The sequence below is a fragment of the Amycolatopsis sp. NPDC048633 genome (assembly GCF_040650695.1).
Taxonomy (GTDB): Bacteria; Actinomycetota; Actinomycetes; order Mycobacteriales; family Pseudonocardiaceae; genus Amycolatopsis.
The window spans coordinates 1-53,837 of record NZ_JBEZHS010000027.1 but is presented as its reverse complement, the minus strand read 5'-3'; the positions used below and the strand labels follow the sequence as shown (position 1 = coordinate 53,837).

59 protein-coding genes and 1 pseudogene (1 of these 60 running past the window's edge) are annotated in these 53,837 nt (G+C 71.7%); 27 read left to right on the top strand and 33 right to left on the bottom strand.

Features of this window, described 5'->3' with window-relative positions:
* Positions 1-70 carry the 3' end of an alpha-(1->3)-arabinofuranosyltransferase gene (locus AB0C38_RS35385; RefSeq protein WP_360681930.1) on the top strand. 3,938 nt of this gene lie to the left of the window's left edge, so only the last 70 of its 4,008 coding nucleotides appear in the window; its start codon lies off the left edge, out of view; its stop codon occupies positions 68-70.
* A 102-nt stretch (positions 71-172) separates the two neighbouring features.
* Here AB0C38_RS35385 and AB0C38_RS35380 read toward each other — a convergent pair whose 3' ends face one another.
* A complete protein-coding gene (locus tag AB0C38_RS35380) occupies positions 173-1,384 on the bottom strand; it encodes an oligosaccharide flippase family protein (RefSeq protein WP_360681928.1) in 1,212 nt (403 codons plus the stop codon).
* Positions 1,385-1,454: 70 nt separating this feature from the next.
* On the opposite strand from AB0C38_RS35380, the gene AB0C38_RS35375 reads away from it, so the two are divergent.
* Genes AB0C38_RS35375 through AB0C38_RS35365 form a run of 3 tightly spaced genes read left to right on the top strand, consistent with a single transcriptional unit; the run spans position 1,455 to position 4,383 of the window.
* Positions 1,455-3,137: a hypothetical protein gene (locus tag AB0C38_RS35375; protein WP_360681926.1), complete on the top strand. Its 1,683-nt coding sequence runs from the start codon at positions 1,455-1,457 to the stop codon at positions 3,135-3,137.
* A 3-nt stretch (positions 3,138-3,140) separates the two neighbouring features.
* Entirely contained in the window at positions 3,141-3,323 is a 183-nt protein-coding gene (locus tag AB0C38_RS35370) for a hypothetical protein (protein WP_360681924.1), read from the top strand.
* Between the two features lie 4 nt (positions 3,324-3,327).
* Entirely contained in the window at positions 3,328-4,383 is a 1,056-nt protein-coding gene (locus AB0C38_RS35365) for a hypothetical protein (protein ID WP_360681922.1), read from the top strand.
* 44 nt (positions 4,384-4,427) lie between these two features.
* Here AB0C38_RS35365 and AB0C38_RS35360 read toward each other — a convergent pair whose 3' ends face one another.
* The gene (locus tag AB0C38_RS35360) at positions 4,428-5,582 is read right to left on the bottom strand and encodes a glycosyltransferase family 4 protein (RefSeq protein ID WP_360681920.1); all 1,155 of its coding nucleotides are present in this window, start codon (positions 5,580-5,582) and stop codon (positions 4,428-4,430) included.
* 136 nt (positions 5,583-5,718) lie between these two features.
* On the opposite strand from AB0C38_RS35360, the gene AB0C38_RS35355 reads away from it, so the two are divergent.
* The gene (locus tag AB0C38_RS35355) at positions 5,719-6,414 is read left to right on the top strand and encodes a class I SAM-dependent methyltransferase (protein ID WP_360681919.1); all 696 of its coding nucleotides are present in this window, start codon (positions 5,719-5,721) and stop codon (positions 6,412-6,414) included.
* A gap of 1 nt (position 6,415) precedes the next feature.
* On the opposite strand, the gene AB0C38_RS35350 is transcribed toward AB0C38_RS35355, so the two are convergent.
* The gene (locus AB0C38_RS35350; RefSeq protein ID WP_360681917.1) at positions 6,416-7,483 is read right to left on the bottom strand and encodes a DUF3068 domain-containing protein; all 1,068 of its coding nucleotides are present in this window, start codon (positions 7,481-7,483) and stop codon (positions 6,416-6,418) included.
* A 274-nt stretch (positions 7,484-7,757) separates the two neighbouring features.
* Here AB0C38_RS35350 and AB0C38_RS35345 point away from each other — a divergent pair, with 274 nt between their 5' ends.
* Positions 7,758-8,249, top strand: a complete 492-nt coding sequence (locus AB0C38_RS35345) for a hypothetical protein (protein ID WP_360681915.1) — start codon at positions 7,758-7,760, stop codon at positions 8,247-8,249.
* On the opposite strand, the gene AB0C38_RS35340 is transcribed toward AB0C38_RS35345, so the two are convergent.
* Positions 8,246-8,680 (bottom strand): MarR family transcriptional regulator, encoded by a 435-nt coding sequence (locus AB0C38_RS35340; protein WP_360681913.1) that lies wholly within the window; start codon positions 8,678-8,680, stop codon positions 8,246-8,248. The genes AB0C38_RS35345 and AB0C38_RS35340 overlap by 4 nt on opposite strands.
* A 61-nt stretch (positions 8,681-8,741) precedes the next feature.
* Here AB0C38_RS35340 and AB0C38_RS35335 point away from each other — a divergent pair, with 61 nt between their 5' ends.
* Positions 8,742-9,854: an NAD(P)/FAD-dependent oxidoreductase gene (locus tag AB0C38_RS35335; protein ID WP_360681911.1), complete on the top strand. Its 1,113-nt coding sequence runs from the start codon at positions 8,742-8,744 to the stop codon at positions 9,852-9,854.
* Here AB0C38_RS35335 and AB0C38_RS35330 read toward each other — a convergent pair.
* The 4 genes from AB0C38_RS35330 to AB0C38_RS35315 all read right to left on the bottom strand — a co-directional run bounded on the left by AB0C38_RS35330 (position 9,851) and on the right by AB0C38_RS35315 (position 12,499).
* Entirely contained in the window at positions 9,851-10,057 is a 207-nt protein-coding gene (locus AB0C38_RS35330; RefSeq protein WP_360681910.1) for a helix-turn-helix transcriptional regulator, read from the bottom strand. The two genes, AB0C38_RS35335 and AB0C38_RS35330, sit on opposite strands and share 4 nt — an antisense overlap.
* Positions 10,057-10,536 carry a DUF2975 domain-containing protein gene (locus AB0C38_RS35325; RefSeq protein WP_360681908.1) on the bottom strand — a complete coding sequence of 160 codons (480 nt, stop codon included), beginning with the start codon at positions 10,534-10,536 and terminating at the stop codon, positions 10,057-10,059. Before AB0C38_RS35325 ends, AB0C38_RS35330 begins: the two co-directional genes overlap by 1 nt.
* Positions 10,537-10,586: 50 nt before the next feature.
* Complete coding sequence (locus AB0C38_RS35320) at positions 10,587-11,765, bottom strand: helix-turn-helix domain-containing protein (RefSeq protein WP_360681906.1); 1,179 nt, start codon at positions 11,763-11,765, stop codon at positions 10,587-10,589.
* Positions 11,766-11,869: 104 nt separating this feature from the next.
* Complete coding sequence (locus tag AB0C38_RS35315) at positions 11,870-12,499, bottom strand: methyltransferase domain-containing protein (RefSeq protein WP_360681903.1); 630 nt, start codon at positions 12,497-12,499, stop codon at positions 11,870-11,872.
* 142 nt (positions 12,500-12,641) lie between these two features.
* On the opposite strand from AB0C38_RS35315, the gene AB0C38_RS35310 reads away from it, so the two are divergent.
* Together AB0C38_RS35310 and AB0C38_RS35305 are read left to right on the top strand one after the other, a co-directional pair.
* Entirely contained in the window at positions 12,642-14,603 is a 1,962-nt protein-coding gene (locus AB0C38_RS35310; protein ID WP_360681902.1) for a glycosyl hydrolase family 28-related protein, read from the top strand.
* Between the two features lie 23 nt (positions 14,604-14,626).
* Positions 14,627-15,094: a nitroreductase family deazaflavin-dependent oxidoreductase gene (locus tag AB0C38_RS35305; protein ID WP_360682059.1), complete on the top strand. Its 468-nt coding sequence runs from the start codon at positions 14,627-14,629 to the stop codon at positions 15,092-15,094.
* Here the strand turns inward: AB0C38_RS35305 and AB0C38_RS35300 are convergent.
* Entirely contained in the window at positions 15,084-15,617 is a 534-nt protein-coding gene (locus AB0C38_RS35300) for a GNAT family N-acetyltransferase (RefSeq protein WP_360681900.1), read from the bottom strand. The two genes, AB0C38_RS35305 and AB0C38_RS35300, sit on opposite strands and share 11 nt — an antisense overlap.
* 85 nt (positions 15,618-15,702) lie before the next feature.
* On the opposite strand from AB0C38_RS35300, the gene AB0C38_RS35295 reads away from it, so the two are divergent.
* Entirely contained in the window at positions 15,703-16,281 is a 579-nt protein-coding gene (locus AB0C38_RS35295; protein ID WP_360681898.1) for a YdeI/OmpD-associated family protein, read from the top strand.
* A 154-nt stretch (positions 16,282-16,435) separates the two neighbouring features.
* Positions 16,436-17,797 carry a pyridoxal-dependent decarboxylase gene (locus tag AB0C38_RS35290; RefSeq protein WP_360682057.1) on the top strand — a complete coding sequence of 454 codons (1,362 nt, stop codon included), beginning with the start codon at positions 16,436-16,438 and terminating at the stop codon, positions 17,795-17,797.
* Here AB0C38_RS35290 and AB0C38_RS35285 read toward each other — a convergent pair.
* Complete coding sequence (locus AB0C38_RS35285; RefSeq protein WP_360681896.1) at positions 17,791-18,183, bottom strand: hypothetical protein; 393 nt, start codon at positions 18,181-18,183, stop codon at positions 17,791-17,793. The two genes, AB0C38_RS35290 and AB0C38_RS35285, sit on opposite strands and share 7 nt — an antisense overlap.
* A 155-nt stretch (positions 18,184-18,338) precedes the next feature.
* Between AB0C38_RS35285 and AB0C38_RS35280 the strand changes: the two genes are divergently transcribed.
* The gene (locus AB0C38_RS35280) at positions 18,339-19,541 is read left to right on the top strand and encodes a glycoside hydrolase family 18 protein (protein ID WP_360681894.1); all 1,203 of its coding nucleotides are present in this window, start codon (positions 18,339-18,341) and stop codon (positions 19,539-19,541) included.
* Between the two features lie 48 nt (positions 19,542-19,589).
* On the opposite strand, the gene AB0C38_RS35275 is transcribed toward AB0C38_RS35280, so the two are convergent.
* A complete protein-coding gene (locus AB0C38_RS35275; protein ID WP_360681892.1) occupies positions 19,590-20,729 on the bottom strand; it encodes an MFS transporter in 1,140 nt (379 codons plus the stop codon).
* 54 nt (positions 20,730-20,783) lie between these two features.
* On the opposite strand from AB0C38_RS35275, the gene AB0C38_RS35270 reads away from it, so the two are divergent.
* Positions 20,784-21,152, top strand: coding sequence for a MerR family transcriptional regulator (locus AB0C38_RS35270; RefSeq protein ID WP_360681891.1), 369 nt, complete (start codon positions 20,784-20,786; stop codon positions 21,150-21,152).
* Between the two features lie 43 nt (positions 21,153-21,195).
* Here AB0C38_RS35270 and AB0C38_RS35265 read toward each other — a convergent pair whose 3' ends face one another.
* On the bottom strand, positions 21,196-21,336 hold the full coding sequence (locus AB0C38_RS35265) for a hypothetical protein (RefSeq protein ID WP_360681889.1): 141 nt from the start codon (positions 21,334-21,336) through the stop codon (positions 21,196-21,198).
* A gap of 172 nt (positions 21,337-21,508) precedes the next feature.
* On the opposite strand from AB0C38_RS35265, the gene AB0C38_RS35260 reads away from it, so the two are divergent.
* Positions 21,509-21,685 (top strand): hypothetical protein, encoded by a 177-nt coding sequence (locus AB0C38_RS35260; protein ID WP_360681887.1) that lies wholly within the window; start codon positions 21,509-21,511, stop codon positions 21,683-21,685.
* Between the two features lie 99 nt (positions 21,686-21,784).
* On the opposite strand, the gene AB0C38_RS35255 is transcribed toward AB0C38_RS35260, so the two are convergent.
* A complete protein-coding gene (locus AB0C38_RS35255) occupies positions 21,785-22,741 on the bottom strand; it encodes a LuxR C-terminal-related transcriptional regulator (protein WP_360681885.1) in 957 nt (318 codons plus the stop codon).
* Positions 22,742-22,886: 145 nt separating this feature from the next.
* Entirely contained in the window at positions 22,887-23,309 is a 423-nt protein-coding gene (locus tag AB0C38_RS35250; RefSeq protein WP_360681883.1) for a DUF5709 domain-containing protein, read from the bottom strand.
* Between the two features lie 99 nt (positions 23,310-23,408).
* Here AB0C38_RS35250 and AB0C38_RS35245 point away from each other — a divergent pair, with 99 nt between their 5' ends.
* Positions 23,409-24,233, top strand: coding sequence for a cyclase family protein (locus AB0C38_RS35245; RefSeq protein ID WP_360681882.1), 825 nt, complete (start codon positions 23,409-23,411; stop codon positions 24,231-24,233).
* Here AB0C38_RS35245 and AB0C38_RS35240 read toward each other — a convergent pair.
* The 4 genes from AB0C38_RS35240 to AB0C38_RS35225 form a co-directional block, all read right to left on the bottom strand.
* Entirely contained in the window at positions 24,230-26,530 is a 2,301-nt protein-coding gene (locus AB0C38_RS35240) for an EAL domain-containing protein (protein WP_360681880.1), read from the bottom strand. The two genes, AB0C38_RS35245 and AB0C38_RS35240, sit on opposite strands and share 4 nt — an antisense overlap.
* Before the next feature lie 97 nt (positions 26,531-26,627).
* Positions 26,628-27,443 (bottom strand): ABC transporter permease, encoded by an 816-nt coding sequence (locus AB0C38_RS35235; protein WP_360681879.1) that lies wholly within the window; start codon positions 27,441-27,443, stop codon positions 26,628-26,630.
* Positions 27,433-28,326: an ABC transporter ATP-binding protein gene (locus AB0C38_RS35230; RefSeq protein WP_360681877.1), complete on the bottom strand. Its 894-nt coding sequence runs from the start codon at positions 28,324-28,326 to the stop codon at positions 27,433-27,435. The genes AB0C38_RS35235 and AB0C38_RS35230 overlap by 11 nt, the downstream gene beginning before the upstream one ends.
* Positions 28,235-28,786: a hypothetical protein gene (locus AB0C38_RS35225; RefSeq protein ID WP_360681875.1), complete on the bottom strand. Its 552-nt coding sequence runs from the start codon at positions 28,784-28,786 to the stop codon at positions 28,235-28,237. The genes AB0C38_RS35230 and AB0C38_RS35225 overlap by 92 nt, the downstream gene beginning before the upstream one ends.
* Positions 28,787-28,936: 150 nt before the next feature.
* Here AB0C38_RS35225 and sigJ point away from each other — a divergent pair, with 150 nt between their 5' ends.
* The gene (sigJ, locus tag AB0C38_RS35220) at positions 28,937-29,779 is read left to right on the top strand and encodes an RNA polymerase sigma factor SigJ (protein WP_360682055.1); all 843 of its coding nucleotides are present in this window, start codon (positions 28,937-28,939) and stop codon (positions 29,777-29,779) included.
* A gap of 3 nt (positions 29,780-29,782) precedes the next feature.
* On the opposite strand, the gene AB0C38_RS35215 is transcribed toward sigJ, so the two are convergent.
* Positions 29,783-30,484, bottom strand: a complete 702-nt coding sequence (locus AB0C38_RS35215) for an SDR family oxidoreductase (RefSeq protein ID WP_360681874.1) — start codon at positions 30,482-30,484, stop codon at positions 29,783-29,785.
* Positions 30,485-30,629: 145 nt separating this feature from the next.
* Here AB0C38_RS35215 and AB0C38_RS35210 point away from each other — a divergent pair, with 145 nt between their 5' ends.
* Positions 30,630-31,262 carry a helix-turn-helix domain-containing protein gene (locus AB0C38_RS35210; protein ID WP_360681872.1) on the top strand — a complete coding sequence of 211 codons (633 nt, stop codon included), beginning with the start codon at positions 30,630-30,632 and terminating at the stop codon, positions 31,260-31,262.
* Here AB0C38_RS35210 and AB0C38_RS35205 read toward each other — a convergent pair.
* The gene (locus tag AB0C38_RS35205; protein ID WP_360681870.1) at positions 31,259-31,426 is read right to left on the bottom strand and encodes a hypothetical protein; all 168 of its coding nucleotides are present in this window, start codon (positions 31,424-31,426) and stop codon (positions 31,259-31,261) included. The genes AB0C38_RS35210 and AB0C38_RS35205 overlap by 4 nt on opposite strands.
* Before the next feature lie 434 nt (positions 31,427-31,860).
* Between AB0C38_RS35205 and AB0C38_RS35200 the strand changes: the two genes are divergently transcribed.
* Entirely contained in the window at positions 31,861-32,682 is an 822-nt protein-coding gene (locus AB0C38_RS35200; RefSeq protein WP_360681868.1) for a hypothetical protein, read from the top strand.
* A 3-nt stretch (positions 32,683-32,685) separates the two neighbouring features.
* Here the strand turns inward: AB0C38_RS35200 and AB0C38_RS35195 are convergent, their stop codons facing one another.
* Positions 32,686-35,010: a hypothetical protein gene (locus tag AB0C38_RS35195; protein ID WP_360681866.1), complete on the bottom strand. Its 2,325-nt coding sequence runs from the start codon at positions 35,008-35,010 to the stop codon at positions 32,686-32,688.
* 362 nt (positions 35,011-35,372) lie between these two features.
* Between AB0C38_RS35195 and shbA the strand changes: the two genes are divergently transcribed.
* The gene (gene shbA / locus AB0C38_RS35190) at positions 35,373-36,002 is read left to right on the top strand and encodes an RNA polymerase sigma factor ShbA (protein WP_360682053.1); all 630 of its coding nucleotides are present in this window, start codon (positions 35,373-35,375) and stop codon (positions 36,000-36,002) included.
* A gap of 3 nt (positions 36,003-36,005) precedes the next feature.
* Here shbA and AB0C38_RS35185 read toward each other — a convergent pair whose 3' ends face one another.
* Both AB0C38_RS35185 and AB0C38_RS35180 read right to left on the bottom strand, forming a co-directional pair.
* Positions 36,006-36,308 (bottom strand): cupin domain-containing protein, encoded by a 303-nt coding sequence (locus tag AB0C38_RS35185; protein WP_360681865.1) that lies wholly within the window; start codon positions 36,306-36,308, stop codon positions 36,006-36,008.
* Positions 36,309-36,375: 67 nt separating this feature from the next.
* Positions 36,376-37,002 carry a hypothetical protein gene (locus AB0C38_RS35180; RefSeq protein WP_360681864.1) on the bottom strand — a complete coding sequence of 209 codons (627 nt, stop codon included), beginning with the start codon at positions 37,000-37,002 and terminating at the stop codon, positions 36,376-36,378.
* 41 nt (positions 37,003-37,043) lie between these two features.
* On the opposite strand from AB0C38_RS35180, the gene AB0C38_RS35175 reads away from it, so the two are divergent.
* Positions 37,044-37,814, top strand: a complete 771-nt coding sequence (locus tag AB0C38_RS35175) for an IclR family transcriptional regulator C-terminal domain-containing protein (RefSeq protein WP_360681863.1) — start codon at positions 37,044-37,046, stop codon at positions 37,812-37,814.
* Here AB0C38_RS35175 and AB0C38_RS35170 read toward each other — a convergent pair.
* From AB0C38_RS35170 to AB0C38_RS35150, 5 genes are all read right to left on the bottom strand, one after another.
* On the bottom strand, positions 37,811-38,620 hold the full coding sequence (locus tag AB0C38_RS35170; protein WP_360681861.1) for an amidohydrolase family protein: 810 nt from the start codon (positions 38,618-38,620) through the stop codon (positions 37,811-37,813). The genes AB0C38_RS35175 and AB0C38_RS35170 overlap by 4 nt on opposite strands.
* Entirely contained in the window at positions 38,620-39,420 is an 801-nt protein-coding gene (locus AB0C38_RS35165) for an SDR family NAD(P)-dependent oxidoreductase (RefSeq protein WP_360681860.1), read from the bottom strand. The genes AB0C38_RS35170 and AB0C38_RS35165 overlap by 1 nt, the downstream gene beginning before the upstream one ends.
* Entirely contained in the window at positions 39,417-39,920 is a 504-nt protein-coding gene (locus AB0C38_RS35160; protein WP_360681858.1) for a carboxymuconolactone decarboxylase family protein, read from the bottom strand. Before AB0C38_RS35160 ends, AB0C38_RS35165 begins: the two co-directional genes overlap by 4 nt.
* A 13-nt stretch (positions 39,921-39,933) precedes the next feature.
* Positions 39,934-41,253 carry a C4-dicarboxylate transporter DctA gene (dctA, locus tag AB0C38_RS35155; protein WP_360681856.1) on the bottom strand — a complete coding sequence of 440 codons (1,320 nt, stop codon included), beginning with the start codon at positions 41,251-41,253 and terminating at the stop codon, positions 39,934-39,936.
* Positions 41,254-41,347: 94 nt separating this feature from the next.
* A complete protein-coding gene (locus AB0C38_RS35150; protein ID WP_360681854.1) occupies positions 41,348-42,064 on the bottom strand; it encodes an SDR family oxidoreductase in 717 nt (238 codons plus the stop codon).
* A 92-nt stretch (positions 42,065-42,156) separates the two neighbouring features.
* On the opposite strand from AB0C38_RS35150, the gene AB0C38_RS35145 reads away from it, so the two are divergent.
* Entirely contained in the window at positions 42,157-42,693 is a 537-nt protein-coding gene (locus tag AB0C38_RS35145; protein ID WP_360682051.1) for a TetR/AcrR family transcriptional regulator, read from the top strand.
* A gap of 33 nt (positions 42,694-42,726) precedes the next feature.
* On the opposite strand, the gene AB0C38_RS35140 is transcribed toward AB0C38_RS35145, so the two are convergent.
* Entirely contained in the window at positions 42,727-43,092 is a 366-nt protein-coding gene (locus AB0C38_RS35140) for an RNA-binding S4 domain-containing protein (protein ID WP_360681852.1), read from the bottom strand.
* Between the two features lie 224 nt (positions 43,093-43,316).
* Between AB0C38_RS35140 and AB0C38_RS35135 the strand changes: the two genes are divergently transcribed.
* Positions 43,317-44,861, top strand: coding sequence for a GMC oxidoreductase (locus AB0C38_RS35135; RefSeq protein ID WP_360681850.1), 1,545 nt, complete (start codon positions 43,317-43,319; stop codon positions 44,859-44,861).
* 30 nt (positions 44,862-44,891) lie between these two features.
* On the opposite strand, the gene AB0C38_RS35130 is transcribed toward AB0C38_RS35135, so the two are convergent.
* Positions 44,892-45,377 carry a carboxymuconolactone decarboxylase family protein gene (locus AB0C38_RS35130; protein WP_360681848.1) on the bottom strand — a complete coding sequence of 162 codons (486 nt, stop codon included), beginning with the start codon at positions 45,375-45,377 and terminating at the stop codon, positions 44,892-44,894.
* Complete coding sequence (locus tag AB0C38_RS35125) at positions 45,374-46,450, bottom strand: dihydrodipicolinate reductase (protein WP_360682050.1); 1,077 nt, start codon at positions 46,448-46,450, stop codon at positions 45,374-45,376. Before AB0C38_RS35125 ends, AB0C38_RS35130 begins: the two co-directional genes overlap by 4 nt.
* 130 nt (positions 46,451-46,580) lie before the next feature.
* Here AB0C38_RS35125 and ilvD point away from each other — a divergent pair, with 130 nt between their 5' ends.
* Entirely contained in the window at positions 46,581-48,272 is a 1,692-nt protein-coding gene (ilvD, locus tag AB0C38_RS35120) for a dihydroxy-acid dehydratase (protein WP_360681846.1), read from the top strand.
* Here ilvD and AB0C38_RS35115 read toward each other — a convergent pair.
* Both AB0C38_RS35115 and AB0C38_RS35110 read right to left on the bottom strand, forming a co-directional pair.
* Positions 48,262-49,632 carry a fatty acid--CoA ligase family protein gene (locus tag AB0C38_RS35115; RefSeq protein WP_360681844.1) on the bottom strand — a complete coding sequence of 457 codons (1,371 nt, stop codon included), beginning with the start codon at positions 49,630-49,632 and terminating at the stop codon, positions 48,262-48,264. The genes ilvD and AB0C38_RS35115 overlap by 11 nt on opposite strands.
* 14 nt (positions 49,633-49,646) lie before the next feature.
* A complete protein-coding gene (locus tag AB0C38_RS35110; RefSeq protein ID WP_360681842.1) occupies positions 49,647-50,060 on the bottom strand; it encodes an SsgA family sporulation/cell division regulator in 414 nt (137 codons plus the stop codon).
* Between the two features lie 445 nt (positions 50,061-50,505).
* Between AB0C38_RS35110 and sigK the strand changes: the two genes are divergently transcribed.
* The 4 genes and pseudogenes from sigK to AB0C38_RS35090 form a co-directional block, all read left to right on the top strand.
* Positions 50,506-51,102, top strand: a complete 597-nt coding sequence (gene sigK, locus AB0C38_RS35105; protein ID WP_360681840.1) for an ECF RNA polymerase sigma factor SigK — start codon at positions 50,506-50,508, stop codon at positions 51,100-51,102.
* On the top strand, positions 51,099-51,776 hold the full coding sequence (locus AB0C38_RS35100) for an anti-sigma factor (RefSeq protein ID WP_360681838.1): 678 nt from the start codon (positions 51,099-51,101) through the stop codon (positions 51,774-51,776). The genes sigK and AB0C38_RS35100 overlap by 4 nt, the downstream gene beginning before the upstream one ends.
* Before the next feature lie 17 nt (positions 51,777-51,793).
* On the top strand, positions 51,794-53,371 hold the full coding sequence (locus tag AB0C38_RS35095) for a molybdopterin-dependent oxidoreductase (protein ID WP_360681837.1): 1,578 nt from the start codon (positions 51,794-51,796) through the stop codon (positions 53,369-53,371).
* 104 nt (positions 53,372-53,475) lie between these two features.
* Positions 53,476-53,837 (top strand): annotated as a pseudogene (locus AB0C38_RS35090) (fasciclin domain-containing protein); the annotation flags it as partial.

Below are 53,837 nucleotides of genomic sequence, written 5' to 3'. Positions count from 1 at the left end.
GGCGGCCGCGATGGTCGCGACGTGCGTGGACTGGTTCACCCGCAAGGAGAACCCGACCGAACCGGCTTAGGCACCCGTAACTCGCGTGACGGGGAACGTGACTCGCGTGATTGGGGCCGGAACTCGCGAGTTTCGGCCCCAATCACGCGAGATCCGGGTCTGATCACGTGAGTTACGGGTGTTCGGCGGTGCGGCGGGCTCGTAACTCTAGGACGAACCCGGCCACGGCCAGGCCGCCGGCGCAGCAGGCCGCCACCGTCACCACCTGGGTTGCCGATGCGTGCAGCCACGTCGTGATCAGCAACGCCTCCACGCCCACCGCCGCCCACATCAGCACCGCCACCCGGCGGTCGCCGTCGGCCAGGCGCGCGTACAACAAGATCTGGACCAGCGCCAGCATCGACCCGGCCAGGGCGAACGGCCACACCGGCATCGTGCTCCCCGCGTACCGTGCTCCGCCGATCAGCGACAGCAGTGACGGCCCCAGCACCAGCGATGCCAGGAGCACGAAGGCGTCCAAGAAGGCACACACCGCCAGCGCCACCGGCAACACCCGCCGCCGGCCGGAAGCGGCCGCGAACCGGGGGAGCACCAGGACCCCCACCGCCTGAGGCAGCCAGTACGCGATCTTCGTGACGATCGCCCCCAGCGCGTACTCGCCCGCCTCCGAAGACGGCAACGTGTGCCGGGCCAGCACCAGATCCAGGTTCACCAGCAGGACGAGCGCCAGCATCGCTTGCGCCGTGTGGAGTACTTCGGCGCCGTGGCGGTCGGCCCAGCGGGGACGCGGGCGGCCGCAGATCTGCCAGGCCACCACGATCACCGCCAGCGACCCGAGAGCCGTCCCGACCAGCGCACCCGTCGTGGTCCCCGCGACGAGCAGGCCCACCAGGGACCCGCCGACCTTGCCCAGCCCCTCCAGCGCGATCAACCCGGCCAGCACCGCGAACCGGTGGGCGCCCTGCAGCATCCCGTGGAACACCCCGAGCAGCGTCAACGGCCCGAGCGCGGCCGTCACCAGCAGCGCCGGCGTCAGCGAACCCAGGTGCAGCAGGAGCACCAGCAACGGGCTGAGCGTCAAGGCCACCGTCGCGACGATCGCGCTCGTCACCAGCCCCAAAGCGAACAGCGACCCCTGGGAAAGCGACGGCGAGCGCGCGACCCGCAGCGCCACCACCGTCTGCAGCCCCATCGCCGGGACGACGCCGATCACCAGCACCGCCAGCAGCGAGCTCAGCTCCCCGAACGCCCCGGGCGCGAGGATCCGCGCGGCCGCGAGGCTCAGCACGTAGCTGCCCGCGTTGTTGCCCGCGAGCGCGAGCGAGACGAGGATCGCCGCGACCCGGTTGCCGGTCCGCGTCGGCACTTCGGTGTCTACGCTCAACGGCGGGCTCCCGTTACCGGCGGGTAATGACCAGGCACCCTAACCGCGCGGACTACGGAAAGGAAGGGCAGTGGACGCACCGAGCAGGCGGCTCGCGCTCCCCGTCGTGTCCGCCCTGCTGGCGTTCGCCGTCTGCGCGCCCCTGCTCGGCCGCGGGTTCGTCCTCTCCTACGACATGGTGTTCGCGCCCCGGCAGTACTTCGTGCCGGACGCCTTCGGGGTCGGCAGCACGCTGCCGCGGTCCGTCCCGGCCGACGCCGCCGTCGCGCTGGCGACCACCGTGCTGCCCGGCGACATCGTCCAGAAGATCGTCCTGCTGCTGGCCATTTTCGCGGCCGCGTACGGCGCCGGCCGGCTGGTCCCGACCGAGCACCTGGGCACGAGGCTCGTCGCCGCGACCGCGTACGCCTGGACGCCATACGTCGCCGAGCGGCTGTTCATCGGGCACTGGCCGCTGCTCCTGACCTACGCCTGCCTGCCGTGGATCGTCAGAGCGGGACTCGCCGCGCGCGAGCACGAGCCGAACGCCCTGCCGCGGCTGGTGCTCGCGTGCGCCCCGGCGGTCCTGACCCCGCCGGGGGGCGTGCTCGCCGCGGTCGTCATGGCCGTGGCCGCCGGTTCGCGCCGCCTCTGGCAGACGCTCGCCATTGCCATCGTGCTCAACCTGCCGTGGCTGGTCCCGACGTTCCTCAACGCCGAGGGCACCTTCTCCGACCCGGTCGGCGTCACGGCGTTCAGCGCCCGGCCCGAAAGCTGGGGACCCGCGCTGCTCAGCGTGCTCGGCCTGGGCGGCATCTGGAACGCCGAAACGGTGCCCGGCAGCCGGTCCATGCCGCTCGTCCCGGTGCTGACGCTCATCGTCGTCGCCATCGCGGTCGCCGGCCTCGCGCCGCTCACCAGACGGTGGGGGAAGGCGCCGGCCCGCTCGCTGTTCGGCCTCGGCGTCGCGGGCGTGCTCCTGGCGTCGCTGGCGACGTTGCCGGGCGGCGACGCGCTGCTGACCGCGGCCACGCGGCACCTGCCCGGCGCGGGACTCCTGCGGGACGCCCAGAAATGGGTGGCCTGGTGGGCGTTGCCGCTCGCGCTCGGCTTCGCGCTGGCCATCGAAGTCGCCGCGGCGAAGCTGAAAACCGAGCGGGGACGCATCGCGCTCGTGACGGCGGCGGCCGTCTTCCCCCTGCTCACCATGCCGGACCTGGCCTGGGGCGGCTGGGGACGGCTCGCCACCGCGCAGTACCCGGCCGACTGGCAGGCAGTGTCCGAAAAGCTCGGTGACCGTCCCGGCGACGTGCTGACGTTGCCGCTTTCGACGTTCCGCGGGTTCGCCTGGAACGACGACCGCACGCAGCTCGACCCGGCGCCCCGCGTCCTCCCGAAACCCGTGCTGATGGACGACACGCTCCAAGTCGGACCGGACCGCATCGCCGGGGAGGACCCGCGCATCGGCGACGTCCGCGCCGCGACGTCCGCCCGGGAGCTCACCACCGCGGGCATCGGCTGGATCCTCGTCGAGCACGGGACGCCCGGTTACGTCGACTCGCGGCTGCTCGCCGACGCGACGCCGGTGTGGTCGGGTGAGTGGCTGACGCTCTACCGGACCCCGGGTGTGCCCGCGGTGAAAGCGAATTCGTGGACGCCCGCCTTGGTGGCGAACGGAGTAGCGCTGACGTCGCTGTGCGTCGCACTGTTGTGCCGCATGTTACCGATGCGTACATTGAGGCGCGGCAGGAGTTCCCCGCCGCGGAAGGAGTGACACGTGGGCACGGTCATCGGCGTGATCGCCGCCGTCATCATCGGAGGCGGTCTGGCGACCGGAGCCGGGTTCGCCCTCACCCAGGGTGCCGACCCGGACAACACCGCCCAGGTGCAGGAAAAGCTCAACGCGCAGGTGAAGTACAACCCGGCCGACCACCCGAACAAGCTCTACGGGAACCGCTGACGCGGTGACCCCGCTCGCCTCCGACCACGCGCACCGCGTCGTCGGGCTCTACGGCGACCCCACCGTTTCCTGGAGCATCCTCCTCGAAGCGGAGCTCGGCACGGCCGCCCCGGAACCGGAGAAGCTCCGGGCCCGGCTGGCGGCCGCCGTCCAGCAGTACCCGCATCTCGGTGCCGTGCCGGAAATCGAGCGGACGACCGACTTGCCGGCCACTCGCGACCGGTTCGCTTCGGCACCCTACGAACGGTCCGCGCCCCTTCTGCGCGTCGCTGTCCGCGCCGAGGAGCCCACCCTGCTCGTCGCCGCGCACCACGGCGCCCTCGACGGCCTGGGGCTGCTCTCGCTGCTCGGCATCCTCCTCGACGTCCCGGTTTCCTCGGCGGCGACCGGGATCGGTGAACGTGCCGGCGGCAAACCCTTTGCCCTTTCGGCCGTCCAGCGGCTCGCTGAGGCACTTTTCGCACCCCCGGGCCGAATCACGCCCGACCGGCGTACCGAGGCTGCGGGAGACGTCTTCGCCGCCCGGCACGACACACGGCTACGCCTGGGAGCCGCGGGGTTCGTCGCGGCGGCCGCTCGCGCGACCGGAAGCTGGAACCGCGCGCACGGCGCCCGCACCGCCCGCGTGGTGGCCGCGCTGGGCGCGTCACGGCGGTCCGGGGCCGCGCCGGAACCGGTGCACGACAGCGCGTTCTTCCGGCTGCGGCTCGGCCCGGGCGCGGACGTCGCCGCGGTGCTCGCCGCGCAGGAGCCCGAGCCGGACTTCCCGGCCCGCAGCAGCCGGCTCGCCCGGCTGGGCACGCGGCTGCTGGCAAGCCGGCTCGGCTCGACGTTCCTGGTGTCCAACCTCGGCGTGGTGTCCACGGGGGACACGGTTCGTTCGCTCGCGTTCTACCCGGCGGCGAGCGGTCGTTCCGGCGTGGCGTTCGGCGCGGCGACCACCGGCGGCACCACCACGGTGACGGTGCGGGCCCGCCGCAAGGACTTCGACGCGGACGCCGCGGCTCGGCTGCTCGGCGAGTTCCGCGACGCGGTTCGGGAGCAGGCGCCGCGGCAATGACATGAACGACTCTTTCATGTCGCCGGACGACATGAAAGAGTCGTTCAGGACGCCAGAGCCGAGCCGCGCACCGCCTGGTCCAGAACCCGCGGCCGGGGCGCAGGCTGCCCCGAGACGTCACGGACCAGCGACTCGAACTGCCCGACGCTCACGTCCCAGCTGAACTTCCCGGCCCGCTCGGCCCCGGCCAGGCCCATTTCCGCGCGCCGCAGGCCGTCGGCGAGCAGGCCGTCCACCTGGGCGGTGAAGTCTTCGAAGTCCTCGGCCAGGAGGCCCGTGCGACCCTCCACGATGGACTCGGCCACGCCGCCCGCGGCGCGGTAGGCGACCGACGGCACGCCGTGCGCCGCGGCCTCCATGATGACGATGCCCCAGCCCTCCTTGACCGACGGGCACAGGTGCAGCCACGACCGCGCGAGGATCTCGTGCTTGGCCTGCTCGTCGACCCAGCCGTGCAGGACCACGCGGTCCGCCACCCCGCGCGAAGCCGCGTGCGCGCGCAGCACCTCGTCCCACGGACCCTGGCCCACCACCTCGAGCTTCAGCGAAGGCCAGCGCCGGGCGAGCCGCGCGACGACGTCGATGGCGTGTTCGATCCGCTTGTGCGGCACCAGCCTGCTCACCGCGACCAGCGTCGGGGACGCGTCCCGTTCGGACTCGCACAGCGGCGGCGCGTCGAGGCCGTTGGGCACCACGGTGACGCGCCCGGGCTCGATCCCGAGGCCCCCGAGCTCCGCCTTGGTGACCTCGGAGACCGTGGCGTACCGGCACTTCCGGAACAGCCACGGCGCCAGCCGCGACTCGATCCACCAGCCGACCCGGCCCAGCGTCTCGCCGAGCGCGCTGATCCACTGTTCCTTGTGGACGTGGTGCACGAGCACCAGCACGGGACAGCCGGCGACCAGCCGGGCGAAGAACGGCATCCCGTTCTGCACGTCGACCACCAGGTCGGCGCGGGCCCGGCGAATGGCGCGCAACGCGTGCGTATACACGCCGAACTTGTTGCCCCGCCGCCGGTAGCGGACGCCGTCGCGCCATTCGCCGTCGGTCGCGCCCGGGTAGGCGGCGCACTGGATTTCGACCCGGTACCCGGCTCTCGCGAGCCCTTCGGCCATCCGCTCGACGTACCGCTCCGACCCGCCGCCTTCGGGGTGGCCGGTGTCGCGCCAGTTGACGAGGAGTACACGAGGACGTTCCATCGGGTTATCCAAACTTCGGCGACGATGCTAGGTTACCGGTGCGTACACAGTAGATGAACGTATTCGGGAAAGCGACGGTTCAATGGTAGGTAATCCGGTTCTCGACCGACCTCATCAGGCCACGCTCGGTCGTTCCGTGACGCTCTTCCGCACGTTCCTCACCGAGCAGACCGACCCGGACGGCTTCTATTCCGCGCTGGCCGCCGACTCCGTCCGGCAATTGGCGGCACACACTCCGCTGTCCGGCCGCACGATCCTCGACGTCGGGGGCGGCCCCGGCTACTTTTCGGACGCCTTCCGCGCGGCCGGCGCGGCCTACCTCGGCCTCGACCCGGACGTCGGCGAGTTGTCCGCCCGCGGCGAGCCCGGCGAGAACATGATCCGCGCGAGCGGCACGGAACTGCCCGTACGCACCGGTTCCGTCGACGTCTGCTACTCGTCGAACGTGCTCGAGCACGTCAGCGAGCCGTGGGTGATGCTCGACGAGATGTGCCGGGTGACCAAGCCCGGCGGCACGGTCTTCGCGTCGTTCACGCCGTGGTATTCGCCGTGGGGCGGTCACGAGACCGCGCCGTGGCATTTCCTCGGCGGGCACTACGCCCGGGAACGGTATTCGCGAAAGCTGGGCAAGGAGCCGAAGAACAAATTCAGGGAAAGCCTGTTCCCGGTTTCGGTCGGCGCCGCGCTCCGCTGGGCGAAAGCGACGCCGCTCGCCGATTTCGTGGCCGGGTATCCGCGGTACCACCCGAGCTGGGCGATGTGGATCGTGCGGATTCCCGGCCTGCGCGAAATCGCGTCCTGGAACCTGGTGCTGGTCCTGCGCCGGCGGTGAATCAGCTGCCGGCGAAGGCCACCTGGCGCCGCCGGTGCGAGGCCGGGGGCTCCTGCGGGCGCCGGCGGGCCAGCAGGACGATCGCGACGACGATCAGCACGCCGCCGCCGATGCCGAGCCAGAGCGGGCCGGTGCTCGACAGGAACTCCAGCCTGCCCTTGTTCTCGTTCACCTGGTCGACCATCTGCGCGATGGTCTTGCCGTTGTAGGCGAGCGTCCCGTCGAACACGACCGTCGAGCTGCCGCTGGTGCCGACGCGCAGCTCCTGGTGCTGCTGTTGCTGCTGCTTGACCTGGATCCCGGTGACCGGCTCCACCCACATCGTGTTGACGCCGCGGTAGTAGAGGTCGGCGTCCACGGTGGACTGGTCGGAGCCGACCAGCGAGCCCGGCACCTTCTTCGAGTCGAGCTTCGTGTCGGGGATGTCCTGGACGAACTTGTAGGTCTCGATCCCGTTCACCGTCTCGGTGCCGGTGTAGCGGGCGGTGACGGCCCCGCCGGTGTTGTCGTCGTAGACCTTGTAGTCCTTCTGCTCGGTGCCGAAGGGGAACTTGAAGTTCAGGCCGGGCTGCGCCTTCTCGATGTTCGTCTCGGCCGGCTTCTGGCCGTCCTTGTCGGCCTTGTCCTTCAGCTCGGTGACGTAGCTGCTCTTGGCGTCGCACTTCGGGTCGGTCTCGCCGCTCGGCTCGTAACCTTCGCCGGTGCGCCGGTCGAAGCAGACCTGCCGCTTGCTCGCGCTGAGCACCGTGCCGTCGGCGTCGTCGGTGACCTGCACCGCCAGCAGCCAGACCGCGTAGTCGGTGTCCGCCTGCATCTCCGGCGCGCTGAAGTTCGCCTGCACGTGCCCGGTCGCGGTCAGCTTGGCGTTCTCGCGGATGTTCGAGACCGGGCCGGAACCGTCGTCGGTCACGGCGAGGACCTTGCTCGCGGTGCCTTCGAGCACCGACGTGGAGTCCTGGTCGAGCGGCACCTTGGCGAGCTTGGGGTAGACGTACGTGGGGAGGAGCACCGCCCCGGCGACCGCGAAAACGCCCAGTGTCAGCAAGATCAGGCCGAAAGCACGTCGCAACGGTCCTCCTGGGTCGGTCTTCGTCGACACACAAATTACCCGGCGGTAATCAGGTGGGAGGGATAGTGGCCCGCGCCACGCCGCGCGTCAAAGTGTGACCGGCGGTCACAGACGCCCGGTGCGACCGGAAGGTCGCATGTGCGCCGCCGTTCGGACCAAGCGACCAAACATGTTTGTTCCCGGGCACAACGGGCACGGGCCCACCATCGGACGATCCTCCCTCCGCCGCGCCGTACCGCAAAGGAGAAAATCCCTTTTGCCCCAGGACCCTTCGATGGTCGCCATCGCGGCCACCGCGCGCTGGCGGGCCCGGATCGTGGCGGCGGCCGCGAGCGCGGGAATCACCCTGACCGACCCACTGGCCGGCGTGCCCGGCATCCGCGTGCTCGCCTGCACCCCGGGCGACCTCGGCGTGATCGTGCCGAGGCTCGGCGGCGAGCCCTCGCGCGCGGCGATCGGCGCGCATTCGGACTCGATCGCCGACCGCGAGCTGCGCGACGCCGTCGCCGACGTCGCGGCGCTGCTTTCCCTGCACGGCAACGTGGTGCTCGACCTCGACGCCGGCGGCCGCCGCCGCACGGTGACACGGCCGGACGTGGTCGTCTCGGCCGGCGTGGACCGTCCCCAGTGGACGGAGACGGCGGTGACACTCCCGGTGGGCACGGACCGGCGCGGGGGCCCGCTGACGGTGGCACTCACCGCCGGCCCCGGCTTCGAAGGAACGCTGCTGGAACTGGCGAGACTGGTGGAGGCGGACGCGGCCTAGGCGCTGTCCTGCGCGACGAACCGGCTCAGCAGGTCGTGCAGCCGGCGCCGGTCCGCGTCGTCGAACACCTGCAGCAGGCCGGTCATCGCCTCGGCGAACAGCTCGTCCGCCTCGGCGAGCCGGTGCTCGCCCTCCTTGGTGATCACGATCTCGTAGGCCCGCCGGTCGTCGGCGGATCGCTGCCGCCGCACCAGGTTGCGGCGCTCCAGGTCGTCGACGATCCGGACCAGGGTGGACTTGTCGACCCCGAGTGCCGCGCCGAGCTCGCGCTGGCTGCGGACCCGGCCGGCGCGGACCGTCGCCAGCACCCCGGCGTGCTGCAGCTCGATGCCGGTCGGCCGCGCCGCCTCGTTGGCGTGCGCGCGGGCCAGCCGGTGGGCGCGGTTCAGCAACATCCCGAGAGCGTTCGGATCGACCGGTTGAGCCTCCATGTCGAGAATGCTAGCATCCGAGACAGTCTCAGTTGAGACGGTCTCAGTTCCGGGGGTAATCGTGCGAGTACTGATCAGCGGCGCCGGCCTGGCAGGCCCTTGCCTGGCCCACGGCCTGCGCCGGCACGGCATCGACGTCCTCCTCTTCGAACGCGACGCCGCGATCGACGCCCGCGCGCAGGGCTACCGGATCCACATCGGCGGCGGCGGCGACGCGGCCCTGCGCGAATGGCTGCCCACCGGGGTCTACGAGCAAGCCGCCGCGACGTCCTGCCGGACCGGGCGCGGGGTCACGGTGGCCGGCCCCGATCTCGGGACGTTCACGGAGCTCCCGCTGCCGCCTGCCGTCGCCGGGCTCACGGTCGACCGGCTGACGCTGCGCCGGATCATGCTGCGCGACCTGGCCGGCTGCACGCGCTTCGGCACCGAGTTCGCCGGCTACGCCCCGCTGGACGACGGCCGGGTGCGAGTCCGGTTCGCCGACGGCACCACCGAAGACGGTGACCTGCTGGTCGCCGCCGACGGGGTCGGCTCGGGCATCCGGCGGCAGCTGCTGCCGGACTTCCCGGTGACCGTCGACGACCACCGGCTGATCTACGGCCGCACGCCGCTGACCGGCGAAGCCCGCGACCTGACCCCGGACGCGGCGCTCGAAGGCTTCCTCGGGGTGACCGGCGTGGACGGCCGCGGGCTCGTCCTGGCTGCGCAGCGCTTCCGGCGCGACCCGGCCGAGTTCGGCTTCCCGGCGGGCCGGGACTACGTCATGTGGGCCGCGGGCGCCCCGTCGGCCACGTTCGGCCCGGACCTCTTCCGGCTCGGTGCCGGGGAGCTGATCGACCTGGCGGCGAAGACATTCGCCGGCTGGCACCCGTCGCTGGAGGCGCTGATCCGGCTGGGCGACCCGGCCTACGTCGTGCCGTCGAGCGTCTACACCTCGGAACGACCCGGGGCGTGGTCACCGGGCCCGGTGACCCTCGCCGGCGATGCGGCGCACCCGATGCCACCCGCCGGCGTCAGCGCGGGGGTGGCGCTGCACGACGCGGGCCTGCTCGCCGGCCGGCTGGCCTCGGGCGCGCCGCTGCTCGACGCCGTCGGGGAGTACGAGAAGGAGATGCTCGACCACGGGTTCGCCGCGGCGGCCGCCGCCACTCGTCGCCACCGGGGCCAGCACTAGTCTTCGACCCACTCCAGGAGGTCGCCGGGCTGGCACTCGAGGACCCGGCACATCGCTTCCAGGGTGCTGAACCGCACGGCCTTGGCACGGCCGTTCTTCAGCACCGCCACGTTCGCCGGGGTGAGGCCGACCTTCTCGGCGAACTCCCCGACGCTGAGCTTTCGCTTGGCCAGTTCGACGTCGATCCGCACGATGATCGCCATCAGATGACCGCTTCCAGGTCGGTCCGCAGGGTGGTGGCCTGGCGCAGCAGGGTGCGCATGACCACCATCAGCAGGCCGAGCACGGTGATCCCGACGGTCACCAGGAACAGCAGCATCGGCATCCCCGGGTCGTCCGCGTTGAAGCCGACGAAGATCAGCATGCCGACGAAGACCAGCCACGCGGCACCGATGGCCCAGACGATCGCGTCAACCCACTTCAGGGACGCGCTGGTGAAGATCCGGTCCTTCTTGACCAGCGTCAGCAGCTTCCAGGTCGCGACGACGATCACCTCGACGCACAGCACCAGGAACACCGCGATCGCGGTCAGCGGCCACCGCAGCGGCGCGTCGTGCGGGTTCTGCTGGGCGTGGTAGGCGATGCCGCCCGGCAGCGAGAGCGTCTGGAAGACGACGAGGACGCCGAACAGCACGACGAGGAAGACCCGGAGCGCCGCGACGGCGCGTCTTTCGGTGAGCATGCGACGACTATCGCTGCTTATCTATCGAAAGTCAATCGGTATCTGGTGATCTACGATGGCTCGGGATCGAGGCGCACCGACTCGAGGGCGACGTACAGCTCGCCGATGTCGACGGGGTCGGTCAGGTCGCGCTTGGTCAGGTCCTGCACGCGGCGCAGCCGGTAGCGGACGGTGTTGGGGTGCACGAACAAGCGGTCCGCGGCCTCCTTCGCCGAGCCGTGGCCGGCGAACCACGCGAGCAGCGTGTCGAGCAGGACCTTGCGTTCCGCGCGGGGCAGGGCGAGCACGCCGGCCAGTGCGGACCGCACGACGTCGCGGGCCATCCCCGGCGCGGCGGCGACCAGCGTCGTCACCGGCGAGTCGCCGAACACCACCACGCCGGCCGTCCCCGTGGGCAGCGAGCGGCGGGCGATCCGGGCCCGGTGCAGCGCGTCCGGGACGTCCGGGAACCCGCTGAACGGCTTGCTCATCCCGGCCGCCACCGGCAGCGAGCCCAGCACTTCGCGCAGCCGCCGGACGTCCTCGATGCGGTCGATCGCGACCAGGCCCGCCTCGCCGCCCGGCCGCCAGGCCGAGCGCCAGCGGCGGGCGCGCAGCAACGCCTCGACGGTGTCGTGCTCGTCGGGCTCGACGCGTTCGGTGACCACGACGACGAACATGCCCGCGGTCGGCAGGCCCAGGTTCCGCGCGGCGGCCTCCATGTCGGCCTGGCTCGGGAGCCGGCCGCGGAACAGGTCGTCCAGCCGGCGCGCGTCGGCGTGCGACGGCTCGGCGGCGACCTGCTCGTACGCCGTGGTCAGCGCGTCGGAGTAGAGGTCGATCGCTTTCCAGACGTAGGAGTTGATCTCGATCGTCCGGGTGGGGTTGAGGAACTCCGGGCCGGCGAGCTCGAGCAGGGCTTCGTAGACGAAGGTGCCGCCGATGCGGAAGGCGCGCAGCACCGCGGGCAGCGGGATGCCTTGGCGCGCTTGGACGAGCCCCGTCTTGCGGGCGGCGTCGAGGGCGAGGCCGCTGCCTTCGGCCAGCGCGGTGAGCGCGCGTTCGAGGTTGGCGTGGCAGACCTGCCGCAGCTCGCCGGGCGCGACGCGCTCGACCTGCCGGTAGAAGTCGTCTTCTTCACTGAGCAACCGGGCGAGGCGGTCGGCGAACTCGGGCAGCCTGGCCAGCATCTCGCGCACCAGCTCGCGGTGTTCGCGAGGTACCGGCCTGGCGAGAGCTTCGATGCCCATTCCTCACTTTAGCTCGGGTCCGCGGCCCGGGACATGCACGAACTTGAGTAAAATTCATGTCCACCGGGTGATCGGCCTGGTGAGGGGTTGACGCGACGATCGACTCACGAAAGCTTGCGCGCGGTGAAGTAGACGTGCGGCTCGGAGCCGGCTTCGGGGTGGTCGGGCACGAACTGCGCCTGCTCCTCGCGGACGATCTCCAGGCCGGCCGCGCGGAGTCTAGCCGCGAGGACCTCGGCCGGGAAGCTGCTGGCGCGGACCGGGTGTCCCATGAAGACGATGTCGACGCCGTCCACGTCGGCGGGCACAGTGGCCAGGACGAGCAGGCCGCCGGGCTTGAGCCAGCCCGCCAGTCGTCCGATCATCGTCTCCTGGTCGGCCCGGGGGAGCTGCAGCATCGAGAAGAACGCCGTGACCGCGTCCCACGTGCCGTCCTCGAAGGACAGTTCGCGCATGTCGCCGACCTCGAACCGCGCGGCGGGCACCTGGGCCCGCGCGATCTCGACCATCTTCGGCGCGACGTCGTACCCGGTCACCGCGAAACCGGCCGCGGTCAGCAGGTCTGCGGTGGGGCGCCCGGTTCCCGAGCCGAGGTCGAGCACCGCGGCGCCCGCGGGCAGCCGCTCGGCCAGCGCGGTGATCGCGGCCCGCTGCTCGGCCAGGTTCCGGAAGGCGTGTTCGTAGTCCTTGCCGAGCGCGTCGAAGACTTCGGCGGCGGTTTCGGGGCGTGTCATGGACCCACCTTGTCAGACGTTCGGTTGCGCAACTTCCGAACTGTTATCTGCAAGTTCTGAGTAAGTTCGAGAAAAACCTTGTGGTTCGGGGAAGGCGCGACCTACTCTTCCGCGGCACTCCACTCGAGAATCGAGGTTCGTGATGGCGCGCCGCACCCTCGCCACCGTGTTCGCCGCGATCGCCGCCCTGCTCCCGGTGGCCACGCCCGCGTCGGCCGCCGACCGGCCGGTCGTGACACGGGCCGCCCTCGATCCCGCCTTGGTCGCCGGGCGGGGCGCCAGTGTCGGCTTCCTCGAGCAGGAGGCGGAGAACGCCCGCACCGACGGCGTCGTGCTCGGCCCGGACCGCTCGGCCTACACGCTGCCCGCCGAGGCGTCCGGACGGCGGGCCGTCCAGCTGGTGGCCGGTCAGCACGTCGAGTTCACGCTGCCCGCCGCCGCGAACGCGATCACCGTCCGGTACAGCATCCCGGACGCGCCGCACGGCGGCGGGACCACCGCGCCGCTCGACGTCACCGTGAACGGCGCGCACCGGCAGCGGATGACGCTGACCTCGCAGTACTCCTGGCTGTACAACCAGTACCCGTTCACCAACGATCCCGGCGCGGACCTGCTGCACCCGGACTGGTGGATCACCGAGTGCTCGTGCGTGCCCGCGGCGACCACGCCGGCGCCGGTGATCGCAAAGCCGTTCCGCCCCAACCACTTCTACGACGAGCAGCGGCTCCTGCTCGGCAAGACCTACCGGGCGGGGGACAAGGTCCGGCTCACCGTCCCGGCCGGGACCGCCGCCGCGTGGACGGTCGTCGACCTGCTCGACTCCGAGCTCGTCGCGCCGCCGAGGTTCGTGCCGATCGCGGCCAACGCGGTGCTCTTCGGCGCCGACCCGACCGGCCGCCGCGACTCGGCTGACGCCCTCGACCGCGCCATCGCCTTCGCGCGGCGCGCTCATCTGAAGGTGTACCTGCCGCCCGGCACGTACCAGGTCAACCGGCACGTCCTCGTCGACGACGTCACGATCGAAGGCGCGGGCAGCTGGTACGCGATCGTCAAGGGGCACGAGGTCGCGCTGGGCACCCCGGCGCCGGACGGTTCGGTCCACACGGGAGTCGGCTTCTACGGCGAGAACGCCTCGAACGTCCACCTTTCGGGGTTCGCGATCGAAGGCGACGTGCGGGAACGCGTGGACACCGACCAGGTCAACGCGATCGGCGGCGCGCTCAGCAATTCCACTGTGGACTCCCTGTACCTCCACCACACGAAGGTCGGCCTGTGGTTCGACGGGCCGATGCGGAACACGCGCGTCACGAACAACGTCATCGCCGACCAGGTCGCCGACGGCCTGAACTTCCACACCGGCGTGACGGATTCGGTGGTGTCGAACAACTTCGTGCGCAACAGCGGGGACGACGGCCTGGCGATGTGGTCGGAGAAGACCCAGGACGCGCGGAACGCGTTCGACCACAACACCGTCCAGACGCCGGTGCTGGCCAACGGGATCGCGCTCTACGGCGGAGCGGACAACACGGTCTCGGGCAACCTGGTCGCCGACCCGATCCGCGAGGGCAGCGCGATCCAGGTGGGATCGCGGTTCGGGGCCGAGGCGTTCGCCGGGAAGCTGCGGATCGCGGACAACACGACCGTGCGGGCGGGGACGTTCGAGCTGAACTGGAAGATCGGCCTCGGCGCGATCTGGTTCTACGCCTTGGAAAAGGACATCGCCGCGGACGTCGAAGTGACCGGCGACCACTTCCTCGACAACACCTACAACGCGATCATGCTCGTCAGCGACTTCCCGGTGAAGGACGAGTACTCGATCACCGGCCTGCGGTTCGCGGACCTGCGTGTCGACGGCGCCGGGACGTCGGTGCTGAGCGCCCGTTCGGCCGGCTCGGCGTCGTTCCGGAACGTCGACGCCCGCAACGTCGGCGCGGTCGGCGTCAACAACTGCGGCTCGTTCAACTTCCCGCCGACGGGTTCGGAGTTCGCCCTGACCGACCTCGGCGGCAACGACGGCTGGCTCGCTCCCTGGCTGCTGCCGAACACGATCACCTGCGACGACCGGCCGCCGGTCGTGCCACCGCCGGCGCCGTCGGGGTGGTGACCTAGGGTTCGACCGTGGCTGGTTTGCGAGGGGTCTTCGCCGGGTTCGGCAAGAGCAAGGCGTTCGCGGTGCTCGGGCGGGCGCTGATGCCCGCCGACCGGGTGCTGCTGCGGATCAGCGGCGGCCGGGTCGGCGTCGGCACCGCCGTCGGGCTGCGGACCCTGCTGCTCACCACCGTCGGCCGCCGCAGCGGCGAACCGCGTCAGGTGCCGCTGCTCTACGTCGAGCGTGGTGGCGGTTACGTCGTCATCGGCTCGAACTGGGGCGGCGAGGCGCACCCGGCGTGGTCGGCGAACCTCCTGGCCCAGCCGAAGGCGGTGGTCGCGATCGGCGGCCGGACCGTCGAGGTCAGCGGGCGGCTGCTGGCCGGCGAACAGCGTCAGGAGATGTGGGACGCGGTCGCGGAGTACTGGCCCGCGTACGACCGCTACGCCGTGCGGGCCGAGCACCGCGAGATCCGCGTCTTCCTGCTGGAGCCGGTCAGCCGATGAGGTCGGTGTGCCGGACGCGGTACACCTGCAGCCGCAGGTCGTAGTACTTCTCCGTCTCGCCGACCCACTGCATGCCGAGCCGCTTCGCGACGGCGATCGCGCGCGTGTTGTTCGGCCGCGCGACCGCGAACAGCTCCTCGGTGTCCTGGGTGAAGGCCCACCCGATCAGCGCGGTCGCCGCCTCCGACGCGTAGCCCTGGCCCCAGACGCCGGGGCTGAGCTGCCAGCTCAGCTCGAGGTCCTCTTCGAACGGCGGCAGCAGCCGGATACCGAGGCCGCCGATCACCACGCCGTCCTCCTTGCGCTCGACGGCCCAGCGCCCCCGGGGCGGCGGCAGGTTCGGCTGCGTCTCCTGCCAGGCGTGCAGCACCTGACGCATCGCGCCGACGTCGCCGACGCGCTCCATGGCCGGGGTCAGCCAGTGCGTCACGTCCTCCGCGCCGTAGATCTCGAACGCGGCTTCGGCGTCGTCCACCGTCCAGTCCCGGATCACGAGCCGGTCGGTGCTCAACGGAGTCTCCATACCAGGACGCTACGCCGGGCGGCGTCCGATTGTTCCCGCGTCAAAGTGCTCAGAAGATGAGCACTTCACCCCCGACGATGTGGGTATGGAGACTCTGGAAGGCATCGCGGTGCTGAAGGTCACGTCGGTGGCGCAGTGGCGGGCGTGGCTGGCGGCGCCTCGCGGCCCGGCGGTGTGGCTGGTGATCCGGCGCAAGCACAGCAGCGCGCCCGGCGTGCTGGTCCACGAGGCGATGGAGCAGGCGTTGTGCTTCGGCTGGATCGACAGCAAGGCGCTGAAGCGCGACGCGGAAAGCACGTACCTCTGCTTCACACCGAGGAACCCGAAGAGCACGTGGAGCAAGGTCAACCGCGAACGCGTGGCCCGGCTGACTTCGGCGGGGCTGATGACACCGCCGGGGCAGGCGATGGTCGACCTGGCCCGCCGCACCGGGACGTGGGACTCACTGGCCGAGGCCCAGGACGGCGTCGTCCCACCGGACCTGCGACAGGCGTTCGACCCGACCGCGGCGGCGCACTTCGCGGCGTTCCCGCCGTCGTCCCGGCGGTTGATCCTGGAGTGGATCGCGAAGGCCAAGCGCCCGGAGACGCGGCAGCGCCGGATCGCGACGACGGTGGAGCTGGCCCGGGAAAACGTGCGGGCCGCACACCCGAAGGCAGCCTGAGGACCACCGGACCCGAGCGCCCCAATGTGGCCTTCGGTGCGTTGAACGCACCCAAGGCGGCCTTCGGTGCGTTGGACGCACCCAATGTGGCCTTGGGGCGCTTGGCTCTCGGCCGTGCACCCGAAGGCGGCCTAGAGTCGGGTCCGTGGACGAGATGCGTGACCTCCTGGCCCGGGCCGCCGAGCTGGCCGCCGACCACCGGGAAACCCTGGCCGGGCGGCCCGTCGCTCCGGCGGCCGGTCAGGGCGCTCTGCGGGCCGGCTTCGGCGGGCCGCTGCCGAAGGACCCGAGCCCACCGTCCGAAGTGCTCGAACACCTCGCGCGGGCCGCCGAGCCCGGGTTGATGGCCACGGCCGGGCCTCGCTTCTTCGGCTTCGTCATCGGCGGGTCGCTGCCCGCGGCCACCGCTGCCGAGGTGCTGGTCGCCGGCTGGGACCAGAACGCGTTCAACGCCGTCCTCTCGCCCGCCGCCGCAGCCGCCGAGGAGGCCGCCGGCGGCTGGCTGAAAGAGCTGCTCGGCATCCCCGCCACCGCGTCGGCCGGGTTCGTCACCGGGGGGCAGGCGGCGAACACCGTCGGGCTCGCCGCGGCGCGGCACCACGTCCTCGCCGAAGCCGGCTGGGACGCCGAGCGTGACGGGCTCTTCGGCGCCCCGCGCGTCCGCGTCGTCGCGAGCGCCGAACGGCACGCGACGATCGACCGCGCGCTGCGGCTGCTGGGCTTCGGCACGGCCGCCGTCGAGGAGGTGGCCGCCGGTCCGCAGGGCGCGATCGACGTCGCCGACCTCGCCCGGACCCTCGAGCGCGGCACTGGCCCGGCCATCGTCTGCCTGCAGGCGGGCAACGTGAACACCGGCGCGTGTGACGACGTCCGCGCCGCGCGGGCGGCCGCCGGCGACGCGTGGATCCACGTCGACGGCGCCTTCGGGCTGTGGGCCGCGGCCAACCCCGCCACGGCCGCGCTGCTCGACGGCGTCGAGCTGGCCGACTCCTGGGCCTGCGACGGGCACAAGTGGCTCAACGTCCCGTACGACTCCGGGTTCGTCTTCTGCGCCCGCCCGGACGCCCACGCCGCCGTCTTCGCCAACCGCGCGGCCTACCTGACCGGCGCCGGCGAGGTGTCCGGCATGGGCGACCTCACGCTGGAGTCCTCGCGCCGCGCCCGCGGCTTCGCGGTCTGGGCGGCGCTGCGGGAGCTGGGCCGCGACGGCGTCGCCGAGCTCGTCGACCGCTGCTGCCGCTTGGCCCGCCGGTTCGCGGACGCGCTGGCGGAAGGGGGCGCCGAGATCGGCAACGACGTCGTCCTCAACCAGGTCCTGGTTTCCTTCGGCGACGACGCCCGCACCGATGCGATCGTCACCGCGGTTCAGCGTGACGGCACGTGCTGGCTCGGCGGAACCACCTGGCGCGGCCGCCGATATCTGCGGATTTCGGTGTCCAACTGGTCGACGACGGAGGCCGATGTGGACCGTTCGGCCGCGGCGATCCTCCGGTTGGCCGCCGACCGTCCTCAGTAGCCTTCGCGCACCGAGAGCGGGTCCGTCCGCCAGGCGATCCGCTTCTTCGCGCCGGTCGGCCAGCTCGACGAGAGCCGCCGCCGGACGCTGCCGAGCGCGCCCAGCCGCACGAGGTCGACCCCGGATCCCTGCGCGGCCAACGATGTCACCTCGGCGGCGGTGAGCGGGACGTAGTCGAAGTACTGCGCGTCCTCCCCGCCGGTCCAGTCGACGAACTCCGTGAAGATCGCGGCGAACGCCTGACCGCATTCCGGACATTCGCGCAGGGCGATGCTGAAGTGCGACTGCTCGACCAGGCGGTGGGTCTCGCGCAGGCGGGTCGTGCAGAACGCCAGCGCGGTCAGGGCGTCTTCGCCGGAGCAGCGCGCGCAGCCGAACTCGGTCATCGCGTGATCCTCCCACGCGTGAATCCGCACCCGGCTCCGGGGGTACCGGGAAACCCTTTGACCACAACGATTGACCCTGGTCCGGAGTGGTCTGGACCTGTTAGCCTCGGCGCGTCCGACCGGCCGGCTCGCCGAAAGGAACTTCCTTGCTTCGCATGAGAAAACGCATCGTCGGCGCCTTTGTCACTGCTGCTCTGGCGCTGGCCGGTGCCTCCGTCGTCGCGCCGCCCGCCGCCGAAGCCGGGCAGTCCCAGGGCAAGGTGATGGCCTACTTCGCCGACTGGGACGTCTACGCCCGCAACTACCACGTCAAGGACATCGAGACGTCCGGGTCGGCCGCGAAGCTGACCCACATCAACTACGCGTTCGGCAACGTGACCGGCGGCGGCTGCGCCGTCGGCGACCCGTGGGCCGACCACGACATGCCCTACGACGCCGCCACGAGCGTCAGCGGCCAGGCCGACAGCGGCACTCTCCACGGCAGCTTCAACCAGATCCTCGAGCTGAAGAAGCTGCACCCGAAGCTCAAGGTGCTGTGGTCCTTCGGCGGCTGGACCTGGTCGGCGGGCTTCACCGAGGCGGCGAAGAACCCGGCCGCGTTCGCCGAGTCCTGCTACAACCTCGTCAACGATCCGCGCTGGGCGGGCGTCTTCGACGGCATCGACATCGACTGGGAGTACCCGAACGCCTGCGGTGCCACGTGCGATGCGAGCGGCCCGAAGGCGTTCACGGCGCTGGTCAAGGCGCTGCGCGCGAAGTTCGGGCACCGGCAGCTGGTCACCGCCGCGATCACCGCCGACGGGTCGAAGAACGGCAAGATCGACGCGAACGACTACGCCGGGGCGAGCCGCTACCTCGACTGGTACAACGTGATGACCTACGACTACTTCGTCGCGGGCGGCAGCCCGACCGGGCCCACCGCGCCGCACTCACCGCTGCGCGCCTACCCGGGCATCCCGACCGCCGGATTCTACGCCGACGCGGCCATCCAGAAGCTGCGCCACCAGGGCGTGCCGTCGTCGAAGATGTTGCTGGGCCTCGGGTTCTACGGCCGCGGCTGGGACGGCGTGACGCAGAAGCAGCCCGGCGGCACCGCGACCGGGCCGGCTCCGGGCACGTACGAAGCGGGCGTCGAGGACTACAAGGTCCTCAAGACGACCTGCCCGGCCAACGGCAAGGTCGCGGGCACGGCGTACGCGAAGTGCGGCTCGCAGTGGTGGAGCTACGACACGCCCGAGACGGCGTCGGCCAAGGCCGGCTACGCGAAGTCGCAGGGGCTCGGCGGCGTGTTCGCCTGGGAGCTCTCGGGTGACACCGCGAACGCCGAACTGCTGCGGGCCATCGCCGGCCGCTGCTGAACCAAGCTGGAGGGCCCGGGCGCGAACCCGCCCGGGCCCTTCGTCCACTCAGGACGTTTTGGGGAAGCCGCTGCGCCGGGCGCCGAGCACCACGGCGAGGACCGGCAGCAGGAGCACCAGCAGCGTCCAGGGGAACGAGGCCGGCCCGGCGGCGTCGAGCAGGACGCCGCCGAGCACGCCGCCCGCGGCCATCGCCGCGTTCCACAGCGTGACGAGCATGGCCTGCGCGTTGTCCGCCGCTTCGCCACCCGCGTTCCCGGCCGCGGTCTGCAGGAGCGTGGGGACGCCGCCCCAGCCGAGGCCCCACAGCGCGACGGCGGCGTAGACCAGCGCCGGGCTGCCCGCGAACACCGCCAGGAGCGTCGCGGCCACCGCGACCAGGATCGTGCTGAGGACGGTCAGCACGCGCAGCGCGCGGTCGATCCGGGCACCGACGACCCAGATCCCGGCCATCGACGCGACGCCGAACACCAGCAGGACGACGTCCACCGCGTCGCCCATCCCGGCGTGGCCGAGGAACGCGGCGACGTAGGTGTAGAGCACGGTGTGGGCCAGCACGAACACCAGCGTCACGGCCAGCACGGGCGCGACGCCCGGCACGGTGAGCGTCCGCAGGACCGGCACCCGGCCACCCGCCTGCCCGGGCTGGTCCGGGACGGCGGCGGCGATCCAGGCCAGCAGCACGACGGCGATCGCCGACATGACGCCGAACGCCGAGCGCCAGCCGAGCAGGCCGCCGAGGAACGTCCCGGCCGGGATGCCCAGCGACAGGGCCAGGGGGATGCCCGCCATCACGATCGCGATGGCCCGGCCCTGGTTCTCCGGGGGTGCGAGGCGGCGTGCGTACCCGGCCAGCAGCGCCCAGACGACGCCCGCGGCCACCCCGGCGACGAACCGGGCGACCATGGTCAGCGGGTAGTCCGCGGAGAGCGCCGTCACGGTGTTGGCGACGGCGAACCCGCCCACGCCGGCCAGCAGCAAGCGTTTGCGGGGCCAGGCCGCGGTGGCCGCGGAGAGGGGGATCGCAGTGAGGGCCGTGCCGAGGGCGTAGATCGTCACGGCCTGGCCCGCCGCCGACTCGCCGACGCCGAGGCCGGCGCTCATGCCGGGCAGCACGCCGGCGGGCAGCGCCTCGGTGAGCACGGTGACGAACGCGGCGGTGGTGAGGGCGAGGAGGGAGCTTCTCATGCCGTTATGCTCGAACCTTCACATACGTGTGAAGGTCTACGTGAGGTGGCGCACATGCGGATCGGCGAGCTCGCGGAGCGCACCGGCACGTCCCGCCGGCTGCTCCGGTACTACGAGGAGCAGGGGCTGATCATCGCATCGCGCGGAGCGAACGGGTACCGCGACTACGATTCCGCGACGGTCGATCGCGTGATCCAGGTCCGCGGGCTGCTCGACGCCGGGCTGCCCACCCGGATCATCAAACAGATCCTGCCCTGCCTCGACAAGCCCCGCGCGATCTACTTCCCCGACGCGACCCCGGAGATGCTCGCGACCCTGGAGGAGGAGAGAGACCGCATGGCCCGGCGCGCGGAGTGCCTGCTGCGCAACCGGGACGCGATCTCCGAGTACCTCGACGCGGTCCGCGAGTACAACCGCGTCTAGGAGCCCGGTCGCTCCGGCATTCCGCGCGCTTGGGTCGCGCGCGTCAGCCGGTCCGGTCGGGTTCTTCGGGCGGCCGGACCTGGACCCAGTGCAGCGTGTCGGCCTCGGGCCACCAGCCCACCGGCTCCGGCCGGGGCCGCGCGCCCTCCTCGGCCCACCAGCGCGGGGGCGCCTCCTCACCCATGCCCCGACGGTAGGAGCGAAGAGGCGCGAGCACACCGGTCCAGAGCGGCCAACGTCCGGTTCCGGCCGGGCTCCGGTGGCCGGTAGCGGACAGTGGCCGAACCCGCCCCTGCCGGTGCGCGGTGCCCCCGCCTTAGGTTGGTGGAGGAAGATCACTTCGCGGGAGGACGAACATGCGCAAGCGAGCCCTGGCCGGCCTGGCCGCGGCCCTGATCGGGGCGGCGGCGTTCGGCACGCTGACGGCCCCGCAGGCATCGGCGGCCGCCGGCGGCGGTCCCGGCGGCAAGCCGAAGACGATCTGCGTGTGGATCTGGACCGGCGGGCCGCCGGAGTGCCGGAAGCTGGAGTAGCGGCCCGGCCGCGCGGTGCCGGACGGGTGTGAACGGCAGGCCGGTCACGGCGGGACCCGCGCCGGCCCGCCTTCGGCCCGCGTCCAGGGCTGACCGGCGTCAGCCCAGCCAGCCCAGGCGGGTCGCCGCGAAGACCGCCGCCACCCGGTTGTCCGCCTGCAGGGCCTCCAGCAACCCCTGCACGTGCCTGCGGACCGTCCTCTCGCTCACGTCCAAGTGCCGGGCGATCGCGCCGTCCGTCATGCCCGTCGCCAGCAGGTCCAGGACCTTCGCCTGGGTCGGCGTCAGACCGTGGCGTGGCTGGGAGGCGGGGCCGTGCACCGCCACCGCTTGGCTCCAGACCAGCTCGAACAGCATCCGCAACGACGCCACGATCGTCGGGCTGCGGACGAACAGCGCGCCGTCCATGCCGCTCGGGTCGAGCGGGACCAGCGCCGAATGGCGGTCGGCGATCACCATCTTCATCGGCAGCTCCGGCGCCACCCGCATGGTCCAGCCGGCGGCGACGCTCGCGTCGACGACCTCCTTCGCGCCGTCGAACTCCAGGGCCGCGCGCTCGTACACGTTGCGCAACGCGACGCCGCGCTCGGTCACCGCTTCGGGCAGCCGCATCACCGTGCTCGCGTCCGGCTTCCGCTTGAAGTGGCGGGTCGTGAACGTCAGGAACTCCTCGCGCGCGGACAGGCACAGCTCCAGCGACAGCGAGCCGATGCGCCGCGGGTCGGTCAGCACCTCGACGGCCGAGTCGCCGCCGGAGCCGTTCGCCGCCCGGTACACCGCCTGCAGCATGTCGAGCTGCTGGCGCGCGGCGACGATCTGCCGCTGCTGCTCCAGCAGCTGCTGCTGGGCGCCCAGGATGGCGTGGTCGACCGCGCGGACCGGCTCCATCGGCGCGATCACCGGGTCGTCGCGGTAGTCGCGGCGCACGAACCCGCGGTCGAACAGCTCCCGCATCTCCGGGCTCTCGGCCCGCGGGTCGTCCAGCGATAGCGGCCCGGTGCGCACCATCGCGTCGTACAGCGCGCCCGCGCCGGGTGTCAGCAGCCCCTCGAGCATCCCGTGTCCCCTTCCGGCAGTGCGGGCGGGTCCGGCCGGATCCGGACATGACCGCTCTGCCGCCTACCCCACGCGCCGGTCGGGGGAAAGGATTAGGCCGCTCGCGAAATCGGGCCGGACCCGTCGAGGGGGCGGGTCCGGCTCGTCACCAGCGCCGGGACGGGTCGATCACGTGGACGGCCGCTTCCTCCGCCGAAGCCGCGCCGCCGTCGATGCCCGCGTCGGACGCGTACAGCTCTTCGTCGGTGTCTGCGCCGAACCCTTCGTCCGTCGCCACCAGGCGGCCCGCGCGGACGTCGCCGACCTCGTCGTCGATCAGCTCGCCGTCGGAGTCTTCGCTGTCGCCGAGGCCGTCGCCCTCGTCGGACGCGACGTCGGGGACCTCGCGGGCCAGCCGGCCTGCCCAGCTCTCGCCTTCGGCGGTCTCGCGCTCGGTCGTGCCCCATTCTTCGGTGCCCCGCGGGCGTTCGGGCGGTGAGTAACCCTCCGCCAGCTCGTCGCGGTCGTCCAAAGTGTCCTCGGGGTCGAGGATGCCTTCGTCGGCGTGGTCTTCGATGTCGTCGTCCATGCGTCCATCCTCGCGCAACTCCTTGGCCCGGTGCGGCTCGGGTGATATCACCGTGCAGGCAAAACCGCACGGGCGGTGTTCCGGTGAAAGGTGATCCCCATGCCGATGAGACGCAGGGCGCTGGCCGCGGGGCTGGCCGGGGTGTTCGGCGCCGCGCTGTCCGGCCGGACGGCGCAGGCCGCCCAAGCCACCCCGCCGGTGCGGCTGGACCAGCTGAACCTGGTCAGCCTGTCGCACGTCAACGACCCCGCCACGACCGACGTGTTCCCCGGCGACCCGGTCTTCTCGCTGGAAACCATCGCCACGATCCCCGACGACGGCTACTACCTCCAGTTCGTCAACGAGGGCGAGCACACCGGCACGCACTGGGGCGCACCCGGCCACTTCAACAATGGCCAGCCCCTGGCCGACGACATGGAGCCGGCGGATCTGTTCCGGCCCGCCGTGAAGATCGACGTAAGAGCGAAGGCCGCGGCCGACCCCGACTACGGCGTCACGATCGACGACCTCAAGGCGTGGGAGAAGCGCCACGGCCGGATCCCCGACGAGTCCGTGGTGGTGTTGTGGACCGGCTGGGACGCCAAGTGGGGCACCCCGGCCTACCCGAACACCGACGCGGACGGCGTGCTGCACCAGCCCGGCTTCTCGATCCCGGCGGTCGAGTGGCTGATCGACACCGGGCGGCTCGGACGTAGAGGAGGGACCGGGACCGACACCTTCAGCCCGGACGTCGGCACCGACGAGACGTACACGGTGTCGAAGCTGGTGTACCAGCGCCACCGGATCAGCCTGGAGATCCTGGCGAACCTGAAGGCCCTGCCGACGACGGGGGCGTGGGTCCTGGCGGGCGGGCCGATCAACCGGAAGGGAGCCGGTTCGACGGCGACGATCTTCGGCGTGATCCCGCCAGGAGTGCGCTCCTAGCCTGCGGGGATCGCCGACAGGCGGAGGGCCGAGAGCGGAGCGGGGCGGCCGTACAGGTAGCCCTGGACGGTCGTGCACCCGGCCGCGGTGACCAGGGAAGCCTGCTCGGCCGTCTCGATTCCTTCCGCGACCACGTCCAGGGAAAGATCCGCGCACAGCCCGACCAGCGACCGGCACAGCGCCGCGTCGCGCTCCGGCTGCACTCCTGTCGTCAACGCCCGGTCCAGCTTGATCAGGTCGACCGGCAGCGCGTGCAGCACCGTCAGCGAGCTGTACCCCGCGCCGAAGTCGTCCAGCGCCACCCGCACGCCCAGCTCCTGCAGCCGCCGGATCGCGGCCGCCCCCGCAGCCAGGTCCGGGACCGGCACCGTCTCGGTGATCTCGACGACGAGCCGGGACGCCGGCAGCCGGTAGCGGTCCAGTGCGGCAGCGACGCTCCGCTCCAGCGCGGCCGCGCCGAGGCGGCTCGCGCACACGTTCACGTGCACCGTCAGGTCCAGCCCGGCCGTCGTGATCTCCCGGCACGCCAGGTCGAGCACCAGCGCGTCCAGCTCGGCGCCGAGGCCCGCGCCCTCGGCCGCGCGGACGAACGTCTCGGGCGACACCGCCGTGCCGTCGCGCGTGGTCCAGCGGGCCAGCGCCTCGACGGCCACCGGGGTCTCGTCGGCCAGCCGGACGATCGGCTGGAACACCAGGCCGAAGCCTTCCGGGATGCCGCCCGCGGCCTGGCGCAACGCCGACGGGAAGTCCGGCGGGCCGTCCTGGGATGGGCGGTAGACGACGGTCGTGTCCTTGCCCAGCCGCTTGCCCGCGTACATCGACGTGTCCGCGCGGCCCAGCAGCACGTCCGACGTCACCAGCGGCTCGGCCGGGTCCGGCACGACCAGGCCCATGCTCGCGCGGACCGAGACGAGCGTGCCGTGCACCGCGAACGGCCGCCGCAGCACGCCCTGGATCCGGTCGGCGACCGCCTGCGGCGCGTCCAGCTCGCCTTCCAGCAGGATCGCGAACTCGTCGCCGCCCAGGCGCGCGACCGTGTCGCCCGCGCGCACGCAGCTCAGCAGCCGCTGGGCGACGGCGTGCAGCAGGACGTCGCCGCCCGCGTGCCCGAACCGGTCGTTGACCTCCTTGAAGTCGTCGAGGTCGACGAAGATCAGCACGAGCGGCCGGTCGGTGGATTCGACGGCTTGGTCCAGCCGGTCGGCGAAGAGCGCGCGGTTGGCCAGCCCGGTCAGCGGGTCGTGGTAGGCCTGGTGGGTCAGCTGCTGCTGGCCGTCGTAGACCCGGCGCAGCAGCAACCTGTTGTCCAGCAAGGAAAGCAGCTGCCGGGCGAGTACGAGGAACACCACCAGCACGCCGACGAACACCTCGACGCCGTCCGGGCCGGCGCCGGCCAGCAGCTGCCCGGTGATCAGCAGCGCCACGGCCGTCACCGGCACGTACGGCAGCGCCAGCTGCCACCAGTCGACCCCGCCCGCCGGGCTCACGTCGTCGTGGCGCCGCTGACCCGGCGTCACCAGCAAGGCGAAGGCGATGAACAGTGGCCCGAGCACGAACCCGCCGTCCGACCACGGCTTCATGCTCTCCGCGCCGATGCTGACGAGGTAGGCGAACACGCTGTCGGAGGCGGCCAGCGCGACGATCCCGACGGCGGCCAGCAGCAGGTTCTTGCGGTAGGGCCGGTCCACCCGGTCGAACACGACCAGCAGCACGGCGACGACCACGATCACCAGGTCCGAGAGCGGGTAGGAGATGGCGACGGCCCAGGTCGGCTTGTCCGGCGCGGTGGCCCGCACCAGCTGCCCGAGCGCCGCGGTCCAGGTGAGGATGAACAGCGAGCCGGTGACGATCAGGCCGTCGAGCACCACCGCGACGCCGAAGTGCGCGGTCCACTGCGCGGGCTGCCAGCGTTCGCGGTCCGGCCGGATCCGCGCCCGGGCCAGGACGACCAGGGCGGCGAGCGCGAACACCGGGAAACTGAGGTAGCCGACGTCGGCCGGCGACGGCGACGGCAGCCCGCGCCCGTCGATCAGCTGGTACCACGACCAGACGCACTGGCCGAGCGACCAGCCGGCCATGCCGAGCGCGACGAGCACCCGCCACCAGCGCTGGTGCCCGCGGACCCGGCGCGCGACCAGGACCCCGCAGACGACCGCGGCGACCCCGGCGCTCAGCTGCATGGCGTCGTCGACCCACAGGGCGAGGGTGTCGCCCCAGAACGCGAAACCGTTCACCACGACCAGCGCCAGCGTCACGACGACGAGCAGGACCGCCAGTGGGTACCGCCGCACTGTCATGGCACCTCATGTGGATCACCCGCCGGTCTGACCGGCAAACACTACACCGCGTGCACGGGTGGTACCGGCTCACCGCACCGGTGGCCGGTACCCCCTATCAGGCGATGTCCCGGCGGTGCAGCAGCCACCCGCCCAGCACCCCGAACGCGACCAGGTAGGCCGCCAGCACGGCGGTCGCCTGCCCCGATCCGACGATCGGCTCGACCCCCGGCGCGCTCGCCCCGAACGCCGCCGCGAGCGCGCCCGCGTTCGGCCCGGGCAGGGCCTTCTGCAGCTGCGCGACCCAGTCCAGCAGCGGCGCGGCGATCGACGCGAGGAGGTTCTGCACGGCCAGCAGCCACACCAGGCCGAGCCCGATCGGCAGCGCGACCGAGCGCAGGCCGATCGCGAGCAGCACGCCGAGCGCGCCCCACATCGTCGTGACGAGCCAGCCGGCGCCGAGGCCCAGCAGGACGTCGGAGGCCGACGGCCAGCTCAACGCCTGGTCCTGCAGCGACGCGACGAGCACGCTCGCGCCCGCGGTCGCCGCGAACAGCGTGAGCACCACGGCCAGCGCCCCGATCGCGACGGTGACCAGCTTCGCGGTGAAGACGGCGACGCGCGACGGGTGCTGCACCAGCACCGTCTTCCACGTGCCGTAGCCGTATTCGCTCCCCGCCACCAGCACGCCGAAGATCAGCGCGAGGGCCCCGACGAAGACCGGCAGGCCGCCCAGCGCGCTGCCGACGAACGCGCCGGGCAGCATCGCGTCCAGCCCGCGGCCGGAGCCCGGTGGACCGGCGGCCCCGCTCAACCCCGCGTACGGGACGGCGTAGCCGAACGTCAGCGACAGCACGACGGCGACGGCCAGCAGCAGCCAGCTCGCGGGACGGCGGGCCTGCTTGGTCAGCTCGGCTCGGATGTCACGCAGCATGGTCGGTACCTCCGGTCAGGGCGAGGAAGGTCTGTTCCAGGTCGGGTTCGTGCCAGCGCAGCTCGGTGACGGTGAACCCGGCGCCGACCAGCTCGGCGTTGACCCGCCCGGCCTGGCCCGGTCCGACGTCGAGCTCGAGGGCTTTCCCGTCGGCGCGGACGCCGCCGTAGAGCCGGCGCAGGTGGTCGCGGGCCCGGTCGAACGGCTCTGCGACGACGCGCAGCGCGCCACCCGCCCGCAGGTCGTCGACGGTGGTTTCGCTGACGAGCCGGCCGCGGTCGAGCACGCCGACGCGGTCGCAGATCTGCTCGACCTCGGCCAGCAGGTGGCTCGACAGCAGCACGGTGCAGCCCTCGGCGGCGAGCTTGCGGAGGGTGATCCGCATGTCGGCCATGCCGGCCGGGTCGAGGCCGTTGGTCGGCTCGTCGAGCACGACCAGCTCGGGGTCCTTCAGCAGCGCGGCGGCGAGGCCGAGCCGCTGCTTCATGCCGAGCGAGTACGTCGAGTACCGGTCCTTCGCGCGGTCGGCGAGGGTGACGACATCGAGCACGGCGTCGACGCGGGTGCGCCGCACGCCGGCGTGGTCGGCGAGGATCCGCAGGTTGGCCCGGCCGGACAGGTACGGGTAGAAGGCCGGGCCTTCGATCAGCGCGCCGACGCGGGCGAGGCTGCCGGGGCCCGGTTCGGCGCCGAGCACCCGGACGCGGCCGGCGGTCGGCCGGATCAGGCCGAGCAGCATCCGCAGCGTCGTCGTCTTGCCGGCGCCGTTCGGGCCGAGGAAGCCGTACACCTCACCGGCGTGCACCGACAGGTTCAGCTCCTCGACCGCGGCGGCCGTTCCGTAGCGCTTGGTCAGTGCGGTGGTTTCCACGGGCAGGGACATGGGACTCCTTCCGGATGCGGCCCCACGGTTTGAAGACCGAGAGGACGCCGGCGAACAGCAAGAGGGCGGGAGCGACGACGACGGGGTAGAGCAGGCCTTCGGGGTCGCCGGTCAAGGCAGCTGCTTCGTTGATCCCCGGCCGCAGCGCGAAGAGGATCAGGAGCGCCATCAGGACGTTGACGGCCAGCTTCGCGGCCACCCACCAGTAGCGGACCAGGCCGTAGCGGGTGCCGAGGCCGAGCACGACGCCGGTGGCGAGCGTGAGCACGGAGGCGGTCAGCATCGGCCAGACGGCGAACAGCGGGAGTGCCTGCAGGCTGGTGGTGACGACGGCGGGGTCGTCGGAGATCAGCGCGGTGCAGACCAGGATGCCGAGCACGGCGTCGATCCCGATCCACGCACCCGCCGAGACGATGTGCGCCACCAGGTACCACTTCCTGGCCCGGGGCTTGAGCTTCATGGTGCCTCCTTCACGGTGGCTCCCATCGTGGCGATCCGGGCGGCCCCGGTCGTCCGCCGACGTACGGCACTTGCGGCTACGCCGGGGTGCGTACGCCTGTCACAGATCACCGCTCGCGCTCGTCATAGCCGGGTGAGCGAGAACGACGTGATGACCGAGCGGCCGCAGCTGATCGCGATCGCCTACCGGCTGCTGGGTTCCCTGAGCGACGCGGAGGACGTCGTGCAGGAGGCGTACGGCCGGTGGTACGCCCTGTCCGGACCGCAGCGCGACGCCATCGAACGTCCCGGCGCCTGGCTGACGACGGTCACGAGCCGCATCTGCCTGGACGTGCTGGGCTCGGCGCGGGTCCGCCGGGAGCGGTACGCGGGCGAATGGATCCCGGAGCCGGTGCCGTCGGAGTGCCTCACCGACCCGGCGGAGCTGCTGCTGCTCGACGAGTCGATCACGATGGCGTTCCTGGTCGTGTGCGAGTCGATGACCCCGGCGGAGCGGGTCGCGTTCGTCCTGCACGACGTGTTCGGCTACCCGTTCGCCGAGGTCGCCGCGGTCCTCGGGCGGACTTCGGCGGCGTGCCGCCAGCTGGCGACGTCGGCCCGGCGCCGCGTCCGGCCCGCTCCGGCGCCCGCTCCGGCGCGCAGTGCGCACGTCGTCCGCGCGTTCAAGGAAGCCTGGGAGGCCAAGGACATCCCGAGCCTGATCGGTCTCCTGGACCCGTCCGTCGTCGCGGTCGCGGACGGGGGCGGGCTCGCCAGCACGGTGGCGCACCCGGTCGAGGGCGGCGAGCGGGTGGCGCGCTACACCGTGCAGATCACCGAGCGGGTGCTGGCCATGGAACTGCGGGAGCGGGTGGTGAACGGCCGGCCCGGATTGGTGGCCGAGCGCGACGGCGTGGTCGAGACGGTGCTGGCGTTCGACGTCGCGGACGGGGTGATCAGGCGGATCTGGGCGGTGCGGAACCCGGAGAAGCTGCGCCCCTGGCAGGCGGCGTAGGGGTCACGTGTCCAGGCCGCCTTCGACCGGCAGGCCGGCGCCGGTGACGAACCGGGCGGCGTCGGAAGCGAGGAACACGACGGCGTCGGTGGTGAGCCGGGTGCCCTGCGCGGTGGGTTCCAGGCCGGGGTAGACGCAGTTGACGCGCACGTCGTAGCCGAGCTTCCCGGCTTCCGTCGCGGCCACCCGGGTCAGCCGGTCGACCGCGGACTTCGTCGCGGAGTAACCCGCGATGCCGGGCAAGGCGACGGTCGCGGCGGCCGACGCGATGTTGACGACCGCGCCGCCGTTCCCGGCCGGGCCGCCCGGGCGCATCGCGCGGAAGGCGTGCTTGATGCCGAGCGCGGTGCCGAGGACGTTGACGTCGAGCATCCGCCGGACCTCGGCCGGGTCCAGGTCGGCGAGCAGGCCGGAGATCCAGACCCCGGCGTTGTTGACGACGACGTCCAGCCCACCGAGCTCGCCGATGGTCTCACCGACGGCCCGTTCCCAGCTCGCGTCGTCGGTGACGTCGAGCCGGACGAACGTCGCGATGGCGCCGGTCTGCTTCAGCGCGTCCGCGGTCGCGCGGCCCAGGTCTTCCCGGACGTCCGCGACCACCACCGCGGCGCCGGCCTCGGCCAGTGCCGCAGCCACGCCGGCGCCCAGGCCCCGTGCTCCGCCGGTGACGAGCGCGGCGCACCCGGACAGGTCGGGTCGGCGCACGGAACACCTCCTCCTCGAGTCGGCCGGCGCCCAGCATCGCCAAGGTCTGAACAGTCGTCAAGAGTTTCCTGGACGTCTGTCAAGGAAAAGCTGGTCAAGCGCTCGATAGAATCGGTCCGGCAACCACTGGTGACGGACGGTGCAGGTGACAGAGGCGAAGGAACGGACCCGGGACCGGATCTCGCGCCGCCAGGCGGACAAGTTCGCCGACCGGCGGGCGCAGCTGGCCGCGTCGGCGCTGCGGACGCTGGCCGAGCTCGGCTACGCGCGCACCAGCCTGCGGGAGATCGCGCAGAACTCGGAGTTCTCGCACGGCGTGCTGCACTACTACTTCGCCGACAAGGTCGACCTGCTGACCCACTGCGTGCGGCAGTTCGAGGAAGTGTGCGTCACCCGGTACGACGAGATCGTCGCCCGGGCGCGGACGGCGCCGGACCTGGAGCGCGACTTCGCGGCGGCGATGGCCGCGACGCTGCGCGCGGACGCCAAGATGCACCGGCTCTGGTACGACCTGCGCAACCAGAGCCTGTTCGAGGAGTCCTTCCGCGCCGACGTGCTCGAGATCGACCGGCGCCGCGAGGAGATGATCCACCACGTCGTCGCGCGCTACGCCGAGCTCGCTTCCGCTTCGGCCGTGGTGCCGCAGGCCGTCGCGTACGCCCTGCTCGACGGCCTGTTCCAGCAGGCCCTGCTCCGGCACCTGGCCGGCGAGGAGGACGCCGCGGCGGAGCTCGAACGGGCCGTCCCGGCCGTGCTGGCGCGCGTCGTCGTGGCTTAGGGGCCCAGGCGCTGGTGCAGGGTCTGCGGCGCCGGCACGACGAAGACGATCGCCGTCGCCACCACCCCGACGAACAAGGACAGGTGCGCCGCGGCCGGCACGGCGCTGACCAGGAACAGCCGCAGCGACCCCGAGACCAGCAGGCGCCACATCTTCGGGTTCATGATCAACAAGTACCCCGGTCCACCCGCGACCACGCCATGATCACCCGCCGGAGTGGTGACCCCTCATTCGACGCTTTCGACCGCGAAGTGCGAGAGGTGACGTCGTGGTCCGGCGATTTCGCTGCGGAATCGGTGCGGCCAAGAATGCGGCCGGCGGGAAGGGGTTTCCCGTTTCGCGTGGCGGTGGGTCCGGAAACCGCGGGATAACGATCCGTTTGCCGCCCCATGATCGACTGGACAACCGCGTCGGTGCTGACGAATATTGATGCCCGTGCGGGAACGGCGAGGGAGGAACGGTGGACTTCAGTGCGGCGGACGTGGTCGGCGAGCTGAAGGTCCTGCGCAAAGGGAGGGGAATTTTCACCACACCGCTCGCGGATCGCGTCGGACCCGCTTTGCGCGCCACGTGTGGCATTTTGGAAGATGACGACTCCGTGGAGATCCGGCGTAAACTCACGGACCGATTGCGGCCGCTCGTCGAGTCGTTGCCGGACGATCTGAAGATCGCGCTGCGGGCCGCGTTCGCGCTCGACGAGCGCGCGCGGAAGCCGTTCTACCAGGAACGGGTGCACTGGGCGGCGATCACGCTCGATCGCGACGACCGGACGGTGCGCCGGCGGATCGACGAAGGAATCGAGCAGGTCGCGGCAATGGCCGTCGCGGCCGGCGCGCCGGATCTGCGGCCGCGCTATCCGAGCCGGAGTTGGCACACCGAAGAACTGCGCGTCACGCTCGCACTCGACCAGCCGGTGGCCGAGGCGTTCGAATTCCGCCGGGTGGTCGCCGACGCCGACGAAATCGCCGAGCTGGACCTGGCACTGACCCTCACCGCGGCCGGCGAATCCGGCGTTTCGGTACGCGAGTCCGATCTGGTGGTCGACGTGTTCCACGGCGGAGTGCTGGCCGGGCGGGCGATGGAGTCGAGCGACCGGGTCGGGCTGGCGTTGCGGTTGCCGGAGCCGCTGCGGCGGGGTGAGCGCCACGACGTCGGACTGCGATTCCGGGCGAACATGCGGGAACCGCATTACATCTGCGTGCCGCGGCACCCGTGCGATCTGTTCGACCTGCACGTCCGGTTCGGCGACCGGGTGCCGGACCGGATCGTGCGGCTGGAGAAGGCGTTCCAGAGCGACACGCGCTCGCCGCGCGGCGCGGTGCTGGAGACCGACGACGCGGGTGAGGTGCACGTCCGGTTCCGGCACCTGGCGCCGGGCTTCGCGTACGGGATCCGCTGGCAGCCGGCCGGCGCCGGCTGAGCGTCAGGGCCAGACCAGCTGCTCGAGGGCGTGCAGCGCGGACACGAACGGCTCGGGCAGCCGGACGACCTGCTTGGCGGCCCGCGCCTTGGCGGCCAGCGCGGGGCTGACGCCAGGCGCGGTTTCGGCGTCACGGGCGGCGTCGTCGACGAGCCGGGTCGCGCGACCGAGCGGGCCGCGGCCGCTGAGGGCGAGCGCGAGCCCGAGGTCGAGGCCGGTCTCCAGGGTTTCCGGGTGGGTCCGGCCGAGCAGGCGCAGCTGCGGTCCCCGGATGGCCTCGAGCAGGTCGGCCTGGCGGCCGAACTCGCGGAGCCGGGCGTGGGCGAGGCCCCTGGCGTGCCGGAGCCGCAGGTGCAGCAGGTGGTCGTCGCCCAGCACGCGGCGGACGAGCTGCTCGGTCCCGGCCAGTTTCTCCAGTGCCTGCCGCGGTCGGCCCCGGGTCAGCAAAGCCCGGGCGGCGTGGACCGACGCGGTCAGCGTCAAGGGGCTCTCGATGCCGTACCGGTGGGCGTAGGCCGTCTCGAGGTCGGCCGGTTCCTGGTCGGTGAGGGCGGCGTCGGCTTGGATCAGGTCCGCTTCGGGGCAGTCTCCGACTTCGGCGGCGACGTCTCGCGCGCGCTTCGGCTGCCCGGCCTGGAGGAGGTTGCGGGCGTACTCGAGGTTCAGCTCGTCGCCGATCGGGGCGCTCGCCTGTTCGAGGAGGGCGACGGCCTCCCGCGGGCGGCCGCGGAGCCGATGGGCTTTCGCTGCGTGGTAGCGCTCTTCGGGCGTGGTGGGGAGGTGGGCGTGCCAGAACGTCCGGTCGGCTTCGGCGTAGTCGCCTTGGCCGTCGAGGGCTTGGGCCGCGACGAGGGCGGCTTCGTGGTGGCCGAGGGCGAGGGCTTGCCGGGCGTGCGTGAGGGCTTCGGCGTCGAGCCCGCAGGCGAGTTCGACCCGGGCCGCCGCGGTGAAGTCCGCGGCGGTCGCCTCGCCGGTCGCGAGGATGGCGGCGTGGACTTCACCGGCGGTGCCGGGATCGCGGTGGGCTTCGTGCGCGGCCGCGACGGGACGCAGGAGGGCGACCCGGTGGGCGGGGCTGTGGTCGGCGAGCACGCGGGCGTGCTGAAGCAGAAGGTGACGGCGACCGGCCTCGGGCGGCGGGTGGTCGCTGTCCGGCTCACCGGGGAAGCTCGCGGGAGCGCCGCCGTCGGCCAGTTCTCTGAGCACCGCTTCCGCCGCTCGCCCGGCGGGCGGCTCCCCGAACTCGCCGCAGGCCACCTCCACCGCGAGCGCCTGGAGCCGCAGGTTCCCCTCCACCTCCGTCGCGAACCCGTGCTCGGCCAGCTCCGCCACTCCCTCCCCGAGCGAAGAGCCATCCAGCGCGCCCCGGGCCACCTCCATCGGGATCGGCGCCGGTGCCAGCACTCCGCCCAGCCGCACCAGCTCCCGAGCCGGCCGGCCGAGCCGGACGAGCACCTCCCGGATCGCGTGGGGTGCCGTGTCCGGCAGGGCGTCCAGCGAGGAGTCCGGCCGTTGCCGCAAGGTGGACGCCGTGGCCCGCAGCGTCATCGGATGGCCGTCGCAGCGGGCGATGAAGCCCGGTGAGCCGAGCCACCGCAGGCCCTCCTCCGGCGAGAGGCCCGGCAGGTCCAGCGTCGCCGCGGGCCATCGGGCGCACCGGCCGGTGAGCAGCGTGCGGACCCCGTCCGCCGGCAGCACGACCCGGTCGAGGACCTCCGGTGGCAGCCCGGCCGGGACGTCGTCGACCAGCACCAGCACCAGCACCCGCTCGCCCGCCGTGTCGATCGTGCGGGCCAGCCGCGTGCGCAGCCGGTCGAAGCCGAGCCCGGACGTGCCCGCCGCCGTCGCGAGGGCGAGGTGGAACTGGGGGAGGAAGTCGTCCGGGTCGAGGTGGCCGAACGGCCCGGTCCGCAGCACCCGGCCCCCGAACCGGCCGAACAGGAACGCGTACTGCTCGGCCAGAGTCGTCTTGCCGACGCCCGCCGGACCGCGGACCAGAATCGTCCGTCGCGCGGCGAGTTCCCGGTGGACGGTCCACACCAGGGAATGCCCGGGGCCCACGGCGGCCGCGGAACGAACCCGCCGGACGAGGTCCGGGAGCGATTCTCCCGGAACCGTCGTCAGCACGCGGTCCGTGCGCAGGCCGGGCGGGAAATCGGAAAGCAGAACGCGGGACGCCGCGATCATGTCGAAATCATCGAAGGGATTACCCCGGAAAACGCGCAGCCCGGCGGCCAGCAACGCTTTCTCCGCAGGTTCGGCCGCCGCGGAACACAGGAACACGTCGAACCGGTCGGCGGCGGCCGGCGGGGTCCCGGTGGCGTTCAATGGGTGATCATGGCTTCGGTTCCTGACGGTCGGGTCGAGTCACGCGCCAAGGATCGGAACGGAGCCCGGATTCGCTACCGGACACCCCGCAACGGCAGGAACTGTCCACTATCTGACCCGTGTTCCGGAGGTGACCGCCGGGTAACACGACTGGGCCGTTTCTGGTTAACGGACAATATCTGGACAACAACCACCCTGCTGCAACGTTGCTGGTCAGCGCCTCGATTACTCCGGTTGTCGGACCGGGAAATCGTGGGAAGCGACAGGAGAATCGTCCCAGGACCAGTGTGGTCGTTTGGTGGGCGACGGGTTACCCGATGGCGGTCCGATGGACGATGCGAGGAGGGAAACCCGTGGACACCATGATGGCGGAGACGGCGGTCGAAGGCTACGTCGTGCTCGACGAGCTGCCGCGCCCGGACGGCAAGCTGACGAAGGAGCAGCTCGACCCGTTCGTGGCGGCGGCGCGCACCGGCGACCCGGACGCGATCCAGGCGCTGCTGCGGCTGATCAAGCCGACGGTGACGCGCTACTGCCGCGCCCGGATCGGCGGGCGCGACCTGTCGTACCTGTCGGCCGACGACGTCGCGCAGGAGGTGTGCCTGGCGGTGCTGAAGGTGCTGCCCGGCTACCAGGACCGCGGCGGTTCGTTCCTGTACCTCGTGCGCGCCATCGCGGCGAACAAGGTCGCCGACGCGTTCCGCTCGGTGGCGCGGGACCGGTCGAAGCCCGTGTCGGAGCTGCCGGACCGGCCGCTGGGCGGCAACGAGCCGGAGAACCACGTGCTCGAAATGGACCTCGGCGCCCGGCTGGGCCGGCTGATGGCGTCGCTGCCGCCGCTGCACCAGGAGATCCTGTCGCTGCGGATCGTCGTCGGCCTGTCGGCGAACGAGACGGCGGAGGCGCTGGGCATCTCCGCCGGCAACGTCCGCATCACCCAGTACCGCGCGCTGACGAAGCTGCGCGCGATGATCCCCGCCGGCGGGCTCTGAGCGTCACTCCAGCCATTCGGTGATGAAGTGGTCGCTCTCGTGGATGTGCACGGCCTCGTAGACGCCGGGGCCGAGCACAGCGAACTTGTGCGGGGTGCCGGCCGGGACGACCAGCACGTCCCCGGCGCCACCGTCGCGCTCCTCGTCGCCGAGGGTGAACCGGGCCCGCCCCCGGATGATGACGAACGTTTCGGTGTAAGGGTGCCGGTGCAGGCGCGGCCCGGAGCCGACGACGTCGCTGCTTTCGCGGATGACGGAGATCCCGGACCCGACGTCGCGTCCCTCGAAGTTCTCGCTGTCGCTCACCGAACCAGGGTAGCGCCGGAAACCCGGCCGCCGTGGCACGACTGCCTGGGCAACCGGCTCGAGTTCCTCACTCCGGAGTGATCGTGCGGTGGTGGCCGAACACCCGCCGCTCCCGCCGCGTCACCTTCGCCATCACGGCGGAACGCGCCGGGGTGCTGGTCGCTTCCCGGTACTCCGGCGTGCCGAACAACGCCACGTCCGCGATCTCGTGGAACGCCAGCAGCGCCGGGCCGTCGCCTTCGAGCAGCCGGTAACGCCGGGTGCGGTACCAGCCCGGCAGCCGGTGCAGCAGCGGGACGTGCTCCTCGCGGTACCAGGCGTCGAGGCCGGGCTCGTCGTCCGTGGACAGCGCGACGCACACGACGACCGGCGCCGCGGGCCCGGCGGTCCCGGTGTCGTCGACCTGCGCGTAGACCCGCCGGTCCAGCGTCGCCAGCCGCCGGACGACGTCCTGCTCGCGCGGGCTGCGGCGGCGCGCCACCTCGTAGGCGGGGCCGCGCAGGGCGTCCGTGTCCAGCTCGTACCAGGCCAGCCACGCCGGCACCGCGCCGTCGAGCGCCCGGTAGCGGTGGCCGGTGCGGATGCCGGGAACCCGCAGGCGGGCCGGGGCGTGCTCGTGGTCGTACCAGTCGTGGAACTCCGCCTCGGGCACGTCGCCCGGCTCGGCGAACACGAACAGTAGTCCTTCGCTCATCGGGTAGTGTCCTTTTCCGGCGAGGAAAGCGAGGAGGGGAAGTGTCGCGCGAGGACCCCGACGTCATCGACTCGGTGGAGAAAGCCCTGCGGCTGCTGCAGAGCTTCTCCGGCGAAGCACCGGCGATGAGCGTCAGCGAAGCGGCCGCGGCCACCGGCCTGACCCGCGCCACCGCGCGCCGGCTCCTGCTGACCTTCGAACGGCTCGGGTTCGCCGAGACCGACGGCCGCCGCTTCCAGCTCACCGCCCGCGTCCTGCGGCTCGGCTACGGCTACCTGGCCGCGCTGCCGTTCTGGGAACACGCCCAGTCGCACATGCGCGCCCTCTCCGACGAGGTCCGCGAATCCAGCTCGCTGGCCACGCTCGACGGCGGCGAGATCGTCTACGTCGCCCGCGTGCCCGCGTCGCGGATGATGACCATCACCTTCAACGTCGGCTCGCGGCTGCCCGCCTACCCGACGTCGATGGGCCGCGTGCTGCTCGCCGCCCTGCCGGCGGCCGAGCTGGAGTCCTATTTGGACCGCACCGAGCTGGCGCGGCTCACGGACCACACGATCACCGACCGCGCGAAGCTCCAGGCCGAGCTGGCGCGGGTCGCCGAGCAGGGGTACGCGCTGGTGGACGGCGAGCGCGAGGAGGGCGTCCGGTCGGCCGCCGCGCCGGTCCGCAACGCCGCCGGCGGGGTGATCGCCGCGCTCAACGTCTCGGCCAACGCGGCGCGCGTCCCGGTCGGGAAGCTGCGCGAGGAGTTCGTGCCCCGGCTGCTCGAAACGGCCGAGGCGATCACCAAGGACATCGCGGGACTGCACTAGGCGAACCCGAAGCAGCGGGCGGGGTTGCCGACGAGCAGCCGCTGCCGGTCTTCGTCGGAGAACTCCGCCAGCACGGTGACGAGGTCGCCGTCGTCCGGCAGGAAGCCGTGGGTGTTCGGGTGCGGGAAGTCCGTGCCCCACACGACGCGCTCGGGTGCGTGGGCCACGAGCAAGCGCATGAGCGCGGCCGAGTCGGCCAGCGACGGCGGCGCGGTCGCGATCCGGTCCGCGCCGCTCAGCTTGACCCAGACGGTCCCGCTGTCGAGCAGCCGCCGCAACGCGGTCACCGATGGGCTGTCCAGACCCTCGCGCAGGTCGACGCGGGCCATGTGGTCGACCACGACGGTCAGCCCCAGGCCGCGCACCAGCTCCTCGTGCTCGGCGATGCCGGTCCCGGCCACGTGCAGCGCGATGTGCCAGTCGTAGGGCGCGATCTTGGCGACGATCGCGCGGATCGTCCCGGCCGAGGGCGCCGGGCCGAGGTGCGGCATGAAGTGCAGCCGCGCGCCGCGGACCCCGGCTTCGTGCAGCCGGGCGATCTCGGCGTCGGGCGTCTCCGGCGTCACGAGGGCGACACCCCGGTAGTCGCCGGTAGCCAGGGCGTCGAGCAACGCCGAGTGATCCGTGCCGTGGCAGGCCGACTGGACGAGCACCGCGCGCTCGAACCCGAAGAACCGGTGCAGCCGCTGGAGATCCTCCTTCGGCGCTTCCCGCGGGGTGAAGGTCCGATCCGGGGCGTAGGGGAAGACGTCCGTGGGCCCGAAGATGTGGCAGTGCGCGTCGCAGCTGCCCGGTGGCAGGGTCATCAGTCGCACCTCGCCGTCATGCCGCCGTCGACGACGATCTCGGTCCCGGTGACGAACCGCGCCTCGTCGGAAGCCAGGAACAGCGCGGCGTACGCGGTGTCGCGTCCGTCGCCCATGAACCCGAGCGGGATCCGGGCCTGCCGCCGCGCCAGCAGCGTCTCGACGTCGCCGCCCTCGCGCTGCGTCGCCAGCCGTGCCTCGACCATCGGCGTGTGCAGCTGCCCGGGGACGACGGTGTTCGCGCGGATCCCGTCGGGGGCGTGCTGCACCGCGAGCACCCGCGACAGCTGGATGACGCCGGCCTTCGCCGACGCGTAGCCGACCTGGGCCGAGCCGGTCCAGCGGATCCCGGACGTCGACGCCGTGTTCACAATGGACCCGCCGCCTTGCTCCCGCATCACCGGGATGACGTGCCGGCAGGTGAGGTAGACGCTGGTGAGGTTGTAGTCCAGCTGCGCCGCCCAGTCCTCTTCGGACAGTTCGGCCGGGCCGCCGGGACGCGAGCCGCCGACGTTGTTCACGAGGACGTCCACACTCCCGAAGGCGTCCCGGCAGGCCGTGACCGCATCGGCGACGGACGCGCTGTCGGTGACGTCGCACGTGTGCGTGTGGACAGTGCCGCCTTCCTCCTCGATCAGCGCGACGGTCTCGGTGAGAGCGTCCGGTTTCCGGTCCACGGCGAACACCTTCGCACCTTCCCGCGCGAACAGCACCGCGGCGGCGCGGCCGTTGCCCCACCCGGGCCCGACGCTGCCCGCGCCGGTGATCAGCGCGGTCTTGCCCGCCAGCCGCCCGGTCATTCCCGCCCCACCTCCAGGGCCACGAGGAACCGCGAAACCATGTTGTACGCGGCGACCGTCACGCTCAGCTCGACGATCTGCTGCTCGTCGAAGTGCGCGTCCAGCGCGTCGAAGACCGGCTGCTCGACGGCGATCTTCTCGGTCATGGCGTCGGTGTAGGCGAGCGCGGCGCGCTGCCGGTCGTCCAAAGCGGACGGATCGCCGCCCCGCAGCGCGGCGAGCTGCCCGTCGGTCATCCCGGCCTTCCGGGCGACCGGCTCGTGCGCCGTCCATTCGTAGGCCGCGCCGTTGAGCTCGGCGACGCGCAGGACGGCGAGCTCACGGACGTCCGCGGGCAGGGTCGAGGCGCCGCGGACCGCGCCGAGCAGGCTGTTCCAGCCGTCGGCGAGCGCCGGGCTGTGCAGCAGCATGCCGTCCAGCGGGGTGAGGCGCCCGCCGCGCCGCTGCCGGATGCGGTCGGCGACTTCGCCGCCGTCGTGGCTGTAACCGAGCCTGGCCAAGGTGTCTCCCTTCTCAGACCGCGACGGTTTTCGCGGGTTCGGTGGTGGTGGGTTCGGGGGTCTCGCCGGCCAGCACCGCGCGGGCCCGGGCGAGGTCGAGCACGCCTTCCCAGCGGCTCACGACGATGCTGCCGAGCAGCTGCCCGCACAGGCTGACGATGCCGCGCATGGTGGACAGGAACCGGTCGACGCCGAGGATGAGCATGATGCCCGCGACCGGCACGACCCCGGTGGTGGAGAGCGTCGCCGCGAGGATGACGAAGCCGGCGCCCGCCACCCCGGCGCTGCCCTTCGACGTGATCATGAAGACCGCGAGCAGCGCGATCTGCTGCCACAGCGACAGGTTCACGTCGAAGGCCTGGGCGATGTAGAGCGACGCGAAGCCGAGGTAGAGGCACACGCCGTCGCCGTTGAAGGCGTACCCCGACGGCACGACCAGCCCGACGATCCGTTTGGGGCAGCCCAGGTGCTCGAGCTTCTTCATCAGCTGCGGCATCACGACCTCGTAGTTCGCGGTGCCGAGCGTGATCAGGAGCTCGTCCTTGAAGTACCGGTACAGCCTCAGGACGCGGATCCCGCAGAGCCGGGCGACCGCGCCGAACACCAGCAGGCAGAACACGATCCCGGTGGCCCAGAACAGCAGCACGACCCCGCCGAGGCTGGCCAGGGTGGCCGCGCCGAACTTGCCGGTGGTGTAGGCCATCGCGCCGAACGCGCCGAGCGGGGCCAGGTACATCACCAGCCGCACGATGCCGAAGGTCGCCTCGCCGACGCGCTCGATCCCGCGCAGCAGCGGCGCGCCGCGTTCGCCGAGCGCCTTCACCGCGATCGCGAACAGGATCGAGATCAGCAGCACCTGCAGGACGTTGCCCTCGGTGAACGCGCTGACCACGGTCTTCGGGATGACGTTGATCAGGAAGTCGTACCAGTGCTGGTTTTCCCCGGTCTGGACGTACTGCTGCGCGCTGCCGGAGAGCTTCAGCGAGCCCGGATCGGCGTGGATGCCGGCGCCGGGACGCAGCACGTCCATCACGATCAGGCCGAGGATCAGCGCGACCGTGGTCAGCACCTCGAAGTAGACGAGGGCCTTGACCCCGACCCGGCCGACGCTGGCCAGCTCACCCGCCGACGCGATACCGGTGACGATGGTGCAGAACACCACGGGCGCGATGAGCATCTGGATGAGCGCGATGAACCCGGTCCCGACCGGCTGAAGGGCGGCGCCGACCCCGGGCGCGGCGAAGCCGAGCGCCGCCCCGAGCACGATCGCGACCAGCACGGTGACGTAGAGCTTGGTGGTGAAGGCACTGCGCAGGATCGATCGCGTCGACATCATCGTCTCCGTCTGTTCGTCTGGCGTACATTTGCGCGACTGACGAACACATCCTGAGTGAAGATGTTCCGCGGGTCAACCCCCCTCGGGTGCGTCAGGCCTGGGCGGTCGGCCGGACGACGATCTCGTTCACGTCGACCTCCGCCGGCTGGTCGATCGCGAACGCGATGGCCCGCGCGATCGCCGCCGGTGGGATGGCGACGGCGTCCCGCGCGCTGGTCAGCCGCGCCTTCTCGGCCGGGTCCGTGATGCCGTCGACGAAGTCCGTCGCGATCATGCCGGGGGAGACCAGCGAGACGCGCAGGTCCGGTCCGGCCTCCTGTCGCAACCCTTCGGAAATCGTGCGGACGGCCGTCTTGGTCGCCGCGTACACCGCCATGGCCGGCACCGTCGTGTACGCCGCGGTCGACGCCGTGTGCACGAACTGGCCGGATCCCTGCTCGCGGAACACCGGCAGGGCAGCCGCGATCCCGTTGAGCACGCCCTTGACGTTCACGTCGAACATCGCGGTCCAGTCCTCGGTCCGCAGGTCGTCGAACCGCGAGAGCGGCGCGATACCGGCGTTGCCGACCAGGACGTCCAGCCGGCCGTGCGTCTCCCTCGCCAGCCGGACCAGTGCGGCGACGTCCTCGGGGTTCCGGACGTCGGTGGGGAGCGCGACCGCGCCGAGCTCGGCGGCCAGCTCGTCGAGGCGGTCCTTGCGCCGCGCGCCCAGCACGACCTTCGCGCCGCGTTCGGCCAGCAGGGTCGCGGTCGCCGCGCCGATCCCGCTGCTGGCGCCGGTGATCACGACGACCTTGTGTTCGATCATGAAAGCTCCTCACTTAAGTGGACATGTGTCCGGTTGCTCTCCCGACGGTAGCGGACAGGTGTCCATTTAGCTAGGGTGGTGGCGTGACACCGATGCGAGCCGACGCCGAACAGAACCGCGAGCGGATCCTCGAGGTCGCGCGCACGGCCCTCAAGGCGTCGAGCGCCGCTTCACTGCAGTCGATCGCGAAGGCGGCCGGTGTCGGCCAAGGCACGCTCTACCGGCACTTCCCCAGCCGGGAAGCGCTCTTGCTGGCCGTCTACCGGCACGACGTCACCGAGCTGATCGACGCGGCGCCGTCGCTCCTGGCCGGACACCCGCCGGTCGAGGCGCTACGGCGGTGGTTCGAGCGGCTGGCGGCGTACGGCCGGATCAAGCACGGCGTCGGCGAGGCCGTGGAAGCCGCGACGCGCGCCGATCTCTCGGGCGAGTACTACGAGCCGGTGTGCGCGGCGATCACGTTGCTGCTGGATGCGGGAAAGCGGGCGGGGGCATTGCGGCCGGACGTCGACGCCGAAGATGTGCTGCAGCTGGTCGGTTTCCTGTGGCGCGCCGATTTCGGGGCGGATCGGGAAGCGCGCACCGCGCATTTGCTGACGCTGGTAATGGACGGCCTGAAACCGCGTTAGTGGTGCGATCGACCCCATTCGATCGCTTCCGGGTCAGAGTTCCGGCTGCCGGAACGCGTCCAGCACGCGACGCTCCCTTTTGGTCGGCCGGCCCGCGCCGCGGTCGCGCCGGGCGACCGGGATCGCGGTCTCCGGCGGCGGCTTCGGCGTCCGGTCCACGAAGCACGTCGCCGCGTCCGCTGCGCCCACGCGTTTCTGGATCACCCGTACCACGTCGAGGATCCTGGTCGTCCCGGCGAGGCGCAGGCGGACCTCGTCGCCCGGCACCACGGTGGTCGCGGGCTTCGCCGGCTTGTCGTTGACGCGCACGTGACCGCCCCGGCACGCCGCCGCGGCGTCCGGTCGGGTCTTGGTCAGCCGGACCGCCCAAAGCCAGCGGTCCACTCGGGTCGACTCCACAGTCGTCCATCATGGCCCATTCAGCGGAATCCCCGCGCAACCCGGGGAGGTTACTCGCGGGTATATGTCGACTTGTCTGCACCACTGAGTTATAACCTGTTCTAATATACCTCAACGGTGAGGACTATCACATGCGCGACGAACCCGTGTGGAGAACAGCTTCTGGCGCAGTTTCCCGTCGTCTCTTCATTGCTGGAACTGGTTCTATCTTGGCGGCCGCGGCAGTGGGGAGCCAGGCGGCCGCCGCGACAGCGTCTACCTCGTCCGCCACCATCGCCGACGCGGCGCGCGTGCCCGCCCTCGTGATCGGCTCGGGCTACGGCGGCCAGGTCACCGCGCTCCGGCTCGCACAGGCCGGCATCGACGTCCAGCTCGTCGAACTGGGCATGGCCTGGGACACGCCCGGCTCCGACGGCAAGATCTTCGCCAACACGACCACCCCCGACCAGCGCTCGTTCTGGCTGCGCACCCGGACGAAGCAGCCGCTGTCCAACTTCCTCGGGTTCCCCATCGACAAGGACATCCCGAAGTACACCGGCATCCTCGACGCCGAGGAGTTCAGCGGGATCACCGTGTACCAGGGCCGCGGCGTCGGCGGCGGCTCGCTCGTCAACGGCGGCATGGCCGTGACGCCGAAGCGGGAGAACTTCGGGGCGATCCTCCCGACCGTCAACGCCGACGAGATGTACAACACCTACTACCCGCGCGCCAACTCCGGGCTCGGCGTCGGCCTCATCGACCCGGCCTGGTTCGACACCGCCGAGTGCTACCAGTACGCGCGGGTCGGCCGGAAGCAGGCGCAGCGGTCCGGGTTCCCGTTCGTCTTCGTCCCGGACGTGTACGACTGGAACTACATGAAGCAGGAGCAGGCCAACACGGTGCCGCGCTCGGCGCTGGCCGGGGAAATCCTGTACGGCAACAACTACGGCAAGAAGTCCCTGCAGAAGACCTACCTCCCGCAGATCAAGGCGACCGGCCGCGTCACCATCTCCCCGCTGCACCGGGTGACGTCGGTGACGCCCGCGGCCGGCGGCGGCTACACGGTCGTCATGGACCAGCTCACCACCGCGGGCGCGGTGTCGGCGACGAAGTCCGTGACCGCGGACAAGGTGTTCTTCGCCGCGGGCAGCGTCGGCACGAGCAAGCTGCTGGTGAAGCTGAAGGCCACCGGCGCGCTGCCCAACCTCAACGGCGAGGTCGGCAAGGGCTGGGGCGACAACGGGAACGTGATGTGCGGGCGCGCCAACCACCTCTGGGACCCGACCGGCAGCCTCCAGTCGTCCATCCCGTGCGGTGGCATCGACAACTGGAACGCGGGCGGCGCGTTCGCCGAGGTGGCGCCGCTGCCGACCGGGATCGAGACGTGGGCGTCGTTCTACCTGTCGATCACGAAGAACCCCAACCGGGCCCAGTTCACCTACAACCCGGCGACGCAGAACGTGGACCTCAACTGGCAGACGGCGTGGAAGCAGCCGTCGATCGACATGGCGAAGTCCATCTTCGACAAGATCAACTCGAAGGAAGGGACGATCTACCGCACCGACCTGTTCGGCGTGTACAAGATCTGGGGCGACCACCTGACGTACCACCCGCTCGGCGGCGCGGTGCTCGGCAAGGCGACCGACAACTACGGCCGGCTGGCCGGGTACCAGGGCCTGTACGCGATCGACGGGTCCCTGATCCCCGGCAACACGAGCGTGAACCCGTTCGTCACCATCACGGCGCTGGCCGAACGCAACATCGAGAAGATCATCGCCACGGACTTCTGACCCGGAGGTCGTGAGGGGCTTTCGGGCCCCTCACGACTGGTGGGACGGCAGCACGCAGACGGTGTCGATACCCAGGACGTGGTTGAGCCGGCCGAACGCCAGCCACGCGCCGAGGCTCATGCTCAGCTCGACGATCTCCTGCTGACTGTAGTGCTCGGCCATCCGCTTCCAGAACTCGTCGTCCAGGTTGTGGTGGTCCAGCGTGTACCGCTCGGCGTACTCGGCGGCCAGACGCGTCCGCTCGTCGAAGAGCTCGGTGGTGCGCCACTCCGTGACCGCGTCCGCGAACTCCGGCTCGACCTTCACGCCGTCGCGCTCGGTGCGCCAGTCCAGGCAGAAGATGCACCCGTTGATCTGCGCGATCCGCAGCCGCGCGGCCTCGAACTCCCGCAGCCCCAGCGTCGTGTGCGCGTACACCGCCAGCGAAAACTGCGACGCGGCGATGCCTATGCCGGGCACCATTTCGCCCCAGACGTAGCCGATCGGGTCCTTGCCCTCGGGGATGTCGATGTTCACGAGCGCCTCCTTCCGAGCTTGCCGGCTGCCGGGCGCAGCGGGACGTCGAGTGCGTCGTAGAGACCGGGTGCCGCCTCGGCCAGCCAGTCGATCGCGCCGACGAGCCGGCCGACGGCGGTCGCATTGCCGCCCGCGGACCGGTTTTCGCCCTCGTCACTCGCCTCGACGCTGACCTCGATGCGCGGCCGGCCTTCGATGATCACGCGGTGGGCGCCGTCGCCGCTGGGCGGCGTCGGCCAGTCCGGGGCGCACGACGGGTGGATGCGCGTGACGTGCTCGATGACGATCCGCGGCTCGCCGTCGACGATGCCCTGGACCTCGAACCGCACCGCGCCCTGCGTGCCCTTCTCGAACTCGCCCATGGTCCGCGTGGACACGGTTTCCTCGAGCGGGCGCCGGTGCAGCGTCTCGCGCAGTTCGTCGATCTCGACGCCGAGGCCGCGCGCGATCAGCCGGACCTGCCCGCCCCAGACCATGGACGGGACGCCGGTCATGAGCATCGGCGGGTCGTAGTCCATCGGCTGGCCCATGCCGACCAGGTACCGGACGGAGTCGGGCTGTTCGTAGGTCGAGTAGTCGAAGATCTCCTGGCAGCGGATTACGTCGACGTCCGTGCCGAGCCCGCTGATCAGCAGCGGCAGCACGTCGTTGCCCCAGCCGGGGTCGACGCCGGAGACGAACAGCGAACCGCCGCCGTCCTTGACTGCCGCCAGCACCGGGTCCCGCAGCTCCGGGGGCGCGTTGCGCTGGTCGTAGAGCGGGTAGAGCGCCGGCGTCACGACGACCGCGCCGGTCCCGACCGCGCGCACGATGTCGGCGAGCGCGTCGTCGAACCGGACGTCGCCCGAAGCGGCGTACACGATCGCGCGCGGGCTCGACGCCAGTACCGCCTCGACGTCGTCGGTGGCGGTGACACCCAGGTCGGCGACACCGGCGAGCGCGCCCGCGTCCTTGCCGACCTTGTCCGGGTTGTTCACCAGGACCGCGGTGAGTTTCAACGCGGGGTGGGCCTCGACGGCCCGGATTGCGGCACGGCCGACGTTGCCCGTGCCCCACACCACTGTGTTGATCAAAAGCGGGGCGATCATTTGCCCGAGTTTTCGCCGGTTCGCCCGGCTCGAGGAAGGGAATCGTTCCGGTGAGCGGACCGCGCGGACGCGGGTAGCATGCAGTGCGTCCGAACGTCGTATCGGAAGGCGCGTCATGACCATCGACCCGAAGCCCCGCAGCCGCACCGTGACGGACGGGATCGAGGCCGCACCCGCCCGGGGCATGCTCCGCGCCGTCGGGATGGGGGACGACGACTGGCGCAAGCCGATCATCGGCGTCGCCAGTTCGTGGAACGAGATCACGCCGTGCAACCTGTCTCTCGACCGGCTCGCGCAGGCGTCGAAGGAGGGCGTGCACGCGGCCGGCGGCTACCCCCTGCAGTTCGGCACGATCTCCGTGTCCGACGGCATCTCCATGGGCCACGACGGGATGCACTTCTCGCTGGTGTCCCGCGAGGTCATCGCCGACTCCGTCGAGACCGTCATGCAGGCCGAACGCCTCGACGGCTCGATCCTGCTGGCCGGCTGCGACAAGTCCCTGCCGGGGATGCTGATGGCCGCCGCCCGCCTCGACCTGGCGTCGGTGTTCCTCTACGCCGGCTCGATCGCCCCCGGCTGGGTGAAGCTGACCGACGGCACCGAGAAGGACGTCACGCTGATCGACGCCTTCGAGGCGGTCGGCGCGTGCCGGGCGGGGCGGATGAAGAACGCCGACCTGGACCGCATCGAACGCGCCATCTGCCCTGGTGAAGGCGCTTGTGGTGGCATGTACACGGCGAACACGATGGCGTCGGCGGCCGAGGCGATGGGGATGAGCATGCCGGGGTCGGCCGCGCCGCCGTCCGCGGACCGCCGCCGGGACAACTACGCGCACCTCTCGGGCGAAGCCGTGGTCGGGCTGCTCGAGAAGGGCATCACCGCCCGCGACATCCTCACTCGCGAGGCGTTCGAGAACGCCATCACCGTCATCATGGCGCTCGGCGGCTCGACCAACGCCGTGCTGCACCTGCTGGCCATCGCGCACGAGGCGAAGGTCGAGCTGACCCTCGACGACTTCAACCGCGTCGGCGACCGCGTGCCGCACCTGGGCGACCTGAAGCCGTTCGGCAAGTACGTCATGAACGACATCGACCGCCACGGCGGCATCCCGGTGCTGATGAAGGCGCTGCTCGACGAGGGCCTGATCCACGGCGACGCGCTCACGGTGACCGGCAAGACCGTGGCCGAGAACCTGGCCGAGCTGAACCCCGAGCCGATCGACGGCGAGGTCCTGCGCAAGCTGGACAACCCGCTGCACCCGACCGGCGGCATCACCATCCTGCGCGGCTCGCTCGCGCCGGAGGGCGCCGTCGTGAAGTCCGCGGGCTTCGACACCGCCAACTTCGAAGGCCCCGCGCGCGTGTTCGAGCGCGAGCAGGAGGCGATGGCGGCGCTGAACGAAGGCCGGATCGAGGCGGGCGACGTCGTCGTCATCCGCTACGAAGGCCCCAAGGGCGGTCCGGGCATGCGCGAGATGCTCGCGATCACCGCGGCGCTCAAGGGCGCCGGACTGGGCAAGGACGTCCTCCTGCTGACCGACGGGCGGTTCTCCGGCGGCACCACCGGCCTGTGCATCGGCCACGTCGCGCCCGAGGCGGTCGACGGCGGGCCGATCGCGTTCGTCCGGACCGGCGACCGGATCGCCGTCGACATCAAGGGCCGCAGCATCGACCTGCTGGTCGACGCCGCCGAGCTGGCTCGTCGTCGCGAGGGCTGGGAGCCGCTGCCGAACAAGTTCCCGGAAGGGGTGCTCGGGAAGTACGCGAAGCTGGTCCGGTCGTCGTCCTACGGCGCCGTCACGAGCTGAAGGCGGCCTTGAGGGCGCGCTTGTCGACCTTGCCGACACCGGTGAGCGGCAGCGCGTCGACGAAGTCCACCCCGGCCGGGACGTAGTGCTCCTGGCCGAAGGCTTCCCGCGCGTGCGTCCGGACTTCCTCGGCGGTGAGCGGGTTCCGGGTGACCACGACGGCGTGCAGCAGCTGGCCGTCCAGGCCCGGGACGCCGAAGACGGCCGCGCCCGTGATGGCCGGATGCGCCGCGAGGGCGTGCTCGACGACGGTCGAGGGCACTTTCGTGCCGTGTTCGCCGACCACGACGAGGTCGTCGGCGCGGTCGAGGAGGTAGAGGTAGCCGTCGTCGTCGAAGCGGCCGAGGTCGCCGGTGCGCAGCCAGCCGGCGCCGACCGGCGGGCCGCCGAGGTAACCGTCCATCATGGACAGTCCGCGCACCTCGACCTCGCCGTCGGTGATCCGCGCCTCCATGCCGGGCACGATCCGGCCGACCGAGCCCAGCCGCTCCGGGTGGCCGATCAGCTCGGCGGCGGAGATGCTCGCGATCATCGGCGCTTCGGTGAGGCCGTAGCCCTGGCCGACGACCGGGCCGAAGACTTCGAGGGCTTGGGCGAGCCGGTGCGGCGGCAGCGGCGCGGCGCCGAGGGAAAGCGAGCGGACGCTGCGGAGGTCGGTGCTCGGCCGCGCCGGGTGGTCCAGGACGGCGGCCAGGCGTGGCGGCGTCAGCGAGAGCGTGTCGATCCGGTGCTCCTGGATCGCGTCGAGGACCGCTCCCGCGTCGAAACCGTCCTGGAGCACCACGGTGTCGCGGCGCAGGAGCGCGCCGAGCACGGTGGCGTTGCCGGTCATGTGCGTCATCGGGGCGACGAGCAGCGTGCGCCCGGGGCCGTCGGGGTTCGGCGTGAAGATGTAGGCCATGCCGTCGTAGATGCCGCTGTGGCGGATGAGCTTCGGGGTGCCGGTGGTGCCGCCGGTGGGGAACAGGAGGCGGACGGTTTCGGGCGGATCCAGCGGCTCGGGCTCGCCGTCGAGGTCGTCGAGCGTGCGGACGTCACCGCCGGGCCAGTCCTGGGGGCGGTCGGTGACGACGGTGGTGACCCCGGCGGCTCGCACGGCGGTCAGCCGGTCCTGCTCCGGCGCCGAGGCCGGGACCAGGAGCACGGTCGCGCCGCGCAGGAGCGCGGCGAGCTGGACGAGGAGCGTCTCGGGCCGGTTGTGCAGGTCGACGGCCACGGCTCCGGCGCCGCCCAGCCCGGCGTGCAGCCGGCGCAGGCGGTCGCGGGCCTGGCGGTAGGTCGTGACGCCGCCGGAGTGGAACAGGACCCGGTCGCCGCCGTCGTCGAGCGCGGCGAGCACTTTCGTCAGGAAGAAGCTCACCGCTGGGACGGTACTCAGTCCTGGTAGGAGAGTTTCGCGAGTTCCTCGTCGAAGTCGAACCAGCCGGTCTCGCTCCCGGCCGGGATGACCTCGTAGGTCCGGTCGAGGAAGGCAGCGATCTCCTTGGCGGGCGCTTCGAGCACCGCGGCGCCGTCGGGGGAGTTGAGCTCCACGACGACCAGGGCGGGGTCACTGGCGGGCCCGACGCGCACGTCACCGTCGCCGCAGCGGGCGAGCAGGCCGTCGGCGAGCAGGTCGCGCCCGAAGAGCCACCGGACGGCGCTGGGGCCGGCGTGCAGCACCACGGCGACCGCGTAGGGGTCTCGGGTGTCGTACTCCAGCTCGGCCGGCACCGGCCGCGGCGCCGCCCCGAAGGTCCGCAGGGCGAAGTCGAACTGGGCGCTGGTCACGCTGTGCGGGTCGGTCATGGGGACCGCCTTTGCTACTCGTCGGTTAACTTCGTCTTGTTCCAGGGATAACCCATGGTGAGTTCAACGCCCAGCGTTCCGAAAAACTTTCACACTCTGGGGTGATCAAGAAGTGTCCGAGGTCACCGTCGGCGTGGCCGAACGGGCAATTTCCTCACTCAGGGTGAGCGGACGTCACGCCGGTCGTTCGGAGCCGGGCGCCCGAGCGTCATGAACGACTCGTTCACCTCGTCCGAAGCCCTGAAAGAGTCGTTCATGACGTCGGCCGGCCCCCACCTCGCCGCTCACATCGCGACGCCAGTCTTTCGGAGCCCTCGCGCCGCCGGATGGGTCCCGGCGCCGGAGTTGCACCGTCCGGGTGGGAAGGCCCACCGCACACCAGTCCGCGGCACCGTCCAGCCGCGAACGCCTCGCATCAGCAGGGGTGATGTGGAGGGTGCCGGGCATGGGTGAGCGAGGGCGGCTGCGGCTGCATCCGGGCGGAGAGCCGGTGCCCGCGGCGAGCGCCGAGGAGCTGCTGCGGCGCGTCGCGGCGGGGGACGAATCCGCCTTCGCCGCGCTGTACGACCTCATCGCCGGGCCGGTGCTCGGGCTGGTGACGCGCGTGCTGCGCAACCACGCCCAGGCCGAGGAAGTGGCGCAGGAGGTCCTGGTGGAGGTGTGGCGCAAGGCGACGAGGTACGTCCCGGAGCGCGGCAGCGCGCTGTCGTGGGTGCTGACGATCGCCCACCGCCGGGCCGTGGACCGCGTGCGCTCGCACCAGGCCGTGCTCGACCGCGAGGACCGGGCGGGCCGGATGGACGTGCAGCGGCCCTTCGACGAGGTCACCGAGTCCACTTTGGCCACTCTCGACCAGGAGCGGGTCCGGCAGTGCCTCGCCCAGCTCACCGATCTCCAGCGCGAGTCGATCGTGCTGGCCTACTACAACGGCTACACCTATCCCGAGGTCGCCGAGGTGCTGAAGGTGGCGCCCGGGACCGTGAAAACCCGCATCCGGGACGGTCTGATCCGGCTGCGTGACTGCCTGGGGGTGGATCGATGACCGCCGAGCTGCACACGCTGACCGGGGCCTACGCGCTGGATGCCGTGTCCGATGTGGAGCGTGCCGGGTTCGAACGGCACCTCGCGGAGTGCGCGGCGTGCCGCCAGGAGGTGGCGGAGCTGCGGGCGACCGGTGCGCTGCTGGGCGTGGCCGAGAGCGTGGGGCCGCCGCCGGCGTTGAGGTCGCTGGTGCTCGCCGAGGTGGCCCGCACCCGCCAGCTGCCGCCCAGGGTGCCGGCGTCCCGCAAGCCGGGGCGTACCAAGGCGTTCGGGCTGCGCGTCGCCCTGTTCGGGGCCGCCGCGGCTGCCGTCGTCGCGGTCGGGGTCGGCGTCGTCACCACCTCCGCGCCGCCGGCCCCGGTCGACTCGGTGCTGTCCGCGCCGGACGCGACCGCGATCCAAGGGGCCGGCGAGGGCAGCGCGACGCTCGTCGTCTCACGAAGCCGGAACCAGGCCGTCCTGCTCGCCTCCGGGCTGCCCGCTCTCGACGCGGGACACGTCTACCAGGTGTGGATGATCCGCGCCGGCGAAGCGCGCTCGGCCGGGGTCCTGCAGCCGCGGATGCTGATGTCCGACATCCCGCCGGGCACCGACCGGATCGGGATCACCGTCGAACCCGCGGGCGGCTCGGCCGGCCCGACGACCCCGGCCGTCACCAGGATTTCCCTTACCTAGGCCACGACTGGAGCACCATGAGCACCTCGACGGCCGAACAGGCCTCGCCGGCGCCCGGCGAGGCGCCCGAGCCCCGGCTGGGCCGCTGGGTGGCCGCCCTCCTGGGCGTCCTGGCGCTCGCGGCGGCGCTGGCGGCGGGTCACCTGGTCGCCGGGCTCGTCGGCATCAACGCTTCGCCGTACCTCGCGGTCGGCAACGGCGCCATCGACCTGACCCCGGTGGAGCTCAAGGACTTCGCGGTCCGCTCCTTCGGCACGTACGACAAGCTCGTGCTGCTTTCGGGCATGGCCGTGGTCATGGTGGTCGTGGCAGCGGTGGCGGGCCTTCTCTCGCGCCGCACGCCGTGGCCGGGACTCGTCGTGGTCACCGGGTTCGGCCTGGTCGGTCTCGTAGCGGTGTACGAACGGCCCGACCTCGACGCGCTCGCGCTGCTCGCCCCGCTGACCAGCCTGGTCGCCGGAGTCGTGGTGTTCGCCCTGCTGCACCGCCTGGCCCGGCGGGACGCCGCGCCGGAGCCCGCCGAAGGCTCGTCGCGCCGGACGGTGCTGCTGGCCGGCGCCGGCGTGGTCGTCGGAGCCGGGGTCGCCGGGCTCGGTGGGCAGCTGCTCGCCGGCAGCCGCGACGCGGCGTCGTCGCGCGAGGCGGTCGGGCGGCTGGTCCCGGCCCGGACCGCGCCGATGATCCCGGCGGACGCCGACTTCGCGAAGCTGGGCACGCCGACGTTCGTGACGCGCAACGCCGACTTCTACCGCGTGGACACCGCGCTGACCGTCCCGCAGGTGCGGGCCGAGGACTGGAGCCTGCGGCTGCACGGCATGGTCGACCGCGAAGTCCGCTACGGCTACGGCGACATCCGCAACCGGCCGCTGGTGGAACGCACGATCACGATGACGTGCGTCTCCAACGAAGTCGGCGGCACCTACGTGTCGACCGCGAACTTCGTCGGCGTCGACCTCGCGGACCTGCTCGAGGAGGCCGGGGTGCGCCCCGGCGCCGAGCAGCTCTTCTCGTCCAGTGTGGACGGCTGGACGTCCGGCAGCCCGGTCGCCGCGGCGATGGACCGCGGACGCGGCGCCATGCTCGCCATCGGGATGAACGGCGAACCGCTGCCGATCGACCACGGTTTCCCGGCGCGGCTGGTCATTCCCGGGCTGTACGGGTACGTGTCGGCCACGAAATGGGTCACCGACCTCGAAGTCACCACGTGGCGCGACCGCCAGGCGTATTGGCTGAAACGCGGGTGGAGCCGGGAAGCGCCGATCAAGACGGAATCGCGGATCGACACGCCGAAGGGGTTCGAAACCGTCCCCGGTGGAAAGGTGCGCGTCGCCGGGATCGCGTGGGCGCAGCACACCGGCATCGACCGGGTCGAGGTGCGGATCGACAACGGCCCGTGGCGCGAAGCCATGCTTTCCCGGCAGGTGAACCTCGAAACCTGGCGCATGTGGTGGATCGAGCTCGACGCCGCGCCCGGCGGTCACCAGGTCGTCTGCCGGGCCACCGACAAAAGCGGCTACACGCAGACCGACATGCGCGCCGGCACCGTTCCCGACGGCGCGACCGGGTGGCACGGTATCAATTTCACGGCGCGGTGACCCGGATCACCCGATCGGGTGCCAATCTGTTTCGGCCGCAGCCTCGAATACCCGACAAGAAACAGTTCGATGAACTGTCCAAGCCGCTAATTGGAGTGATTTTCGTGCGTAACCTTCGTATCGCCGGTATCGGTCTGACCGCGGCCGCCGCGCTCACCCTGACCGCGTGCAGCGGCAGTGACACCGCTTCCTCGGGCAGCTCCAGCGCCCCGGCCCCGTCCTCGTCGATGGCCGCGCCGTCCTCCAGCGCCGACTCGGGTGCCTCGAACGGCATGACCACCAACGCCGACGTGTTCGGTCCGGCCTGTTCGCAGCTGCCGCAGGGCTCTTCGCCGGGTTCGCTGGACTCGATGGGTCCGCAGCCGGTCGCCTCGGCCGCGTCGACGAACCCGCTGCTGACCAAGCTGGTCGCGGCGGTGAAGGCCACCGACCTGGTGGACACGCTCAACAGCCAGCCGGCGATCAC

What these genes read in the sequence shown, in the direction of transcription:
- AB0C38_RS35360 (WP_360681920.1), bottom strand. Translation starts at nt 5,582, where the DNA reads ATGGAACGTCCTCGTGTACTCCTCGTCAACTGGCGCGACACCGGCCAC.
- AB0C38_RS35345 (WP_360681915.1), top strand. Translation starts at nt 7,758, where the DNA reads ATGGTCGCCATCGCGGCCACCGCGCGCTGGCGGGCCCGGATCGTGGCG.
- AB0C38_RS35340 (WP_360681913.1), bottom strand. Translation starts at nt 8,680, where the DNA reads ATGGAGGCTCAACCGGTCGATCCGAACGCTCTCGGGATGTTGCTGAAC.
- AB0C38_RS35330 (WP_360681910.1), bottom strand. Translation starts at nt 10,057, where the DNA reads ATGGCGATCATCGTGCGGATCGACGTCGAACTGGCCAAGCGAAAGCTC.
- AB0C38_RS35325 (WP_360681908.1), bottom strand. Translation starts at nt 10,536, where the DNA reads ATGCTCACCGAAAGACGCGCCGTCGCGGCGCTCCGGGTCTTCCTCGTC.
- AB0C38_RS35320 (WP_360681906.1), bottom strand. Translation starts at nt 11,765, where the DNA reads ATGGGCATCGAAGCTCTCGCCAGGCCGGTACCTCGCGAACACCGCGAG.
- AB0C38_RS35315 (WP_360681903.1), bottom strand. Translation starts at nt 12,499, where the DNA reads ATGACACGCCCCGAAACCGCCGCCGAAGTCTTCGACGCGCTCGGCAAG.
- AB0C38_RS35310 (WP_360681902.1), top strand. Translation starts at nt 12,642, where the DNA reads ATGGCGCGCCGCACCCTCGCCACCGTGTTCGCCGCGATCGCCGCCCTG.
- AB0C38_RS35300 (WP_360681900.1), bottom strand. Translation starts at nt 15,617, where the DNA reads ATGGAGACTCCGTTGAGCACCGACCGGCTCGTGATCCGGGACTGGACG.
- AB0C38_RS35295 (WP_360681898.1), top strand. Translation starts at nt 15,703, where the DNA reads ATGGAGACTCTGGAAGGCATCGCGGTGCTGAAGGTCACGTCGGTGGCG.
- AB0C38_RS35290 (WP_360682057.1), top strand. Translation starts at nt 16,436, where the DNA reads ATGCGTGACCTCCTGGCCCGGGCCGCCGAGCTGGCCGCCGACCACCGG.
- AB0C38_RS35285 (WP_360681896.1), bottom strand. Translation starts at nt 18,183, where the DNA reads ATGACCGAGTTCGGCTGCGCGCGCTGCTCCGGCGAAGACGCCCTGACC.
- AB0C38_RS35280 (WP_360681894.1), top strand. Translation starts at nt 18,339, where the DNA reads ATGAGAAAACGCATCGTCGGCGCCTTTGTCACTGCTGCTCTGGCGCTG.
- AB0C38_RS35275 (WP_360681892.1), bottom strand. Translation starts at nt 20,729, where the DNA reads ATGAGAAGCTCCCTCCTCGCCCTCACCACCGCCGCGTTCGTCACCGTG.
- AB0C38_RS35270 (WP_360681891.1), top strand. Translation starts at nt 20,784, where the DNA reads ATGCGGATCGGCGAGCTCGCGGAGCGCACCGGCACGTCCCGCCGGCTG.
- AB0C38_RS35265 (WP_360681889.1), bottom strand. Translation starts at nt 21,336, where the DNA reads ATGGGTGAGGAGGCGCCCCCGCGCTGGTGGGCCGAGGAGGGCGCGCGG.
- AB0C38_RS35260 (WP_360681887.1), top strand. Translation starts at nt 21,509, where the DNA reads ATGCGCAAGCGAGCCCTGGCCGGCCTGGCCGCGGCCCTGATCGGGGCG.
- AB0C38_RS35255 (WP_360681885.1), bottom strand. Translation starts at nt 22,741, where the DNA reads ATGCTCGAGGGGCTGCTGACACCCGGCGCGGGCGCGCTGTACGACGCG.
- AB0C38_RS35250 (WP_360681883.1), bottom strand. Translation starts at nt 23,309, where the DNA reads ATGGACGACGACATCGAAGACCACGCCGACGAAGGCATCCTCGACCCC.
- AB0C38_RS35245 (WP_360681882.1), top strand. Translation starts at nt 23,409, where the DNA reads ATGCCGATGAGACGCAGGGCGCTGGCCGCGGGGCTGGCCGGGGTGTTC.
- AB0C38_RS35240 (WP_360681880.1), bottom strand. Translation starts at nt 26,530, where the DNA reads ATGACAGTGCGGCGGTACCCACTGGCGGTCCTGCTCGTCGTCGTGACG.
- AB0C38_RS35235 (WP_360681879.1), bottom strand. Translation starts at nt 27,443, where the DNA reads ATGCTGCGTGACATCCGAGCCGAGCTGACCAAGCAGGCCCGCCGTCCC.
- AB0C38_RS35230 (WP_360681877.1), bottom strand. Translation starts at nt 28,326, where the DNA reads ATGTCCCTGCCCGTGGAAACCACCGCACTGACCAAGCGCTACGGAACG.
- AB0C38_RS35225 (WP_360681875.1), bottom strand. Translation starts at nt 28,786, where the DNA reads ATGAAGCTCAAGCCCCGGGCCAGGAAGTGGTACCTGGTGGCGCACATC.
- sigJ (WP_360682055.1), top strand. Translation starts at nt 28,937, where the DNA reads ATGACCGAGCGGCCGCAGCTGATCGCGATCGCCTACCGGCTGCTGGGT.
- AB0C38_RS35205 (WP_360681870.1), bottom strand. Translation starts at nt 31,426, where the DNA reads ATGAACCCGAAGATGTGGCGCCTGCTGGTCTCGGGGTCGCTGCGGCTG.
- shbA (WP_360682053.1), top strand. Translation starts at nt 35,373, where the DNA reads ATGATGGCGGAGACGGCGGTCGAAGGCTACGTCGTGCTCGACGAGCTG.
- AB0C38_RS35180 (WP_360681864.1), bottom strand. Translation starts at nt 37,002, where the DNA reads ATGAGCGAAGGACTACTGTTCGTGTTCGCCGAGCCGGGCGACGTGCCC.
- AB0C38_RS35170 (WP_360681861.1), bottom strand. Translation starts at nt 38,620, where the DNA reads ATGACCCTGCCACCGGGCAGCTGCGACGCGCACTGCCACATCTTCGGG.
- AB0C38_RS35165 (WP_360681860.1), bottom strand. Translation starts at nt 39,420, where the DNA reads ATGACCGGGCGGCTGGCGGGCAAGACCGCGCTGATCACCGGCGCGGGC.
- dctA (WP_360681856.1), bottom strand. Translation starts at nt 41,253, where the DNA reads ATGTCGACGCGATCGATCCTGCGCAGTGCCTTCACCACCAAGCTCTAC.
- AB0C38_RS35150 (WP_360681854.1), bottom strand. Translation starts at nt 42,064, where the DNA reads ATGATCGAACACAAGGTCGTCGTGATCACCGGCGCCAGCAGCGGGATC.
- AB0C38_RS35145 (WP_360682051.1), top strand. Translation starts at nt 42,157, where the DNA reads ATGCGAGCCGACGCCGAACAGAACCGCGAGCGGATCCTCGAGGTCGCG.
- ilvD (WP_360681846.1), top strand. Translation starts at nt 46,581, where the DNA reads ATGACCATCGACCCGAAGCCCCGCAGCCGCACCGTGACGGACGGGATC.
- AB0C38_RS35110 (WP_360681842.1), bottom strand. Translation starts at nt 50,060, where the DNA reads ATGACCGACCCGCACAGCGTGACCAGCGCCCAGTTCGACTTCGCCCTG.
- sigK (WP_360681840.1), top strand. Translation starts at nt 50,506, where the DNA reads ATGGGTGAGCGAGGGCGGCTGCGGCTGCATCCGGGCGGAGAGCCGGTG.
- AB0C38_RS35100 (WP_360681838.1), top strand. Translation starts at nt 51,099, where the DNA reads ATGACCGCCGAGCTGCACACGCTGACCGGGGCCTACGCGCTGGATGCC.
- AB0C38_RS35095 (WP_360681837.1), top strand. Translation starts at nt 51,794, where the DNA reads ATGAGCACCTCGACGGCCGAACAGGCCTCGCCGGCGCCCGGCGAGGCG.